This is a genomic window from Phaeobacter inhibens DSM 16374, from assembly GCF_000473105.1.
Classification (GTDB): domain Bacteria; phylum Pseudomonadota; class Alphaproteobacteria; order Rhodobacterales; family Rhodobacteraceae; genus Phaeobacter; species Phaeobacter inhibens.
Genome location: NZ_AXBB01000005.1, coordinates 1 through 57671 on the forward strand (window position 1 = coordinate 1; position 57671 = coordinate 57671).

Annotated in this window: 50 protein-coding genes and 3 pseudogenes (1 of these 53 running past the window's edge); 26 read left to right on the plus strand and 27 right to left on the minus strand. The window is 58.4% G+C overall.

Features of this window, described 5'->3' with window-relative positions; all coding sequences use genetic code 11:
• The 3 genes and pseudogenes from INHI_RS20155 to INHI_RS0101485 all read right to left on the minus strand — a co-directional run.
• Positions 1 to 260 (minus strand): annotated as a pseudogene (locus INHI_RS20155) (family 16 glycosylhydrolase); the annotation flags it as partial.
• Positions 261 to 699: 439 nt separating this feature from the next.
• Positions 700 to 1841: pseudogene (locus INHI_RS20160) on the minus strand (ParB/RepB/Spo0J family partition protein).
• Entirely contained in the window at positions 1838 to 3142 is a 1305-nt protein-coding gene (locus INHI_RS0101485) for an AAA family ATPase (protein WP_027246466.1), read from the minus strand. Before INHI_RS0101485 ends, INHI_RS20160 begins: the two are co-directional and overlap by 4 nt.
• Before the next feature lie 573 nt (positions 3143 to 3715).
• Between INHI_RS0101485 and INHI_RS0101490 the strand changes: the two genes are divergently transcribed.
• The gene (locus tag INHI_RS0101490; RefSeq protein ID WP_027246467.1) at positions 3716 to 4399 is read left to right on the plus strand and encodes a DnaA N-terminal domain-containing protein; all 684 of its coding nucleotides are present in this window, start codon (positions 3716 to 3718) and stop codon (positions 4397 to 4399) included.
• Positions 4400 to 4475: 76 nt separating this feature from the next.
• On the opposite strand, the gene INHI_RS0101495 is transcribed toward INHI_RS0101490, so the two are convergent.
• From INHI_RS0101495 to INHI_RS0101510, 4 genes are read right to left on the minus strand one after another with little or no spacing between them, the layout of a single operon-like run.
• Positions 4476 to 5252, minus strand: coding sequence for an ABC transporter permease (locus INHI_RS0101495; RefSeq protein ID WP_014889377.1), 777 nt, complete (start codon positions 5250 to 5252; stop codon positions 4476 to 4478).
• A complete protein-coding gene (locus INHI_RS0101500) occupies positions 5249 to 6001 on the minus strand; it encodes an ABC transporter permease (protein ID WP_027246468.1) in 753 nt (250 codons plus the stop codon). The genes INHI_RS0101495 and INHI_RS0101500 overlap by 4 nt, the downstream gene beginning before the upstream one ends.
• Before the next feature lie 9 nt (positions 6002 to 6010).
• Positions 6011 to 6790, minus strand: coding sequence for a transporter substrate-binding domain-containing protein (locus tag INHI_RS0101505; RefSeq protein WP_027246469.1), 780 nt, complete (start codon positions 6788 to 6790; stop codon positions 6011 to 6013).
• A gap of 40 nt (positions 6791 to 6830) precedes the next feature.
• Positions 6831 to 7676, minus strand: a complete 846-nt coding sequence (locus INHI_RS0101510; protein ID WP_014889374.1) for an ABC transporter ATP-binding protein — start codon at positions 7674 to 7676, stop codon at positions 6831 to 6833.
• 104 nt (positions 7677 to 7780) lie between these two features.
• Between INHI_RS0101510 and INHI_RS0101515 the strand changes: the two genes are divergently transcribed.
• The 5 genes from INHI_RS0101515 (at position 7781) to tviB (ending at position 13453) form a co-directional block, all read left to right on the plus strand.
• Positions 7781 to 8428, plus strand: a complete 648-nt coding sequence (locus tag INHI_RS0101515; protein WP_014881860.1) for a TetR/AcrR family transcriptional regulator — start codon at positions 7781 to 7783, stop codon at positions 8426 to 8428.
• Positions 8425 to 9612: a pyridoxal phosphate-dependent aminotransferase gene (locus INHI_RS0101520; RefSeq protein WP_027246470.1), complete on the plus strand. Its 1188-nt coding sequence runs from the start codon at positions 8425 to 8427 to the stop codon at positions 9610 to 9612. The genes INHI_RS0101515 and INHI_RS0101520 overlap by 4 nt, the downstream gene beginning before the upstream one ends.
• Positions 9613 to 9614: 2 nt before the next feature.
• The gene (locus INHI_RS0101525; RefSeq protein ID WP_027246471.1) at positions 9615 to 11273 is read left to right on the plus strand and encodes a 5-guanidino-2-oxopentanoate decarboxylase; all 1659 of its coding nucleotides are present in this window, start codon (positions 9615 to 9617) and stop codon (positions 11271 to 11273) included.
• 3 nt (positions 11274 to 11276) lie between these two features.
• Complete coding sequence (locus tag INHI_RS0101530) at positions 11277 to 12059, plus strand: dimethylarginine dimethylaminohydrolase family protein (protein WP_027246472.1); 783 nt, start codon at positions 11277 to 11279, stop codon at positions 12057 to 12059.
• Between the two features lie 122 nt (positions 12060 to 12181).
• Positions 12182 to 13453 carry a Vi polysaccharide biosynthesis UDP-N-acetylglucosamine C-6 dehydrogenase TviB gene (gene tviB / locus INHI_RS0101535; RefSeq protein ID WP_027246473.1) on the plus strand — a complete coding sequence of 424 codons (1272 nt, stop codon included), beginning with the start codon at positions 12182 to 12184 and terminating at the stop codon, positions 13451 to 13453.
• A 25-nt stretch (positions 13454 to 13478) separates the two neighbouring features.
• Here tviB and INHI_RS0101540 read toward each other — a convergent pair whose 3' ends face one another.
• Positions 13479 to 14387: a MurR/RpiR family transcriptional regulator gene (locus tag INHI_RS0101540; RefSeq protein WP_014881855.1), complete on the minus strand. Its 909-nt coding sequence runs from the start codon at positions 14385 to 14387 to the stop codon at positions 13479 to 13481.
• A 113-nt stretch (positions 14388 to 14500) separates the two neighbouring features.
• Positions 14501 to 18526, minus strand: coding sequence for a PEP/pyruvate-binding domain-containing protein (locus tag INHI_RS0101545; RefSeq protein WP_027246474.1), 4026 nt, complete (start codon positions 18524 to 18526; stop codon positions 14501 to 14503).
• Positions 18527 to 18701: 175 nt separating this feature from the next.
• On the opposite strand from INHI_RS0101545, the gene INHI_RS0101550 reads away from it, so the two are divergent.
• Complete coding sequence (locus tag INHI_RS0101550) at positions 18702 to 19634, plus strand: PhnD/SsuA/transferrin family substrate-binding protein (RefSeq protein ID WP_421666709.1); 933 nt, start codon at positions 18702 to 18704, stop codon at positions 19632 to 19634.
• Positions 19635 to 19654: 20 nt separating this feature from the next.
• Positions 19655 to 21934 (plus strand): response regulator, encoded by a 2280-nt coding sequence (locus tag INHI_RS0101555; protein WP_027246476.1) that lies wholly within the window; start codon positions 19655 to 19657, stop codon positions 21932 to 21934.
• Between the two features lie 137 nt (positions 21935 to 22071).
• On the opposite strand, the gene INHI_RS0101560 is transcribed toward INHI_RS0101555, so the two are convergent.
• Genes INHI_RS0101560 through INHI_RS0101570 form a run of 3 tightly spaced genes read right to left on the minus strand, consistent with a single transcriptional unit; the run spans position 22072 to position 24124 of the window.
• Positions 22072 to 22869, minus strand: a complete 798-nt coding sequence (locus tag INHI_RS0101560) for an iron chelate uptake ABC transporter family permease subunit (RefSeq protein WP_014881851.1) — start codon at positions 22867 to 22869, stop codon at positions 22072 to 22074.
• Positions 22869 to 23645 carry an ATP-binding cassette domain-containing protein gene (locus tag INHI_RS0101565; protein ID WP_027246477.1) on the minus strand — a complete coding sequence of 259 codons (777 nt, stop codon included), beginning with the start codon at positions 23643 to 23645 and terminating at the stop codon, positions 22869 to 22871. Before INHI_RS0101565 ends, INHI_RS0101560 begins: the two co-directional genes overlap by 1 nt.
• Entirely contained in the window at positions 23642 to 24124 is a 483-nt protein-coding gene (locus tag INHI_RS0101570) for a Fur family transcriptional regulator (RefSeq protein WP_014881849.1), read from the minus strand. Before INHI_RS0101570 ends, INHI_RS0101565 begins: the two co-directional genes overlap by 4 nt.
• 94 nt (positions 24125 to 24218) lie before the next feature.
• On the opposite strand from INHI_RS0101570, the gene INHI_RS20165 reads away from it, so the two are divergent.
• Positions 24219 to 25289, plus strand: coding sequence for a zinc ABC transporter substrate-binding protein (locus INHI_RS20165; protein WP_036766766.1), 1071 nt, complete (start codon positions 24219 to 24221; stop codon positions 25287 to 25289).
• Here INHI_RS20165 and INHI_RS0101590 read toward each other — a convergent pair.
• A complete protein-coding gene (locus tag INHI_RS0101590; RefSeq protein WP_027246480.1) occupies positions 25283 to 26584 on the minus strand; it encodes an NAD(P)/FAD-dependent oxidoreductase in 1302 nt (433 codons plus the stop codon). The genes INHI_RS20165 and INHI_RS0101590 overlap by 7 nt on opposite strands.
• Here INHI_RS0101590 and INHI_RS21010 point away from each other — a divergent pair.
• Entirely contained in the window at positions 26583 to 26792 is a 210-nt protein-coding gene (locus INHI_RS21010) for a hypothetical protein (protein WP_155805540.1), read from the plus strand. The genes INHI_RS0101590 and INHI_RS21010 overlap by 2 nt on opposite strands.
• Here INHI_RS21010 and modC read toward each other — a convergent pair.
• The 6 genes from modC to INHI_RS0101625 form a co-directional block, all read right to left on the minus strand.
• Positions 26789 to 27880 (minus strand): molybdenum ABC transporter ATP-binding protein, encoded by a 1092-nt coding sequence (gene modC, locus INHI_RS0101600; RefSeq protein WP_027246481.1) that lies wholly within the window; start codon positions 27878 to 27880, stop codon positions 26789 to 26791. The two genes, INHI_RS21010 and modC, sit on opposite strands and share 4 nt — an antisense overlap.
• The gene (gene modB, locus INHI_RS0101605) at positions 27874 to 28572 is read right to left on the minus strand and encodes a molybdate ABC transporter permease subunit (RefSeq protein ID WP_027246482.1); all 699 of its coding nucleotides are present in this window, start codon (positions 28570 to 28572) and stop codon (positions 27874 to 27876) included. Before modB ends, modC begins: the two co-directional genes overlap by 7 nt.
• Positions 28573 to 28581: 9 nt before the next feature.
• Complete coding sequence (gene modA, locus INHI_RS0101610; RefSeq protein ID WP_014881844.1) at positions 28582 to 29397, minus strand: molybdate ABC transporter substrate-binding protein; 816 nt, start codon at positions 29395 to 29397, stop codon at positions 28582 to 28584.
• A gap of 187 nt (positions 29398 to 29584) precedes the next feature.
• Positions 29585 to 30139 (minus strand): chemotaxis protein CheD, encoded by a 555-nt coding sequence (locus INHI_RS0101615; protein WP_014881843.1) that lies wholly within the window; start codon positions 30137 to 30139, stop codon positions 29585 to 29587.
• A 24-nt stretch (positions 30140 to 30163) separates the two neighbouring features.
• Entirely contained in the window at positions 30164 to 31105 is a 942-nt protein-coding gene (locus INHI_RS0101620; protein WP_044042014.1) for a CheB methylesterase domain-containing protein, read from the minus strand.
• Between the two features lie 157 nt (positions 31106 to 31262).
• Positions 31263 to 33662 (minus strand): methyl-accepting chemotaxis protein, encoded by a 2400-nt coding sequence (locus tag INHI_RS0101625; RefSeq protein ID WP_027246483.1) that lies wholly within the window; start codon positions 33660 to 33662, stop codon positions 31263 to 31265.
• Between the two features lie 390 nt (positions 33663 to 34052).
• Between INHI_RS0101625 and INHI_RS0101630 the strand changes: the two genes are divergently transcribed.
• From INHI_RS0101630 to INHI_RS20800, 9 genes and pseudogenes are all read left to right on the plus strand, one after another.
• Positions 34053 to 34340, plus strand: coding sequence for an STAS domain-containing protein (locus INHI_RS0101630; protein WP_027246484.1), 288 nt, complete (start codon positions 34053 to 34055; stop codon positions 34338 to 34340).
• Complete coding sequence (locus tag INHI_RS0101635) at positions 34337 to 34711, plus strand: response regulator (RefSeq protein WP_014881839.1); 375 nt, start codon at positions 34337 to 34339, stop codon at positions 34709 to 34711. Before INHI_RS0101630 ends, INHI_RS0101635 begins: the two co-directional genes overlap by 4 nt.
• A 1-nt stretch (position 34712) precedes the next feature.
• The gene (locus tag INHI_RS0101640) at positions 34713 to 36848 is read left to right on the plus strand and encodes a chemotaxis protein CheA (RefSeq protein ID WP_014889357.1); all 2136 of its coding nucleotides are present in this window, start codon (positions 34713 to 34715) and stop codon (positions 36846 to 36848) included.
• Positions 36832 to 37320 carry a chemotaxis protein CheW gene (locus tag INHI_RS0101645; RefSeq protein ID WP_014881837.1) on the plus strand — a complete coding sequence of 163 codons (489 nt, stop codon included), beginning with the start codon at positions 36832 to 36834 and terminating at the stop codon, positions 37318 to 37320. Before INHI_RS0101640 ends, INHI_RS0101645 begins: the two co-directional genes overlap by 17 nt.
• Positions 37317 to 38180: a CheR family methyltransferase gene (locus tag INHI_RS0101650; RefSeq protein WP_014881836.1), complete on the plus strand. Its 864-nt coding sequence runs from the start codon at positions 37317 to 37319 to the stop codon at positions 38178 to 38180. The genes INHI_RS0101645 and INHI_RS0101650 overlap by 4 nt, the downstream gene beginning before the upstream one ends.
• Before the next feature lie 37 nt (positions 38181 to 38217).
• On the plus strand, positions 38218 to 38604 hold the full coding sequence (locus tag INHI_RS0101655) for a response regulator (protein WP_014881835.1): 387 nt from the start codon (positions 38218 to 38220) through the stop codon (positions 38602 to 38604).
• Positions 38601 to 38945, plus strand: a complete 345-nt coding sequence (locus tag INHI_RS0101660) for a DUF8776 family protein (protein WP_014881834.1) — start codon at positions 38601 to 38603, stop codon at positions 38943 to 38945. The genes INHI_RS0101655 and INHI_RS0101660 overlap by 4 nt, the downstream gene beginning before the upstream one ends.
• 589 nt (positions 38946 to 39534) lie before the next feature.
• On the plus strand, positions 39535 to 39768 hold the full coding sequence (locus INHI_RS20795; protein ID WP_254656810.1) for a hypothetical protein: 234 nt from the start codon (positions 39535 to 39537) through the stop codon (positions 39766 to 39768).
• 259 nt (positions 39769 to 40027) lie between these two features.
• A pseudogene (locus tag INHI_RS20800) lies at positions 40028 to 40203 on the plus strand (integrase core domain-containing protein); the annotation flags it as partial.
• Positions 40204 to 40275: 72 nt separating this feature from the next.
• Here the strand turns inward: INHI_RS20800 and INHI_RS0101680 are convergent.
• The 7 genes from INHI_RS0101680 to INHI_RS0101710 form a co-directional block, all read right to left on the minus strand.
• The gene (locus tag INHI_RS0101680; RefSeq protein ID WP_014881792.1) at positions 40276 to 40776 is read right to left on the minus strand and encodes a DUF3299 domain-containing protein; all 501 of its coding nucleotides are present in this window, start codon (positions 40774 to 40776) and stop codon (positions 40276 to 40278) included.
• A gap of 27 nt (positions 40777 to 40803) precedes the next feature.
• Entirely contained in the window at positions 40804 to 42054 is a 1251-nt protein-coding gene (locus INHI_RS0101685; protein WP_014881791.1) for an ABC transporter permease, read from the minus strand.
• Complete coding sequence (locus INHI_RS0101690; protein ID WP_027246486.1) at positions 42051 to 42746, minus strand: ABC transporter ATP-binding protein; 696 nt, start codon at positions 42744 to 42746, stop codon at positions 42051 to 42053. The genes INHI_RS0101685 and INHI_RS0101690 overlap by 4 nt, the downstream gene beginning before the upstream one ends.
• Before the next feature lie 6 nt (positions 42747 to 42752).
• Positions 42753 to 43424, minus strand: a complete 672-nt coding sequence (zrgA, locus tag INHI_RS0101695) for a zinc uptake protein ZrgA (RefSeq protein WP_027246487.1) — start codon at positions 43422 to 43424, stop codon at positions 42753 to 42755.
• Positions 43425 to 43452: 28 nt separating this feature from the next.
• On the minus strand, positions 43453 to 43839 hold the full coding sequence (locus INHI_RS0101700; RefSeq protein ID WP_014881788.1) for a Fur family transcriptional regulator: 387 nt from the start codon (positions 43837 to 43839) through the stop codon (positions 43453 to 43455).
• Between the two features lie 170 nt (positions 43840 to 44009).
• Positions 44010 to 46283 carry a glycosyltransferase family 2 protein gene (locus INHI_RS0101705; RefSeq protein WP_254656811.1) on the minus strand — a complete coding sequence of 758 codons (2274 nt, stop codon included), beginning with the start codon at positions 46281 to 46283 and terminating at the stop codon, positions 44010 to 44012.
• Between the two features lie 141 nt (positions 46284 to 46424).
• A complete protein-coding gene (locus INHI_RS0101710; RefSeq protein WP_027246489.1) occupies positions 46425 to 47450 on the minus strand; it encodes a helix-turn-helix transcriptional regulator in 1026 nt (341 codons plus the stop codon).
• 121 nt (positions 47451 to 47571) lie between these two features.
• On the opposite strand from INHI_RS0101710, the gene INHI_RS0101715 reads away from it, so the two are divergent.
• The 7 genes from INHI_RS0101715 (at position 47572) to INHI_RS0101745 (ending at position 57104) form a co-directional block, all read left to right on the plus strand.
• Positions 47572 to 49344 carry an acyl-CoA dehydrogenase gene (locus tag INHI_RS0101715; RefSeq protein WP_027246490.1) on the plus strand — a complete coding sequence of 591 codons (1773 nt, stop codon included), beginning with the start codon at positions 47572 to 47574 and terminating at the stop codon, positions 49342 to 49344.
• A 56-nt stretch (positions 49345 to 49400) separates the two neighbouring features.
• Positions 49401 to 50207, plus strand: coding sequence for a methylthioacryloyl-CoA hydratase (gene dmdD, locus INHI_RS0101720; RefSeq protein ID WP_014881784.1), 807 nt, complete (start codon positions 49401 to 49403; stop codon positions 50205 to 50207).
• A gap of 117 nt (positions 50208 to 50324) precedes the next feature.
• On the plus strand, positions 50325 to 51794 hold the full coding sequence (gene pdxR / locus INHI_RS0101725; RefSeq protein ID WP_027246491.1) for a MocR-like pyridoxine biosynthesis transcription factor PdxR: 1470 nt from the start codon (positions 50325 to 50327) through the stop codon (positions 51792 to 51794).
• A 219-nt stretch (positions 51795 to 52013) separates the two neighbouring features.
• On the plus strand, positions 52014 to 53264 hold the full coding sequence (locus INHI_RS0101730; protein WP_027246492.1) for a sarcosine oxidase subunit beta family protein: 1251 nt from the start codon (positions 52014 to 52016) through the stop codon (positions 53262 to 53264).
• Between the two features lie 12 nt (positions 53265 to 53276).
• Positions 53277 to 53585 carry a sarcosine oxidase subunit delta gene (locus tag INHI_RS0101735; RefSeq protein WP_014881781.1) on the plus strand — a complete coding sequence of 103 codons (309 nt, stop codon included), beginning with the start codon at positions 53277 to 53279 and terminating at the stop codon, positions 53583 to 53585.
• Positions 53582 to 56548 carry a sarcosine oxidase subunit alpha family protein gene (locus INHI_RS0101740; RefSeq protein ID WP_027246493.1) on the plus strand — a complete coding sequence of 989 codons (2967 nt, stop codon included), beginning with the start codon at positions 53582 to 53584 and terminating at the stop codon, positions 56546 to 56548. Before INHI_RS0101735 ends, INHI_RS0101740 begins: the two co-directional genes overlap by 4 nt.
• Positions 56541 to 57104: a sarcosine oxidase subunit gamma gene (locus tag INHI_RS0101745; RefSeq protein ID WP_027246494.1), complete on the plus strand. Its 564-nt coding sequence runs from the start codon at positions 56541 to 56543 to the stop codon at positions 57102 to 57104. Before INHI_RS0101740 ends, INHI_RS0101745 begins: the two co-directional genes overlap by 8 nt.
• Before the next feature lie 32 nt (positions 57105 to 57136).
• On the opposite strand, the gene INHI_RS0101750 is transcribed toward INHI_RS0101745, so the two are convergent.
• Positions 57137 to 57671 carry the 3' portion of a GlxA family transcriptional regulator gene (locus INHI_RS0101750; RefSeq protein ID WP_027246495.1) on the minus strand. The gene runs 473 nt beyond the window's last position, so the window shows 535 of its 1008 coding nt (coding positions 474-1008); the start codon falls outside the window, past its right edge; its stop codon occupies positions 57137 to 57139.

Sequence of the window (57671 nt, forward strand, 5' to 3'; positions counted from 1 at the left end):
GTGCCGGTCTCATGGGCGGCCTCGGATTGCATTTCCCCGCCGGTGAAGGTCCGCTCACCCGCGCCGCTCTCAGATGTCAGATGCAGCTCAACCGCGCCATCGGCATTGATCTGTACATTGTCCTTTGACCATTTGGTGTCTCGCGATTGCCCCGCGTTCCAGGTTGACACCAGCCAATCGTCGTCATCGCGGACCTGACCCGGAATCCGCAGATCCACGGTCGGGGTCACGTCTGCCTGCGCGCTGTCGGTTGATGCCATCTCGATCACTCCAAACCTTCGTGCCGCTTGTGACGGCGTTGCCTTGGGTTTGGTTCTCGGGGCGAACGATGGCAGGATTGTGCCTTAATTATCGCGCATTAATGCCCCATTCATACAGTTTAACGCAAACTCAAGAACAGTTTTAGAGGGTTGCTTTTTAGTCGAATTACACAGCGCAGCGGGACCGTCCATTGGACAGCCTGCAAATCCCGATACAGCACATCCCCCAATGCACCACCGGTGATAGTCCGGCGGCACCCGTATCGCGACCTCTCTGTCCCCGTGGGGACACTCAGCATGATTGACCCGTATCAGCAGCGAGACGGGTATGGTTAATATGTATTCATATCTTAACGACTTGAAAAGAAAAAAGGCTGCCCCTTTTGGAACAGCCCTCATTCCGCGCCTGTCTAGGCGCAGCATCTACCAATATGTCCGCTTAACTATCCTCACCATCCAAAGCGTCGAAAAACGCGCTGATCGCTGTCTCCAGGCGGCGCTGATAACCGCTGAGAAATCACGTTCCATCGCCATTTCGATACGCCCATCACGCGCAAGACACCGCACTGTTCCCGCAGGGACGGTACAGCGCAGCGTTGTCTTAGCCATACCGGCCCGCTGACTGCTGGTCGTTTCCTTCACATTGGACGCGGGTGTCTTCAGCGCCTGGCGTAGTACCGACAGCTCTTCCTCGGCGCTCGAGAAACTGCGCTCGCGCAGCCGCTGCCGCAGAGCGGCCAAGGCGGATGGGGTGTCCACAAGATGCTTCTTCAGGTCCAGTCCCAGCGCCCTCGGGATCGCTTCCGCAAAAGACAGCTCCGCGCCAATCATCTCCAGCAGTTCGGCGAAGTGACGAATATAGCTACGTTTCTGCCGCCCCGCAGAGGCATAAAGCAGCGCAACAGACTCTTCTACAGAGTCTGAACCTGTCTCTGGATCCTGTGCATAAGACAGCGCCAGCTGTGCCATTTCGGAAAAAGAGATGTCCCGCCGCACTAGGTTTTCATCCACCATGCGGCGGTAGAGACCTTGCAACGTCTCTCCCCGCGCAACCAGGCCCGCCGGGATCAGCCTGAACTGCTCATCCCCGGTCTCCTCATAAAGCGCGCGATAGGCTGACAGACGGCGAAAACCCTGAACCAGCTGATACCCATCGCCGTCTTCTTCCACCCGGATCGGGTTGGAGAGGCCAAGATCACGAATAGACTCCTTCAGCTCCTCCAGCTCGGGGTCCCGATTAACGGCGCGGTCGCGGATCAGCTTGCTGGTGGAAATCTGATCCAGCGGGATCCGGTCAACCACAAGGCCAAGCGTCTTGAGCCGCACGAACTCATGCGCGAGCCGGTCATTTTCGGCACGGATATTCTGTTCCACCTCAGCCCGCGTCCGCAACGCATCAGCGTTTTCGCTGATCGCAGTGGCCATCGGCCCGCGCCGGGCCTCGCCTGTGCGGAAGGCGGATTTGGTTTCCGGTGCGCCGATTGCAGGGTGCGGGTCCGATGGGGCAGGGGAGGGGGCCTCCGGTTTTGCGACGGTTGGCTCCGACGGAAAATCGATGTCGAACATTCTGCGTTTGCTCATGCCTCATCCTCCAACTGGGCCCATGCGGTCAGGGCGTTATCCTTGAACTCCATATAGGCCTGATCAAACGAGGCGCGCGCCCGCCGCCAGGTCTCCCGCGTCATATCCCGATAATCGATCTCATAGATTGAGCTGAGGAAGCGCCCGGATTGTTCTACAGCGCGGGTCATCTCGATCGGATGCTCCGTCATCCGGTCGCCAAACACCTTCACAAAAGCGTCGCGCATCGCCCGATGCAGATCATTCCCGGATTCATACCGGGTCAGCAGGAAGCGCACTTCCTGAAACACCTTCGGCAGGCTGAACGTCCCCGCGGGGACTATGCCATTAAATGCAGAGAGATCCTCCAGCGCCTCTGAGAGCTGACCAATGAATGAGGTCGTGGAGTCATATTCCCAGTACCCAGGACCTGAAGGAATATAGAGCATGTCTGCTGCGAAAACCGCATTCATCGACTGGTAGCCAATCGCCGGCGGGCAGTCGAAGATCATCATGTCATAATCGTCCGACGGCAGCTGATCGAGGTAGCGCGACACCGCCGCAAAAAAGGACCACTCAGGATTGAGGTGCCGATACTGGGCAGAGGCAAATTCCACAAAGGCCGCATTGGCGCAGCTGGGGATCACGTCAATCGTGGGCCAGCTGGTCGGTTTGACAAAGTCGCTGATCCGCAGATCCTGGAGGCCCATGCCGGTGATTGCCTCCGGCAGGCGCCGCTCGGGCAGGGCGGCCCCGGACTCGGCGCCACGGGTGCTGGCGTTCATGCGCTCGGTCTCGCGCACCAGATCGCGCGCCATGATGCCCCAGACAGTATAGTCTTCGGTCACATCACTGAGCCCCATGGAATGGGAGAGCGTCGCCTGCGGATCGAAATCAACACAGAGCACACGATAACCATCCAAGGCAGCGGCATGAGCGAAATGCAGCGCTACGGTGGATTTGCCAGCGCCCCCCTTGAAGTTGGAAATCGCGACTCGCAGCGCCCGCTTTCCGGCTGGACGTTCGGGCATCAGCGATTTGCGATTTACTTTCAGGCGGCGGCGCAGCTCATTGATTTCCTCCAGCGAATACCAACGCTGGCGACCGTCTTCTTCCACATGGCCCTGCGGCAAGCTGGGATCCGCTGCCAGACGGCCGCGCAAAGTAGACTGGTTCACCTTAAAGATCAGCTCGGCCACCTCCCAGCTGGAGAACCGCCGCAGCGTCTTTTCCATTTTGGGAGAGAAGGTCTGCTGTCGGATCCAACTCTGCATTTTCAGCGATTGTGCCTGCATGTCTGCCAGGTCTTGATGGGTAAACATCTCTGCTCCTCATTCTCTGTAGTGCGCCCTTATTAATCAAGCGGACGCTTTTCCTACCTGAAAACCCGTTTACGCCGAATTTGCAAAAAACGCAAAACCTATTATCGTCGGAATGAGCGTCCTGTCCCCGCGGGGACCACGTGCGACGAGAGATAGGCAAACCCCTTGTTTTCCAGGGCCTGCGCGATTCGGTGGTGTTTGCAGAGTAGCGGCGAAAAAATGGGGTTCCCCTCGCCTATATAGGGGGACGCTATATTGACCACCGCTGCATATTGGGGGACATTTTCGCCTCAATAGGGGACGCCCAAGATGTCACCCAATACCATGAATACCAATTTTTGATTCAAAAATGGGAATGGGATCGAGACGCAAACAACAGCGCTCTTGACAGAATCGCATCTCTGGACGCAAATCAGGTACACCAACTCAAAAACGTTGAGTTCGGGTCAAACTTCACCGAAGATCGCCGTTAGCGACACCGCGTGAACCCTGACCAAGATCAACAGGATCTCATGGCAAACATGAGACGACAGAGGCAGCCATCCGACAATGGATGGAGATATGAGGGCAGCCATGCTTGCCAGTAAACCCGTCGGGCGACAGGCCGCGGCATTGAAATATGATATCCTCACGGCGTTGGGGACCTATGCCCTCTCGCTGGAGAAGGGGGCCCAGCGTCTCGTTCTGCGCTTCATGACGCTGATGACTGCGCGCTATAATTGGCAACGCAATGAGTTGGCCGTAGGGCAGCGTGAGATTGCCCGGATGTGGTCAGTCGATGAACGCACGGTCAAACGGGAGATGGCCAAGTTGCGGGCAATCGGCTGGCTTGTGGTCAAACGGCAGGGCGCGCGGGGCCGCGTTACCGAATATGGTTTCGATCTGGAGTGCATCCTTGAGGATACGCGCGGATGTTGGGTCGCGGTTGGTCCAGATTTTGATCACCGGATGCGTGGCAACGACACGCCTGAGAAAAACGTGGTGCCTCTGATGTCAGGGACAGCGGCACCGGCTCCAGATATCAGCGATGGCAGCGAGTGGAGCTTGGCAAAGGCCGTTCTGCATCAGGAGGACCCGGCCACCTATTCGGCATGGATACAGGCGCTCACGCGAGAGAGCAGGGCAGGGGGCCGGTTGATCCTGCGCGCACCAAGCCGGTTTCATGGCAACTATGTCACCGCGCATCTACAGGAGAGGCTGCTGGCGGCCTGTCATGATATCGACGCGGATGTGGATCAGCTGACGATCCTGTCCTAGAGGTGCCTGGCCTCTGATTGAAAAACAGCCCCCAAGCGGTTGCTCGGAGGCTGTCATATAACCGATGCGGCGATGATCAGCGACGCTGTGGTACCCGATCCTCAAATCGTTTGAAGGCCAATGTGATCACCCCTGCGATGGCCATATAGACCAACGCCAGCAGCAACAGCGGCTCATAGACGATGAACGTGTCAGACCGCACCCGGGAGGAGACTGCGTAGATGTCCAGAACGGTAATGGTTGCCACCAGCGGTGTCGCCTTCAGCTGAAGGATGGTTTCGCCGCCAAGTGTGGGCAGAACGTTACGGACAGCCTGCGGCAGCCAGATCCTGCGGAACATGGTCAGACGCGGCATACCGTAAGCTTTGGCCGCCTCCAGCTGGCCCTTGGCAACGCCTGAGAAGGCCCCGCGCATAACCTCGCCCTCATAACCGGCATAGGAGAGTGTGAGGGCCAGAACGGCATATGGCCAGGCCTGCCTTAGGTAGGGCCACAGCTCGCTGGAGCGGATCCAGGGGAACTGCGGAAACAGCGACCCCAGCCCGTAGTAGAGTAGCCAGATCTGCAGCAGCAATGGTGTGCCCCGGATGACGGTGCAGAAGATGCGCGCCGGCGTCGAGAGGTACCACGGGCCAACGGCCTGAGCGAGGCCAAGAGGCACCGCCAGTGCAAAGCCAAGGATACTGGTGACAACAAGGATCCAGATCGTGGTCCACAATCCTTCCAGCGCCAGCGGCGCATAGGTTGGAATCCAGTCCCAGCGTAGGGAAACCGCGCACCAGACAACCAAGGCTGCGAACAGGGCTATCAGCACCAGCCGATGAGGTTGCATCAGGGATTTAAAGGAGGTCATTGGCGGCGCTCCCGCAGCGAGGGTTGGCCGCGCCTCGCCCAGCGTTCGATCCAGCCAAAAATCACGCTGGAACAGAGCGTTACCATAAGATAAAGCGCCCCAGCCGCAAGGAAGAACGTGAAATAGGCCCGCGTGCTGCTGGCGGCCTGCCGGGTTTCGAGGGTCAGCTCCGCAAAGCCGACAATAGCCAACAACGCCGTGTCCTTGGTGGCGATCAGCCACAGATTGGCCAGACCCGGTGTTGCAAAGCTCATCATTGCGGGGATGGTCACCCGGCGCATGGTCATGAACGGCGGCATCCCGTATGAACGCGCCGCCTCAATTTGACCGGGGGGCACCGCCTTGATGGCGCCGCGCAACACCTCAGTGGCATAGGCGCCCTGCACGATGCCCAGCACCCAGATGCCAGCTACAATTCCGCTGATTTCCACCCGACCATAGCCGAAACTGCTGGCGACTTTGTTGATCAGATCGGTCCCGACGTAATAGAGGATCAGGATCAGCACCAATTCGGGTACGGCGCGGATCACAGTGGTGTAAATGGCGAGCAGATCACGAAGGATCGGCCCGCCATAGAGTTTTCCGTAGGCCCCGAAAAGCCCGATAATCAGCCCCATGCCAAAGGCCCCAAGGGCAATCTGGAGAGAATTGGCGAGGCCCCGCAACAGGTTGCCCCCCCATCCCGGCGCCGAGAGCGACAACAGCTGTGCGCTCTCGGCCAGACCAAACAGGTCGAGGAGTCCGGTCACGATATGTCCTTACTCGGAGTAGATGCTGGTCGTGAAATACTTCGAGGTGATCTCGGCATGGGTGCCGTCAGCCAGGATTGCCGCGATCCCCTTGTTGAGCGCTGCCAGAACATCGCTGTCCCCTTTGCGCACACCAGCGCCGACACCTTTGCCGAGGATCGCTTCGTCATTGGCGACAGCCCCTTTGATCTCGCAGCAACCGCCTGCATCAGATCCGACAAAATCAGCCATGGCGATGCTATCAGCCTGAGTCGCGTCGATGCGGCCGGCAAAGAGATCCTGATTGGCCTCATCCTGGGTCTGATAGACGCGCAGTTCGGAATCTTTGAAGTGTTCCTGTGCATAGGCTTGGTGGATGGTGGAGGCCTGAATGCCGACAACTTTGCCTGCCAGAGATTCTGGAGTGGCTTCAATGTCCATCGACTTGTCCGCCACAATCACCGCCGGGGTGTTGTAGTAGGGATCCGAAAAATCAATGGTTTTCAGCCGCTCTTCGGTGATCGACATTGAGGCCATGATGGCGTCGACCTGCTGACCGGTCAGCGAGGGGATAATACCGTCCCAAGCGACCGGAGTAATAACGCATTCCAGTTCTGCGGCGGTGCAGACGGCATTGATCACGTCGATTTCCCAGCCAACCCACTGACCGGAGGAATCCAGCGAGGCGAAGGGCGGATAGGGTTCTGCGGCCACGCCGATCTTGACAGGCTCTGCCTGCGCGACAGCACAGGTTGCAGCCACGGTCGCGGCGGCAAGGACTGTGGATTTAAGATTTGAAATCATGGACATAACTGTCTCCCTGTTTTGTTTTTGTACGTGTTATTATGCTTTAAGCGACCGAACTGAGGAACTGTTTCAGGCGCTCTGATTTTGGATTTCCAAAGACCTCCGACGGGGGGCCCTGTTCTTCGATCCGACCTTCAAAGAGGTAGACGACATGGTTCGCGACTTCTCTTGCGAATTTCATTTCGTGGGTGACCAGCAGCATGGTGCGCCCTTCCGCAGCGAGGTCACGGATCACCGTCAGGACCTCTCCGACCAGTTCGGGGTCAAGCGCCGATGTCGGTTCGTCAAACAGCATGACATTGGGATCCACAGCCAGTGCGCGTGCAATGGCGGCACGCTGCTGTTGGCCGCCGGAGAGAAAGGCCGGAAAGGCATCGGCCTTGTCGCCGAGGCCCACGCGGGCCAACAGTTCATGCGCACGGTGGATTGCCTCGGAACGGGGCACCTTCAGCACATGAACCGGCACCTCAATCACGTTTTCCAACAGGGTGCGGTGGGTCCAGAGGTTAAATTGCTGAAACACCATGGCCAGACGGGTGCGGATGCGTTCGATCTGGCGGCGGTCGGCAGGGCTGCCATCCTGGCGCATCGCCACGGTTTCACCTGCAATTACGATTTCGCCTGAGTTGGGTGTTTCCAGAAAGTTGATGCAGCGCAGCATGGTGGATTTGCCGGATCCGCTGCCGCCAATGATGGCCACGACATCACCCTGCTTCGCAGTGAGTGATACGCCCTTCAACACCTCCAGCGAACCGAAGGATTTGTGCAGATCGCTGACACGGATTGCCTCGGCCTGCGTGTGGGGTTCCACCGGCGTTTCAGCACGCGCCTGTAGGGGAGCAGATGCTGTCGAAAGCGGGGCAGGGTCTGCGGCAGCCGGATCGGGCATTTTCTTATGTCCTCATATTTCGGCTTGTAGTAAGGCTGACTTGGAGTAATTATGCAAGTGTATAATTACTGACCGCGTGACTGCGCAGCATATTGGAGAGCCTCGTGTCAGGTGAACGCCGGAAATTTAAGCGCGCGACCGCACAGGAGCGGAAGGAAGCGCTGATCCTCGCGACTTTGGAGCTGGTGGCGGAGAAAGGTGTGCGCGGTGCCACCGTGCGCGATATCGCTGAACGGGCAGATGTGACCCAGGGGCTGATCCGGCACTATTTTTCCTCCAAGGAGGAGCTGATGACCGCAGCCTATGAGCATCACATGGTCTTCATCAGTGATCTTACCTTTGCCCCGGTTGCCGGGATGGAAGGAAACGCCCGCGCCCGTCTGGCCGGGTTTGTTGAGGCCTCCTTGCTGCCGCCGGTGGTGGAGCCGACGGCGGTGGCGCTCTGGGCCGGGTTTTTGAACAAAGTGCAGCAGGATCCGCAGATGCGGCAGATCCACCAGCGCACCTATGACTATTTTCGCGACAAGCTGGGCGAGTTGATCGCCGCCGCATTGGAGGAGGCGGGAACCCCCGTCAACGCGGCGCGGCTGCATCATCTGGCGGTGGCCTGCAACGCGGTGATCGACGGTCTCTGGATGGAAGGCGGTGCCTTGCCGGAGGCGTTTGAAGAGGGCGAATTGCCAATGATCGGATTGGAATCCGTGGGCGCAATTCTGGGATTGAACTTGCAGCATAAGGCAGAACAGCCATGAGAATGACCGATGTGACCAGACGGTTGGCGGGGCTTGGCGGGGCCAAGTGGGAGGTGCATCTGACTGCACGCGAGATGATCGCTGCTGGGGCAGATATCATCGAGATGACCATTGGCGAACCGGATGTGCCCACACCGGAGGCGCTGATGCAGACCGCCGGTGCCGCGATGATGGCCGGGCGCACCGGCTATTCGGACGGGCGCGGGGAGGCCAATCTGCGCCAGACCCTTGCAGAACGGTACAGTGCCAGCACCGGGCGCGCGATCGGCCCGGACAACGTGCTGTGCTTTCCGGGCACACAGACCGCGCTGTATGCGGTGCTGATGGGGGTCGCTGAGCACGGGGACGAAGTTCTGGTGGGGGATCCGATGTATGCCACCTATGAAGGTGTGATCCGGGCAAGTGGCGCCGACATGGTGCCGGTGCCGCTGCGGCCCGAGCATGGGTTTCGGGTGCAGGCGAATGATATCGCAGAGAAAATCACGCCCCGCAGCCGCGCCATTCTGCTCACCACGCCGCATAACCCCACAGGGTCCATCCTGACGGTTGAGGATCTCGACGCCATTGGGCGGCTGGCGGACGTCCACGATCTGTGGATCATCTCGGATGAGGTTTATGAGCAGCTGGTGTTTGACGCGACGGAGTTTGTGTCGCCACTGGCGCGCGCGGCCTTTGCCGACCGGGTGATTGTGGTTTCCTCAATTTCCAAATCGCACGCGGCGCCAGGGTTCCGCAGTGGCTGGTGTATTGCCAGCAAGGCCTTCTGTGATGGATTGCTGCCGCTGTCGGAAACGATGCTGTTCGGCAATCAGCCTTTCATCGCGGATATGACAGAGCAGGCCGTGCGGGAGGGGTCTCCGGTGGCGGAGGGGATGCGCGCGCGATTTGCAGCCCGTGCGGCAAAGCTGGCAGAGCGGCTGCATCGCGATACCGCTTTGCGGGTGCACAGCCCGGAGGCGGGCATGTTTGCAATGATCAATGTGGCTGCGACCGGTTTGGATGGTGACGCATATGCGCAGGACCTGTTGCACAGTGCCGGGGTTGCCGTGATGCCGGGATCATCCTTTGGCGAGAGCCTGCGAGGCTGGGTTCGGGTGGCACTGACGATTGAGGATGACGCATTTGACCGCGCGCTGACGCGTATCGTGGATCATGCCAACCGCACATCAACGGAGGTCGCATGATCATGGGAGATCACAAAACCGCCGCACCCACGGTTGGTGAGGCGCTGGTCGAAGAGCTGGCCGCGCGCGGTGTGCAGCATGTGTTTGGCATTCCGGGGGTCCACACGGTTGAGCTCTACCGGGGGCTTGGGAGATCTGACCTACGCCATATCACGCCGCGCCATGAGCAGGGGGCTGGGTTCATGGCGGATGGCTATGCACGGGTGTCCGGTCGGCCTGGCGTTGCCTTTGTGATCACCGGGCCAGGGCTGACCAACACGCTGACCCCGATGGCCCAGGCACGCGCGGATTCGGTGCCGATGCTGGTGGTGTCCGGGGTAAACGAGAGCGGTTCTCTTGGTCATGGAATGGGCCATCTGCACGAGTTGCCGGATCAGCATGCGCTTGCGAAGATGGTCGCGCTGAAATCAGAGCATGTTGCGGCACCGGAGCAGCTGACGCCCGCGTTGGATCAGGCCTTTGCACCGATTGCGGGGGCTGCGTTGTCACGGCCCGGACCCACCCATGTGCAGATCCCGCTGGATGTTGCAGGGAGTGCTGCCACGGATCGCGACGGGCAAGAGACCGCGCCAACCGATGTGCAGGGCAGGGGGAGTGTATCCCAGACGGATCTGGCGGCGTTGATGCAGCGCCTGACCGCAGCGGAACGTCCCGTGATCCTGGCCGGGGGCGGCGCGCGGTTCTGTGCTGATCAGTTGCGTCAGCTGGCAGAATATCTGGGCGCGCCTGTGGTCCAGACCGTCAATGCGCGCGGTGTGATGTTTGATCACCCGCTGTCGGTGCCCGCCAGCCCCAGCCTCGGCTCGGTGCGCGAAATGATCGGGGCGGCGGATTTGGTGTTGGCACTTGGCACTGAGCTGGGGCCGACCGACTACGATATGTATGCCACGGGTGTGATGCCGCAGATGCCGGGATTGATCCGGGTCGACCTCTGTGCGGAACAGCTGGCGCGTCATCGGGCGGAGCTGACGATTCAGAGCGATGTCGCGGCTGTTCTGTCGGCGGTGCTGGCTGAATGGAAGCCGGATCACTATAGCCCGACCGATTGGGGCATTGGATTGGCCGAACAGACCCGGGCTGCCGCCTGGGACGAAATCGGCGAGAGCTATCGCGCTCAGGTTATGGTGCTGAACGCGCTGCGCTCAGCGGTACCGGGGGCAATTGTCGTCGGCGATTCCGCCCAGCCGATCTATGCGGGAAACCTCTATTATGATCACGACCGCCCCGGCGGCTGGTTCAATGCGGCAACCGGATATGGCGCGCTTGGCTATGGCATACCGGCTGCCATCGGTGCGGCCATTGCCGCGCCTGAGGCGCCGGTTATCTGCATCGTTGGCGATGGTGGCGCGCAGTTTTCCCTGCCCGAGATCATGACGGCTGTTGATGAGGCTTTGCCGATCACGTTCATCGTCTGGAACAACCACGGTTATCAGGAAATTGCCCTTTCGATGCAGGATGTTGGCGTGCCGGTGGTTGGCTGTGATCCGACACCACCGGATTTTGCGGCAACGGCACGATCCTTCGGGATTTCGCATCGTGCGGTTTCTGCGGACCCGCAGGAGGTTGCCGTCGCATTGCACAGCGCGGCAACGGAAACCGGCCCCCGCATGATCGAAATTACCACCCCAAAATTCCTGCCAACACTGGCCACTGAGGACTGAGACATGACCAACCCTACCTATGAATTCACCCGCGCCATCACCCGCCGCCCGGCCTCCAGCATCACGGATGGGCTGCGCGCCGAGGATATCGGCACCCCCGATCTGGACAGGATGCTGGCCGCCCACGCCGATTATGTCTCCGCATTGAAGAGCACCGGGGCGGAGGTGATCGAGCTGCCACCGCTGGAAGCGTTTCCGGATGCGGTTTTTGTGGAGGATACAGCCCTCTGCCTGCCGAAGGGCGCGGTTCTGATGCGTCCCGGCGCGCCGTCGCGACTGGGGGAAGTGGCTGAAATGGCGCCGACATTGCGCCAGTGTTATGATGAGGTGCGCGAGATCAAAGGCCCCGGTTTCATCGAAGGCGGCGATATTCTGGTCACGGGGCGCGAAATCCTTGTTGGTCGCTCGGCCCGGACCGATGCGGCGGGTGTTGCGGAGCTGGCAGAGATTGTTGCCGACTGGGGCCACAGCCTGCGCGAAGTGTTTACGCCGGAGGGTGTGCTGCACTTCAAGACGGATTGTTCGCTGATGGATGCTGAGACCATTTTGTCCACCAAACGGCTGGATGCGTCAGGCTGTTTCGAGGGCTACCGGGTGCTGCATGTGCCTGAGGGCGAAGAGGCGGCTGCCAATGCGATCCGTTACAACAATCTCGTTCTGATGGCGGCGGATTTCCCACGAACGGCGGAGATGCTGGACCGCGAAGGGTTTGAGGTTGTTCAGATCAGCAATACCGAATGTGCCAAACTTGACGGCGGTATGTCCTGTTTGTCGCTGCGCTTCTGACGCCGCTCTAAATGTGGATCTCTCCCGGTTTCGGGAGGGATCTGGCTGCATATGGTTGAAACTTGGCGCTGAGGCCCCTTATGAAAGGCAATCGGGCGGACAAAGACCATTGAGGCAGCAGCATGAGCGGGACAGAACGGATTTGCGTTATCGGGCTTGGCTATGTCGGGCTGCCGCTGGCGGTTGAGTTTGGCAGATCCCGTCCGGTGGTCGGGTTTGATATCAGCGCCGAGCGTATTGACGCGTTGCGGGCTGGTGAGGACAGCACCCGCGAAATCAGCGCTGAGGCCTTGTCCAGCGCCGCGCATCTGACATTGACCGCTGACCCGGCAGAGATCGCCGACTGCACGATCTTCATTGTGACTGTCCCGACCCCGATCGACGACAGCCGCCGACCGGATTTGACGCCTCTGCTGCGCGCCTCCGAAACGGTTGGGCGGGTTCTGAAGCCCGGCGATCTGGTGATCTATGAATCGACGGTCTATCCCGGCGCCACCGAAGAGGATTGCATTCCTGTGCTGGAACGGTTGTCCGGTCTGACCTTCAACCGTGATTTCTATGCGGGCTATAGCCCTGAGCGGATCAACCCCGGCGATAAGACGCGCCGCCTGCCGGATATCGTCAAGGTGACCTCCGGGTCTACGCCGAAGACAGCGGAGCGGGTCGACGCCCTTTACCGTGAGATTGTGGTGGCGGGCACGCACAAGGCCGAGAACATTCGTGTCGCCGAAGCGGCCAAAGTGATTGAGAACAGCCAGCGCGATATCAATATCGCGCTGATCAATGAGCTGGCGAAGATCTTCAACCGCATGGATATCGATACCGAAGCGGTTCTGCGCGCTGCGGGAACGAAGTGGAATTTTCTCAACTTTCGCCCGGGTCTGGTGGGCGGTCACTGCATCGGCGTTGACCCCTATTACCTGACCCACAAGGCAGAACAGCTGGGCTACCACCCCGAAATCCTGTTGGCAGGGCGGCGTCTGAATGACGGAATGGGATCATATGTTGCCAGCCAGATGGTCAAATCCATGCTCAAACGCCGGATGGCGGTTGCTGATGCGCGGGTGCTGGTGATGGGGTTGACGTTCAAGGAGAACTGCCCCGATTTGCGCAACACACGGGTGATTGATGTGGTGCGTTGCCTTGAAGAATTTGGTCTGACAGTGGATGTACATGATCCCCACGCGGACCCTGATGAGGCACGGGCTGAATACGGCGTGGATCTTGTCGCGGACCCGGAGGCGGGGAGCTATGATGGCATGGTCCTGGCGGTTGCCCATCAGGAGTTTCGCGACATGGGCGCCGCGCAGATCCGGGCCTTGGGTCGGGCTGATGCGCTGCTCTATGATCTGAAGTATGTGCTGACACCGGATCAGTCAGACCTGCGGCTCTGACCGGCCGATCAGGCTCTGAATCGGACTATTTTGGAACCATCGGCAGCTTGCCCCCGCGCCAGTAGGCGCCGGTGTCTTCGCGCAAGGCCTCATAGGCGCGGATCCTGTCCTGGGCATCTTGTCCTCCGGCATCAACCAGATGTGTCAGCAGACAATCCAGAACCGCCATCGCGCCGCCATAGCCACCAAAGGGATGCAACGTGTTGTCCGCGACCAGCAACAGGTGGTCTGGCTGTAGTCCCGGCGCGATAACTTCGCTGTCAGAGATCAGGATCAGTGTCGCGCCCTTGCGGCGCGCCAGCCGCAAGGCTTGCAGCGTTTCGGAGGAATAGGGGGCAAAGGTCATGGCAATCAGGCAATCCTCAGCGCCAATCTCCATCAGCTCGTCAACCGCAGTGCCCATGTGACGGGGCACCAGATCCAGACTGGGCAGGGCCATGCGCCCGACGTAGTGGAAATAATAGGCCAGCGCGTAGCTGGCGCGGGTCGCGGTGACATAGCAGCGCCGCGCGGAGGTGAGGGCGGTGACAATGGCGGCGGTGCGTTCCGGGGTCATCAGTCGCAGGGAGCGGGCCACGATGTTCACCTCATTGCGGGCGATGCGACCGTGGCGGGCCGTGTCGGGTGCCTGTTCCAGCCGATCCAGCCAGCCGAGGCCCAGACCGCCCTCGCGTTCGGTGGTCAGTGCGGCACGAAAGGGCGCGCGCAGGGCTTCAAAACTCTCGAAGCCCAGATGCACGGCCAGTCGGACCAGAGAATTGGCACTGACGCCGGCCTTGGTCGCGGAGACACGGATCGGATCGAGTCCGAAGTCGCCAGGCGTGTCGATGATATATTTCGCCGCCGCCGAGAGGGCCGGAGGCAGGTTCTCGATCTGGGTTTTCAGCTGATCGAGGAGGCGATGGGTCTGTCGGGGATCAAGATGCGGGTCCATACCGGCAGTTCAGACCATTTGTGTGATGGAGCGCAAGGTGGAACATATGTTTTGATGTTTTCCCCCGCCCGGGGACCGTTGGATGGTCAGGCGGGGGCAGATGCGTTGGTATATCAGGCGGATGCCGCTTTCAGGTCTGACGCGTTGCTTTGCGTGATCGATCCATCCTCTGCCACGGTGATCAGCTCACCATGGGCCAGCTGGTCGAGCCCCTTGCAAGCCACCAGCATCAGAATGTCCTTCTCCCGCGCGACGATGGCCATATGGCTGAGCCAGCCACCAACCTCGCTGAGGACTGCGCCTGAACGTTGCACATAAGGCAGCCAAGCGGGGTTGATCATGCGGCAGGCGAGGATATCGCTCTCCTGAAATCCGTCAAAGACATCAGGGCCAATGGCGGTTTCGTCCTCGACCCAGAACACGCGGCCCTCAACGCGGCCACTGCCTGCGACGCAGGTGCCGCCGAGGCTGCCGTCACCGGATCCCGCCTGCGCTCCTAGGGACAGCAGTTCACAGTCGCGCAGCGTGAGGTTGACGGAGGTTGGCGCTGAGGGTTTGCGCAGCTCCTCGCGGTGCTTGCGGGCCGTGGCGCGATCTTTCAGGGCCTCTGGCTGGTCCCAGTTGCCGGTCATGATGTCATCCATGGCAAGATAAAACACCAGATCATCCAGGCCGGAGCGGCTGCCAAGTGCCAGCAGCGCCCGGCGCAGCTCTGCCAGAACCCGCAGGGCTTCGTGCTTGGCCTGTTCTTTCAGATCCTGATAGGCAATCGCAAGATCCAGCGTGTCACGCAGATCCTCCGGCAGGTCTGCTGGCGGTGTGACCGTGCCACTGATCGGCTCTACCGAACCGTCGAGCAGCGAGATGAGCAGGCTGGGGGCTTCCTTGTAGCGCGGTGCCGACAGCTCATAGTCGAAGATAGAGCGATGCCCCATCAGGACCTGTGCGCGGCTTTCGGCCATCGGCCCGGTGCAGGACGCCAGCAGGCTGGACGGTGCGTTGGGCAGATCGGCATGCATCAGATGGGCGCGCAGCGCCGGGTCACCTGCAGCGGCGGTGCTGGCCTCGCCCATGGTGAAGCCCGCGATGATATTCACCTTCTCAGCTTCGACATAGATGTCCGTAACAAAGAGGTCGCGCAGGGTCGCAATCGCCTCCAGCTGTTTGGGCAGCGGCAGGGCGGCGTAGTCCACCGCCTGCCAGAATGCCAGTTGATCGCTGAGACGGGGCAGGACCTCCGCGTGGAAGCGGTCGATCATCGGACGGGCCTGTTTGCGCAGCTGCTTGGCCTTGGTTGCCGTTAACTTCAGCGTCATCTGCTCCTTGAGGTCGACATCGACGTAGGTCTTGCCAAAGAGGTTCACCAGATGACCGGCGCGACCTTCGGGCAGGTTGTAGGGCACCGACAGGGCGCGGCAGGCCAGATCAACACTGCCGCCCGGCGACCACAGGCTGCCCATCAACGAGAATGACAAGGGTGTCGGGCGGGGCAGAACCTCGGACATTTCGTCCTGTTCCAGAATTGTCTGGTCCGGATCAGCGTTCCCGTAGTGGTCCAAGAGATCACGCCATTCGGCCAGACGGGCTTGCTCTTGCTCAGTGCCCAAAGAGAGCGTGGTGATGTCGCGGCTTTGCACGATCTGGAATTCACCATTGGCGTAGGCCCATTCCACATCCTGCGGAGCACCAAATGTCTCCTCGATCTGTTGTCCAAGCGCCAGCAGTGGCGCCATGTCCAGCGTCTGGTCCTGATCTTCGGATGCGGGCAGGCCGGTGTAGCGGCCAAAGCGCAGGGAGATCGGGGTGACGCGGCCGGAGACCAAATCCTCGCCGCAGCCTTCGACCCATTCGATCATGCACATGCCTGGGGCCATCGGATCCTGGGTAAACATGACGCCGGCATAGTCGGCCTGAACCATTTCCTGCACCACGATATTGCCCTGATCGGCGCTGTCGCCGTCACCGGCGTAACTGGCGGCGCGGTCTGAGGAGAAACTCTCCACGACGTCGTCCAGTGCTGCGCGCATGGTGTCTGCGGTCACGTCGAGCACGGATTCAAAAACCCCGGCAAAACTCTGATCGGCGCCGTCCTCATTGCTGGCAGATGAGCGCACCGCGACCGGTTTGCCGCCAGCCAGGGCAAAGACCTTGGCCGCAAAGGCGTTTTTCTGGGCGTCGGACATTTCGCGGTAGTCGTGGATAGCGTCAGAGCGCACGATAACGCCGCCGGGTACCGGCAGGCCCGCGTTGCGCAGGATCGACAGGCGCAGGGCCTTGTTGCCGGCGTGTTCCAGCTCCTCGGTGTAGCCCATCGGGATTACGCCGCGCGGCAGTTTGGCGAGGCGGTGCTTGTGGGCGCGCAGGGCAAAGGCTTCACCCAGCTTGCGGTGCAGGCCGGTGACATAGGCGCGCTGCACCAACAGGAGGGTCAGGCTGAAGCAGAGATAGGCGTTTGCGGCCGCTGTCAGGGTGAAGACCATCGCAAAGAGTGCGGGCATGCCCAGCACCATCCAGAGGGTTTTCTGGCGCGGTGTCTTGGCAACGGCCCACAACAGGTAGACGGCGGCGAGTGCGCAGAACAGCACCGGCAGGATGAACAGCGGATCGGCTGCGCCGAGGTCTGCCATCCACAGGAACGGGGTCTGCAGGCTGGCGCTGGCCTCTTGCGCCGCCGAGACCCCCAGCATCATCACCGGCAGGAACAACAGCGCGGTGAGATTTCTCATCGGTGTCAGGCCCTTGTCAGCATAGAAGGCCTGCACTGCACGGGCCTTGCGCACCGGGTCATCGGCCAGTCGCTCTTTCAGCGCCTTCATCTCATCTGCGGTGTCATTGGTGGTGATCTGGTCACGCTCGGATTTCAGCGCGACCGGCAGGATCATGATCCGGGTGATCAGCGACAGCGCCAGCAGGCCCAGCAGGATATGGCTGCGTTCATGCACCCACAGCAGCGCGGCTGCCAGCGCCGAGATCGCCTTGTCCCAAAGGCCGCTCTGCTGGTCGGCAAGCCAGGCCTGAACATGCGGTTTGGGGGCCGGTGCGATAAAATATTCCCATGGCAACGTGTACCGTCCCCGGAAATCGAAGCCCTTCTGCGCCAGTTCCAGACCCAGAACCTGACTCATGAAACAGCTGCGGCGATCATAGCAGGCGGCCAGCGTTGGTTTGCTGGGATCCAGTTCACTGATGCGCTGCATCAGATCGGCGGTGGTCATCTTGCGGATCGGAATGTTGACGGCCCCCGGCAGATGGCCTGCATCAAAATCCCCGGGATAGCGGGTATCGACGATTTGCAGGTCTTCAGTGTTCATCAGGTCGGTGAAATCAGCGGTGCTGAGGAGCACATCACGGCCGGGGTATTCCGGGATCGCGCGCAGGTCGGAGAGGGTTTTCACGTCCTTGTCGGAGAAATCCCGTCCCTCAACGATCCATTTTTCGATACCACCCGCGATGAAACTGCAATCAATGCCCATCGCAGCCAGTTTGGCGCAGGTCTCGGAACTGCGGTTGCCATTGTGACAGAACAACACGACCTTCTGGCCCGGCTGAACTGGGCGCGATTGCAGGAAGTCAGGGAATCGGATGTGGGTCGCGCCGGGCAGGGTGCCCATGGCGTTCTCACCGGTTTCACGGATGTCGTAGAACAATGTCTGACCATCGTCGAGCGCGGCAGCGGCATCAGCGGTGGACATCGCCAACGGATGATCGGACTGGCGCGAGAAGCTGGTTTCCTTGAGTGCCGCATCCTTGATCTTGGTGCCGTCGAATTGCGCTGGCCGCACCAGGGTGGCCTGCAGACGGGCCTGTTCAGCGGCGCGCTGGGTCGTGAACTGCCAGTAGTTCAGCATCGCCAGTGCCAGTGCTGCCAGCACCAGACCGGTGATCAGTTTGATCGGATATCGCTTCGCTTCGGCCTTGCCCTTTGGTTGCAAGCCGAGCTTGGCTGCGACCACCGCGCCAAGACCGGATACCATTGCGACCCCCACTGCAAGCACCTGCGAGAGGGAGGAAACCGACCCGATCACCAGTTCCGGCGAGGGAATGGCCCAAGCCGCTGCGGGAGCCAGCGCCGACGAGAAAAGAACCGCCAGCGACAGGCGAGAAACGGGTGTGTGGAAGCGAATGCATTTTGGTATCACGGGATATCCTGCCGGGCTTGTGCCCGATCTTCAAATTTGTGACGAATTTTACAAAAGAGCGCTGAAATCGTTACTGAAACGTTAATATTCAGACTGCGCCGAGAGCGAGCCATAAAATTATTTATACTATTTCAGGGTCACTTAACCAAATTTTCTCACTATTCAGGGTAAACAAATGCGTGGATTCACCGAACCGGCCGTGTCCGGGTTCAGACTGGAGAAGATGATGCCAATCGCCTGGAAATATCACTGTGGACCTACGGGTGTGATGCGCCTTTGGTCGATGATCTGTGTCTGCCTTCTGGTGCTGATGGCGCCGATGGCGGCCCGCGCTGATATCACGCTGACGTTTGGCACATATGCTGCGGATAAACCCACCGTGACGGTAAAAAAATATCGCCCGTTTTTGACGTTTCTTTCCAATCGTCTGGGAGAGGCTTTGGGTGAAAAAGTCGTCATTCGGATGACAGTTGCCAAGGAATATCAAGAGGGTATCGATCAACTTGCCAGCGGGGAGGTTGATTTCGCGCGCTTTGGACCCGCCTCTTACGTTCACGTGATGAAACAGAACCCGGGCATCCAGATTGTCGCCATGGAATCGAAGAAGGGGCGTAAGCGGTTCAAAGGCGTCATCGTGGTTCACCGCGACAGTGCGATCACCGAATTGTCGGATCTTGCGGGTCTTAGCTTTGCCTTCGGCGATGAGCTGTCGACGATTGGTCGCTATCTCGCGCAGAGCCACCTGTTGGAGGCCGGAATCGACAGTGGTGATCTGCATACCTATGACTACCTCGGGCGTCATGATCTGGTGGGGGAGGCTGTTGGCGCCGGTAAATTCACTGCAGGTGCGCTGAAGGAAAGTACCTACAAAAAACTGATCGCCAAGGGTGTCCCGATTCGGGTTCTGGCAAGTTTTGACAATGTCACCAAACCCTGGCTGGCATCCTCGGACCTGCCGGAAAATGTGCTGCTGGCGATGCGTGAGATCATGCTGTCCTCAGAAAATGAAGAGATCGTGCGGCGGGTGTCCAAAAACGGCTTTCTTCAGGGCTCTGATTCCGACTACGACCTGATCCGCGACGCGATGGAGCAAAGCCAGGCATTTTAGTGCCTTCACCGGGGACCCTTATGAAACGCACGGGCATACTCTTTCAAATCGTCGTGTCTTTGTCGCTGGCGGCTCTGCTGGTTGCGGCGGCAATTGGCGATGTCGCGCGCCGGTATGAGACCAGAAATCTTCAGGCGCAATTGAAAGAACAGGCTGAGCTGACCATCTCGCTGCTGAGCGGGCTGATGCTTGAATCGATCATCGTTGAGGATGTGCCGGTGCTGGAAACCGGTCTGATAGAGGCGATTGCACGCAATCCCAAGCTGCTGCAGATCCAGATCCAGAACAGCGCGGGCACTCCGATTGCCGAAGCGGGCGAGATTGATCAGGTCGGGCCTGACGATTTTGTCATGTATGATCGTCCGATCACGCTGGATGGGTTTGATTTCGGCCGTATGGTTGTCCATTGGTCGACCCGTGAAGGTCAGGCCATGGTGCAGCACAAGGTCAGTCAGACCATCATGTGGACCGTGGTTGCAGTGGCGATTTTGTCGCTGCTGGTGCTTATCCTGGTGAGTGTGCTGGCGTTGCGCCCGTTGCAGATCATCCATCAGAGGATGTCGGATGCCATTGCCGGTCTGTCAGGGTTGCAGGCCCGTCTGCCGTGGTTTGCCTCGCGCGAATTCCGGGCGCTCAATTTCTCTGTCGGGGTGCTCGAAGATACGTTCTCCGAACGGGATGAACGCGAATACGCATTGGAAGAGGCCCGCAAGGCCGCCGATATCGCCAATCGGGCGAAGTCGGAATTCCTTGCAAATATGTCTCATGAGATCCGCACGCCGATGAATGGCGTTATAGGCATGGCTGAGCTGATCCTTGAAACCGATCTGGATGAAGATCAGACAATGTACGCCGAGACGATCTCAAAATCGGGATCGGCGCTGCTGACCATCATCAATGATATCCTGAACTTCTCCAAGATCGAAGCCGGAAAGATGGAACTGGAGCGGGCGCCCTTCAATCTGCAGACTGCAATTGAGGACGTGGTGACTCTGCTCTCGCCGAAGGCCGCAGAAAAGAATGTCGAGGTGACCCTGCGCTATGATCCCAGTTTGCCGGAATGTTACGAAGGTGATGTCGGGCGTATCCGCCAGATTCTGACCAATGTTGCAGGCAACGCGGTCAAATTTACCGGCAAGGGGTATGTCTATATTGAGGTGTCCGGAGAGACTGACGATGATCGGACGGCTCTGCGCATCTCGGTGACCGATACCGGCGCCGGCATACCCGAAGACCGCTTGGATCGTATTTTCAACGCGTTTGAGCAGGCCGATGGTGCCGCCACCCGTAACTACGAAGGGACCGGTTTGGGCCTTGCGATCTCGACCCGGTTGCTGGAATTGATGGGGGGGCGGATCTCCGTGCAGTCGGAACTTGGCAAGGGGTCTGTGTTCACCATTGACCTGCCGCTTCGTATCCGGCCAAGCCAGCCGAAACGGGCGCAGGATGTTCGTGATTTCAAGGGACTCAGAGCCTTGGTGGTTGATGATCTTGAGCTCAACCGGATCATTCTGACTGAACGGTTGGCAACCTGGGGCGTGCAAAGCGTCGCTGCAGGATCGGCCCATCAGGCGCTGGAGTTGCTGCTGGATTCACGCCACGATGGCACTCACTATGATGTTATTTTGCAGGATTTCCAGATGCCGGGCATGGACGGCAAGGAGTTGGCGGAGCGCATTCGGGACATTCCGGAATACCGTGATTTGCCCATCGTGATCTTATCCTCTGTCGAAAACACAATTGACCGGGAGGCCCGCGAACATCTGGGGCGCTGTGAGGTTGCCTTGAAACCCTTGCGGGCTGCGCAGCTTCAGTCGGTGATGAGCCGCGTATTGGAGACGGCAACCGAGGAGGCGCCGCAGGCCGTTCCCCCGCAGGGCGTGGAGACATCCGTCGCGCCGGAGGTAAAACTTCTTCTGGCTGAGGACAACAGGACCAATCAGCTGGTGGTCTCGCGCATGCTTAAGGCTGCGCCGATAGAGGTATTGATCGCGGCCAACGGGGAAGAGGCGGTGACGATGTTTCAGGAACATCATCCGGATATCGTATTGATGGATATGATGATGCCGGTAAAGGATGGGATCGACGCTACCGCTGAGATACGTCAACTGGAAAAAGACAACGGTCTGGGCCGCTGCCCTGTGGTGGCATTGACGGCAAACGCGCTGCAGTCACATCGTGAGGAGTGTCTTGCGGCTGGCATGGATGACTTCCTGAGCAAGCCGATCAACAAGAAGGCGCTGCTTGGTGCGGTCGGCAAATGGGTCGATTGTGGACCTTTGCTGAAAACAGGAACCTGACGCGCCTAGGCTGGCGAAGAGATCACGAAGATCGCCTGCGTGTTGTATTCTTCCGGGCGCGATCAGAGATCGCCTTTGGTGGCTTTGATATCTTTACCAGCCATCGGAATGTGATTTTGCTATGTGCCGGTCTTGGGTCAGGTCTTGCTCAGCAGCTGCTTAAGGCTCGACAGGGCGAAAAGACAGGCTGCAAGACAGACAATTGTTGGACCGGTCGGCGTGTCGAACATGAAGGCCAGCTGCAAACCTCCCAGCGCTGAGATCGCGCCGGTGACCGCTGCGATGATGGTCATGCGCTCCGGTGTTGCGGCAAACGGCCGTGCGGTTGCGGCTGGGATGATCAGCAGGGCGGCAATCAGCAACACTCCGACGACCTTGATCGCAACAGCCACTACAACCGCCAGCGCCAAGGTGAGGACCAGCTGTTCACGTCGGGGATCAATCCCCGCCGCATGTGCAAGGTCAGGATTCAGTGTCGCGGTCAGGAGCGCCGACCATCGCCACCAGAGTAGACCTACAACCAAGAGAGCGCCGCCCCAGATCACCATGAGATCGTTGGCGTTTACCGCGAGGATATCGCCAAAGAGATAGGCCATCAGGTCAAGTCGCACGCCTTGAAGAAAGGACACTGCCACGAGGCCGAAGGCGAGAGAGGAATGCGCCAGCACGCCCAGAAGCGTGTCGACTGCGTAGCCTCTGCCGCTGAGTGTTGAGACGACCGTCGCCATGATCAGCGCCATCGCGAGGACACCGACAAAAATTGACGTATCGAAACTGAGGGCCAGTGCGATCCCCAGGATTGACGCATGTGCAGTTGCGTCGCCGAAATAGGCCATCCGCCGCCAGACCACGAAACACCCGAGGGGGGCCGCGGCAATCGCGACGCCGACGCCCGCAAGCGCAGCGCGGATCAGAAAGCTGTCCAAAATCATCATCAGTGGGGTCCGGTCATTTCGGCACTTACGTTTTGCGGGTCATGCGCGTGGTCGTGACCGCAGCGGTGATCGTGCGAATGGTTGTGCTCGTGTCGATAGAGAGCCAGAGCCCCCTGCGTCCCATTTCCGAAAAGGGCACGATATTCTGGGGCTGAGGCCACATGTTCGGGGGCGCCTTCGCAACAAATGTGACCGTTGAGGCAAATCACGCGGTCGGAGGCGGCCATAACAACATGCAACTCATGACTGACCATTAAGATGGCACAGCCGAGGTCGCGGCGCAGTTGTTCGATTTGCTGATAGAAAGCGGCAGACCCGGGCTGATCCAGCCCCTGTGTGGCCTCATCCAGAATCAGCAGCTGAGGATTGCAGAGCAGCGCGCGGGCCAGCAGAACACGCTGGAACTGGCCCCCTGATAATCTGGTCATCTGGCGGTTCATCAACTGTCCGGCTCCGGCTTGCTCCAGCGCATTTTGCGCAGCGGCATCAGATACCGAATGCGGCAGGCTCAGAAACCGGCGGACGTTGAGCGGGAGAGTCGGGTCAATATGCAGCTTTTGCGGAACATAGCCGATGCGCAGCCCCTGCGCCCGGGACACGGTACCAAGCGTTGGCCGCAATGCGCCAATAATCGTCCGCAGAAAGGTTGATTTCCCCGAGCCATTGGGGCCAACGATGGTAACGATTTCTCCGCGGTCAATTGCAAAATTGACATTGTGTAGCACGGGGTTGGCGTTGTGCCTTACGCTGACACCGGTAAGTTTGACCAGGCTCATGGCGTGTCGTCCACCTGACATTTGGGGCAGAGGCCTTCTGCCTCCATCACTGTGCGTTCAATCAGGAACCCCGCTTCGCGCGCGGCGGCCCCAAGGCGACCGTTGGATGTTTGGGACGGTGCCTCCGCAACCGCATTGCAGGTGCGGCAGATCATGAAGACCGGGGCGTGATCATCACCGGGGTGGCTACAGGCCACAAAGGCGTTCAGCCGTTCAATCTTATGAGCGAAGCCGTTTTTCACCAGAAAATCCAGCGCCCGATAGGCAATCGGGGGCTGCGATCCCAGGCCTTCGCCGCGCAGAATGTCCAGCAGATCATAAGCGCCCATGGCGCGATGGGCCTGCAACAGGATTTCCAGAACCCGGCGCCGCACAGGCGTGAATTGTAGGCCGTTCGCACGACAATGTGCATCAGCAACGGCGATCCCATCGCTGATACAGTGACTGTGGTCGTGCGCGTGAAATCCGATGGGGTCCATCTGAGGCTCCGTTGGGCGATCTCTTTCGGGGTTGATATGTTATGTTATGACGTTTATCAACCGCCGTAATGTTATACAATTACATGAGGCCATCATGGGACATATCCGCTTTTTAGCAACTGCCGCAACAGTCTGGACCGTAGCGACGGCTGCCTTCGCCGAGGTGCCAGCAGTTGCTGCCGACATTACCCCGGTCCATGGCCTCGTATCGCGTGTGATGCAGGGGGTTGGCATGCCTGACCTGGTGGTGCCGCCCGGCGCGTCACCGCACAGCCATTCGATGCGCCCTTCGGAAGCGCGGGCTCTGGATCAGGCGGATCTTGTTTTTTGGGTTGGCCCGAGACTGACACCGTGGCTGGAAGGTCCTATTGCGACGCTTGCGTCCGATGCGAAGGTGATTGCGCTGCTTGATGCCGAGGCGACACAGCAACTGATGGTCCGAGAGACCGTTCAGTTCGGGCAGGGGCATGACGACGATCATGGCGGCGGCCACGATGACGGGCATGATGAGGAACACGGTGATGATCATCACGACGGGCATGATGAAGAGCATCATGACGCCCATCACGATGATGAGCACGCAAGCGGTCATGATGCGGATCACGGCACCGAAACGGCGCATGCAGATGAGCATGGGCACAGTCACGAGGCCGGCAGTCTTGATCCCCACGCGTGGCTGATGGCGGAAAATGGCAGCGCCTGGCTGCAGGTCATTGCGGAGGCCTTGGCGGCTATCGATCCAGAGAATGCCCCGCTCTACATGCGCAACGCGGCGGAGGGGCAGGCCGAGATTGCAACAGCGGCTGCCGAAATTGCAACCAAACTGGACGCTGTGGCGGGCAAACCGTTTGTCGTTTTCCACGATGCGTATCAGTATTTTGAAACCGGGTTCGGGATCCAGGCTGCGGGGGCTATTTCGCTGAGTGATGCATCGGATCCCAGCCCGGCCCGGATCGCAGAGATCCGCGCAACCGTTCAGGAGATGAAGGTGCGTTGTGTCCTGTCCGAGCCGCAGTTCAACTCCGGTCTCGTTGCAACGGTTTTGGATGGGACCGATGCGGGCACAGCGATTGTCGATCCGCTCGGCGTCAAGCTGGAGCCGGGGCCACAGTTCTATCCGCAGTTGCTGGCCTCAGTCGGCGACGCGATCGCGGGCTGCTATTGATCGGTGGGGGTCGGCGTCTGGCCGACCCGTCCCGCCAGTAGATGAACCAGCGTGGCGCCGGTCTCATAGTAGGTGCCACGCACGCCGGCAAAGGGCAACCTGTGGTCGTCGCTTACTGGAATGGGCAGTAGCGATCTGTCTCCATGCATCAGGGCCTCGGCCATGCGTCGGCCGAAAACCGTACCGGGGCCGATACCGCGTCCTGAGTATCCAAAACAGGCAAATCCCTGACCCAAATCAATAATTTTTGGGATGTGCTCGGTTGTCATCGCGATCTTGCCGGCCCACTCTGCCTCAAACGGGTGATCTGCGAGGGCAGGGAACATGACTGCCAGCTTTCGCCGGAGCCAGTTTGTATGAACGCTGCGCGCCGGGTGGGACAAGTCACCCATGCCCCCGATGATCAACCGCCCGGCCCGGTCGCGTCGCCAGGACGACATGATCAGGCCTGTGTCCCAGCAGCCTTCTGCCTGCGGCAGGATCCGCCCCGCGAGACCGGCTGGAAGCGGCGCGGTTGCGGCCTGAAAATAGCTGACCGGGATGGTGGCCGGGGCGGTATATCCCGTGATGGGCAGCGGGTAGGCGTTTGTTGCCATGATCAGGTGACGGGCGCGGACTGTGCCTCCGGGTGTGCTGACCCGCCAGCCATCTGTTTCGCGTGTAAGACCGACAACGGGTGAGCTTGCATGCAGCCTAGCGCCTTGCGAAGCCGCGGCGCGGGCCAGTCCGATGGCGTAGGCCAGCGGCTGAATGGTTCCGGCGCGAGGGTCGAACAGGGCGCCATAGACGGCATCGCTGCCAACGCGCGCGATGGCATCGCCGCGAGACAGGAGCGTGACCGGGGCGCCTATGGCCGTCAGCTGTTGGTGCCGCTTTCGCAGATCTTTCAGTCCCGAGCGCGCATGGGCGCAATGCAGCGTGCCAGTCTGTATCGGTTCGCAGTCGATCTGATGGGTCTTGATCAGTTCAAAAACCGCCGCGGGCGCGGCCGCAAGGAGGGTGGACAGCCGGGTGCCGTTGACCTCTCCGAGGACGGAGTTGATCTTCTTGGGGGGCAACCACAGCCCGGCATTAACCAATCCGACATTCCGCCCGGACCCGCCCGCACCAAAGGTCTCCGCCTCCAGCAAGCGAACATCAGCCCCCAACTCTGCCGCGCGCAAAGCCGCCGAACATCCGGTGTACCCACCGCCGACAACAACCAAATCTGCCGAGACATCATCGTGCAAGGCAGCAGCATCGAGGTTCTCTCGACAGGTTGCCTGCCAGAGGCTGCGGTTTCGGTCAGGCGTCATGTCCACCATCCTCTGTGCAGGGAGCATATCGTCTCAAAATCTGGTGTTGCCGCATATGCCCCTCCGTAATTTGCTGGTTCGCATCAAGGCAGGTGGTGCTGCGATCCGTCTGATGATTGATTTTGGCATATCGCAGGGACGCGCGGTTGCCGAGAAAAATCAGCAGTTTGGTGGTGGTTTCCAGCGGGATACGGGATGGGCGGCTTAGCCTGTGCGGGTTCCGCCCACATCTTCTGGCGCGATCGATACGGATTTCACAATCGCATGGCATTCGGTGCCGATGGCCAGATCCAGCGCGACGGCAGATCGCCGGGTGACACGTGCCAGCAAGGCTCCTGCTGAGGTCTGCAAAGAGATCATGATACCTGGCCCGTCGCCGCTACGCAGCGCGGTGACGCGGCCCGGCAGAATGTTCAATGCAGACAGGCCGACGGGTCGCTGGCGTGACAGGATCACCTCATGGGCGGAGATGCGGACACGCACGGCATGGCCCGGCGGATGGGGCACGCGAGGAAGGAACAGGGCAAGACCACCGGCATTCAACTCGCTCAGCCCATCTGCGTGGTGCTGCTGTACTGTAGCTTGCAGAATAGCGCCCGCAGCACGCACGCCAGTCGGCATGATGGTCGGGTCGGCCAGCACCAGATCGGCGGGGCCGCTGCGGATACAGCGCCCGTCTTGCAGGACAACCACAGTGGTTGCCAGCCGGGCGACCTCGGCAACTGAATGCGTGACATAGAGAATGGGGAGCGTGATTTCGTCGCGCAGCCGTTCCAGATAGGGAAGAATTTCGGCCTTCCGGGTCTCGTCCAGGGCGGCCAGCGGTTCGTCCGCCAGGATCATATCCGGTGCCGACAACAGGGCGCGGCCAATTGCGACACGCTGTTTTTCACCACCCGAGAGATTGGCTGGATGGCGGTTCAGCAATGCCCCCAATCCGAGCATCTCGACCACGGTGTCAAATGTCGTCACCTCGCGATTTCGGGTCTTAAATCTCTGGCCATACAAAAGGTTTTTCGAAACACTCATATGGGGAAAAAGCCGTGCATCCTGAAAGATGTAGCCAATGCGACGACGGTGCGGGGGGGTATCTATCCCGGCTTCTGTATCCAGAACAACGCGGCTCCCGTGGCAGATTTTGCCTGTCTGTGGCTGCAACAGACCTGCCACAGCGTTCACGACAGTGGTTTTCCCGGCCCCGGAACGGCCGAACAAAACGGTCACCCCCGCAGGGGCAGAAAAATCGACATCCAAGGCCAGCTGCCCCAGCTGATGCGTCAGCCTGACGTCTAACATGTCGCCCCCCGGACCCGGTCCGCAACACGGCGTGCCAGCCATTCCGACGCCAGCAGCGCGGCCATGGCAAGGGCAACGGAGATAATCACCAGTCGAAATGCCGCTGTTTCACCACCGGGCACCTGCAGAAAGGCGTAGATTGCCGAAGGCAGCGTCCGCGTCTGGCCCGGAATGTTGGAGACAAAGGTGATGGTTGCGCCGAACTCACCCATTGCCTTGGCGAAGCCAAGGACGGCTCCGGCCAGAACACCGGGGAGGATCAGAGGCAGGGTGATGGTCACGAACACCCAGATCCGCGAGGCACCCAGTGTCGCGGCAGCCTGTTCCAGCTTGGGGTCTACCGCCTCCAGCGAAAGACGTATGGCGCGCACCATCAATGGAAAACCCATGATCGCAGCAGCGAGGGCCGCGCCGGTCCAGCGAAAGGCAAAGACGATGCCGACCGCGCTCAGAGCACTACCAATCGGACTGGGGCCGCTGAAGAGGATCAACAGAATGTAGCCGGTGACCACGGGTGGCAGAATCAATGGCAGATGAACCACTCCGTTTAGCAGTGCTTTGCCCCGAAACTGCCCACGCGCCAGCGCCAGCGCCACCAACAGCGCCAGCGGCAGCGACAGAAGGGTTGCCCAGAACGATACCTTCAGGGACAGGGCCACCGCCTGCCATTCTTCGGGGCCAAGCCACTGCATTCTGAGGGGTCACTCCACTAGCACGGTGAAACCTTGCCCGACAAAGATCTCTTTCGCAATCGGACTGCTGAGAAAGTTCAGGAAATCAATGGCCTTCTGCCCGTCATGGGTCGCGGCGGCGGGGTAGGTTATTGGTGTGTGGCTGTCTTGCGGGAACCGATCAACAACGGTAACAGCGGGGGTGCCGATCACATCGGACCCGTAGACCACACCCAGACCAGCGGCGCCGCGGGCGACCAGCGCAAGCGCAGCGCGTACATTGTCGGTTTGTGCAACATGTGGCTGCAATTGATCCCACAGACCCAGATGTTGCAACGCAGACTTGCCATAAATCCCGGCCGGGACGGCCTCCACCAGGGCCATTGCCAGCGGGCGATCCTGTACCTGGGTCAGCAGCGCGGATGTATTTTGCAGAGAGAGGGAGGGCACAGCTGGTGGTGCTACGGTTGGTGTGATCAGGACGAGGGAATTGCCGAGGAGATCAATGCGTGTCTCGGCTGCAATCAGGTTTCGCGACTGCGCCCAATCCATCCAGGCGGCGTTGGCAGAGATGAAAACATCGGCTGGTGCGCCATATTGCAGCTGCCGGGCCAGCAGGGAAGATCCGGCCAGAGACAGATCAACGGTTGTGCCATTCTTGGCTTCATAGGCCTCAGCGATCTGCTCCAGCGCGGTCTTGAGGCTTGCCGCACCAAAAACAGTAAGGCGGTCGCTGAACGCGGATCCTGGCCAAAGCAAGGCCAGAACCATCGCGAGGCGTGCGAGACGTCGGCTGCTCCGCGGTTCTGGACCTATGAGGCGATCCGGCTGGTGTTGGCTCTGCACGTTACGTCCTGTCGTCACAAGTAATCGGGATGATAACGGCTCATGTGAACAGGCTGCAAGGTGCAACTCGGCGGTTCTGCCCTGACGCCTGCATCGCAAAAAGGGCCCGACGGTGTCGGACCCTTGCAAAAATTCTGACGTCATATCTGCGCCCGGGTTTCAGACAGAGTTCCCGTTGCTAGCGCGCCTAGAACAGCGTGACCGCACCAACATCTGCTGCGGGTTTGGCCGCCGGAGTCGGCCGTGCAGCAACACGCTCCTGCTCGCCCAGACGCCTGTCATCTTTGACCTGCGTTTGCTGCGCAGCCCCCGAAACCGCATGGAAACGCACCCGCCTTGCCGAAGTGCCACCAACGCTGGATGACACCACCGCGATGCTTTCGTCCCGCAGGAACCGCTGGACGAAGTCGGCATTTGAGGCGCCGATGTCGGAGAGATTTGCCGACATTTTGGCCCCGCCGAAAACCTTGGCTTTCAGATTTTCGCGGCGCGCCCCTTTTTTCATGATCCCGTTGATCAGCAGTTCCATCGCATGGATACCGTAGCGCGCATTCACACTATCGCTGGCGGTTGAGGAGGCCAGAAGAAAGTGGTTCATACCGCCGACACCAACTTGGTCATCGTAGATGCACGCGGCAATGCAGGAGCCGAGCACGGTGGAGAACACCACGGTCGGGGATGTCGATACGCGATACTCGCCTTGTAGAACGGTCACCGTGGTAGAGTTAGCAAATACGCTCAAGGTGATTTCCTTCCCAGTTATATGTCAGGTCTTGCAAGCCTGAATCAGTGTTCCGGCCATTCGCGCAAGCGAGACCTGTTGCTGTGCGGCGCCCATTTCCCAAGCAACGCGTGGCATCCCGTAGACGACACTGCTTTTCTCGTCCTGCGCAAAGGTCTTTGCCCCGGCCTTGCGAAGCTCCAGCAGCCCTTGCGCCCCATCTTGCCCCATACCGGTTAAGATTGTGGCAACAACGCTTTTTGCGATGGGCACGGCAGACATAAAAAGTGCATCGACCGACGGCATATGACCTGAGATTGGGGGACCTTCCTTAAACCGCGTACGATACGGCTTTCGGGGGGTCATACCCATGTGGCGTGGCTGGCCGGCCGCGACGTAGACATGGCCAGGCGACAGCGTCATATTGTCGTCGGCAGTCAATACCTTAGCTGGGCAAATGCGATCCAGAAGAGAAACCAACCCGCGGCCAAAATTCTTGCCAGTGTGTTGAACGATCAGGGTTGGCGGACAGTTCAGCGGAAATCCGACCAGCACACTACGCAGGGCTTCCACACCGCCGGTGGAGGAGCCGATCAAGATAATCTTGTCACTGCCGGGGCCTGCTGTGCCGCCAGCGGTTTGTTTTTGCAAAGGCGAGGCCTGATCCCGGCGCGGCGCCTTGACCATCATGTCGAAATAGCGCGCAAAATCGCGGGGGTTGTCGGATTTCGTCAGCTCGAAGATGCCAGCCCCGACGTCCAGCAATGGCGAGGAGTTGCGCGCTGGCGTTGACCCCTGGTTGTCCATTACAGACACCCACCTGATATCAAGCGCTGAGAAAAGAGCCAGCATCATTTCGAACTCGGGCAGTTTGGTGAACCCATCCTCGACGAAGGCAAAAGTGGGCTGACCCGCCTCCGCCTGATTGTAGGCCATCATCAGATTGTTGGCCAAAAGCACCTGAAGGCCAGGGTAGGTGGCCTCCATATGTTGTTGTAGGGTCTGCGCAAAACGCCGGTCCGTGGTGATGATCAATAGGCTCTGTGACAATGCTCATTCCGCTTGTTGCGTTCGGACAAAGGCCGAAGTGTTTCAGATGTACGGGCCCCCAACCCTGGCTTGGGGTTGGGGGCGTTTGGCGGGATCAGAAATCCTGCCAGATGTCCTTGGCGGCATTGCCGCTGGTGCTGGCTGCTGCGGGGGCTGGCTGTGGTGTGACAGCCTCAAGGTCCCAATCATCGCCATGGGCACTGGGGGCGGCCGGTGTGGCCTCCTGCGTGGCAACCGCCCTCCGGGTTGGCGCTGTGGACACTGCGGGTTTACGGGCCGGGGCCTGCCCGCCGCCTGCTGCGACACGGAAATGGGCGACCAGCTCCGCCAGCTTGCTGGCATCAGCGTTCAACATGTGACCGGCGGCGGTGGCCTCTTCAACCATGGCGGCATTCTGCTGGGTGACCTGATCCAGCTGGGTCACGCCGGTGTTGATCTCATGCAGGCCAGTGGACTGTTCGCTGGCCCCGGTCGCAATGCCGGACACCAGTTGCGAGATATGACTGACCCGTTCGACAATGCCCTGAAGCGCATCACCAGTTTTTCCAACCAGATCCACGCCACGCTCCACCTGTTTGGTGCTGTCGCCGATCAGTGTCTTGATCTCCATCGCGGCATCCGAGGAGCGCTGCGCCAGCGCCCGCACCTCACTGGCGACCACGGCAAAGCCCTTGCCCGCCTCGCCAGCGCGTGCGGCTTCCACCCCGGCGTTGAGCGCCAGAAGGTTGGTCTGAAAGGCAATGTCATCAATCACACTGATGATCTGAGAGATATGGGTCGAGGATTGTTCGATCTCGGTCATGGCAGAGACCGCGCTCTGGACCACTTCGCCGCTGGTTTCGGCCTCCTGTTTGGCCTCCTGCATGATGCTTTCGACGCTGCGCGCCCCTTCGGCGGCGGATTTCACGCTTGCCGTCATCTCATCCAGAGCGGCGGCGGTCTCCTCCAGCGTGGCGGCCTGGCTTTCGGTGCGGTTCGACAGATCGTCAGACGCCTGGCTGATTTCATTTGCCCCACTGCGGATGCTCTCGGCTGTGTCAATCACCTGAGTGACCGTGGAGCTGAGTGTTTCAGAGGTGCGGTTGAAATTCTCGCGCAGTTTTTCATGATGCGAAGGGAACGGATCGGAAATGGGCTGGGAGAAATCTCCGGAGGCAAGACGCACCAGGCCTGAGCTCAGCTGTTCGACGACAACCTCTTGTTGTTGTTGCAGTTCTGAACGATCAAGTTCAGCGGAGCGTGCCTGTTTAAGATCATCTTGCAGGCTGATCAGTTGCTTGCCGATATCACCAATTTCATCATTGCGGCCCGCTTCAGGAATATCTGAGTCCAGATTTCCGGATGCGACCTCCTCGATGCGGTTGCAAATACGGTTGATTGGCTGGGTAATTGAGCGTGCAAAGAGCCAGCCAACAAGCGACATAACCGCTGCACACACCAAAGAAATCAGCAGCAGAATATTGCGTTCTCGTACAACCGGCGCAAACAGCTCCGCGCGGTCCTGTTCTGCAACAATTGCCCAATTGACCTGCGGCATGTCGACAGGTTCGGAATAGGCGACAACCGGAGTGCCGTGTGAAGCCACCGTATCGGCGTAAAAGCCGCTTTCACCAGCGAGAGCTGCCGAAATCTGTTCTGTTTCCGGCAGCTGTTCCAACACCTGGTGCACGTCATCATGACGCGAGTTGGTGCGCACCTTCAAATCCTGACCAACGATGAACACGTCCAGTGTCTCATTCATGTCGGTCACCGGATTGACGATTTTGGTCAGCATGTCCACAGGCACTTGCAGGGCGATGACCCCCTGCAAATCGCCAGCAGCGTCAAAAACCGGGCTTGCGACAAATGCAGCGGCGGCGCCGTTGCTCGGAGCGTAAGATTCGAGGTCGGCAAAGACGACGTCACCCGCGGACATGTCGATGGCTGACCTGAACGCCTTGCCAAGCCCTGATTCGGCATAGGCACCATTGACCAGGTTCGAGGCGTAGTCAGCCTCCTTGGTGACCGAATAGACCACATCACCCGCGGCGTTGATCAGGAAAACGTCGTAATATCCCTTGTTCTGAAGAACGGCCGTCAGTGAAGGGTGAAAGCGGGCGTGGTGCATATGATAGGGAGAATCCCCAATGCCCCGGTTCAACAGGTGTTTTTCACCGACCGCGTTGGGGTTTGCGTCGATATAGGCGTTTCGCAGTGTTTTCTGCGGATCACCCTCGATCCCTTCCCAGGTCATGGTGAACCATTCAAGCGCGGTCGCCGTTGACGGGATCGCCGCCAGGGTTGATGCGTCAGCACGAATTCCCTCAACAAGCGCTTTCAGCGCCATACTGCGGTCCTCGGTCATGGCATGAAATTGTTCCTCAGCATGTGCAATTGCATTTCGCTGAAATGCGAGCGAGCTGATCGTCACAAAGATCGCGGTTACCAGCACGCTGAACCCTACGATGAAGAGGGGCAGCTTATACGCAAGACGCAGGTTGGGAATAATTTTCATCGGATACTCCATTCACAGGCACAAGAAGCGGGTGATAGCCCTCTCCTTTTCCCTTTGATGCCCGCTAGGAGTTAATTTCGACCTTACGTGAGGTTGGTTTTTCACGGCAATTTCTCGGTAAAACGCCATAACGGAACACCAGTGTGAGTCCGTATAAATATATCACCGCGCGTGAGTGCTGTTGTTTTGGCAAAGCGGGGCGGTCCAGAAAAGTGACCGTCAGCCCGCAGGTAAAATTTAGCGAAATTCCGGCTGGTTTTTACTGCTAATTCCATGCCGATTCAGGGCTCCCGGCGGCGGGTCCGGCAATCAAATATTAAGGCCCGCCGTCTACTCCTACCGTATCGACTTGAAACCTGTCGCCGAATACGGGGGTGCGAATCGCTGACCATGACGACGGAAACGCAAAAACACATCTTGGACCTGCCCAATGCCTTCTCGGATCTGGATCCGCTGATTGCATTCTTGCGCGGGGCGCGCACTCAGGCAGTGGAGATTGATTGCAGCAATGTGGCGGTCATACCGTCACGCTGCCTGCAGCTTCTGCTGAGTGCAGAACAACAATGGCGGTCAGAGGGGCTGGGTTTCTCAGTCGCCAAGATCACTGAAGGGTGCCGGAAATCGCTCACTCTTTTGGGGCTCGAGCCCAACCGATTTGAAGACGAGGAAACAGCATGAAGACGAAAGTTCTGGCAATCGACGATTCCCGCACCATCCGGAATCTCCTGGCCGCCGCTCTTGAAGAGGCCGGTTTTGAATACCATTGCGCCGTTGACGGCCGCGAGGGTGTGGACATGTATGCGGATGTGGCTCCGGATGTGGTGATCACCGACATCAATATGCCGAATCTGGACGGCTTTGGTGTTATCGAAGAGCTGCGCGGTGATGGCATCAACTCGAAAGTGCCGATTTTGGTGCTGACCACCGAGAGTGCGCCCGAGTTGAAGGCCCGCGCCCGTGGTGCTGGCGCTACAGGATGGATCACCAAACCGTTTGACGACGCCTCTCTGATTTTCGCGCTGAAGCGCGTTACTGGAGCCGCGGCCTAAGATGGCGGGGTCGATACAGGACACATTCTTTGAGGAGTGCGAAGAACTCCTCGAAGCAATGGATGAGGGTTTGACCGCTATCGAAGGAGGCGATCACGACCCTGAGGTGGTCAATGCTGTCTTCCGGGCGGTTCACTCGATCAAAGGGGGCGCAGGTGCTTTCGGCTTGGACGAGCTGGTCGCGTTTGCCCATAAATTTGAAACCGTCTTTGACGAGGTGCGTGCCAACCGGCTGCAACTTGACACCAAGCTTATTCAGCTGTTGCTGCGTTGTAGCGATCACCTGTCTGATCTTGTGGCGACCTCCCGCGATGGTGGCAGCGTTGATGAGGCACATAACGATGTGCTGGTCTCTGCTCTTGAGGAGTATATCGACGAGGAAGAAGAAGAGGTCGTATTCCAGCCGATGGGTTTGGGCGGTGCCTTTGAAATGGCGCCGATCGAAGTGGAACAGGAGCGGGTCTATACCATTCGTTTCCACCCATTGAAGGACATGTACGGCACCGGTAACGAACCTTACTTCCTGTTCCAGACACTGGCCGATCTTGGCACGCTTGAGGTGACACTGGACGAGAGTGAGCTACCCGGTTTTGATGCACTGGATACTGACGAAAGCTATCTGATCTGGGCGCTGACGCTCACCACGACAGAGCCGAAGTCGGCAATTGAGTCGGTTTTCGAGTTCGTGGAAGGACTGTGTGAGTTGTCCATCGACTCCGATATGGATGAAGAGGACGATGCCAATGCGCTGGCTGCGCTGGAGGCTGCATTTGGTGCCGCTCCAGAGGAAGGTGGTGATCAGGTGACTGCCCCTTTTGAACCGCCGGTCTCAGCTCCAGAGCCGGAGGCCGTGGAAGCCCCGGTGGCCGCCAAAGCGGCGGCGCCAAAAGCTGAGGCCGCGAAATCCGAGCAGCGTGGGCCAAACCCGACGCTGCGGGTCGATCTGGAACGGGTCGACCGGTTGATCAACGCCGTTGGCGAATTGATCATCAACCATTCGATGCTGGCACAGCAGATTGCCAACCTCGATGTCGCAGACCTGCGGGATGTGGAAACTGAACTGGAGGGCTTTAAAAATCTGGCCCGTGATATCCAGGAAGGTGTCATGTCCATCCGCGCACAACCCGTTAAACCGCTGTTTCAGCGGATGGCGCGGATCGTGCGGGAAGCCTCCTCAGCGACAGGCAAAACTGCCAAGCTGATCACCGAGGGTGAGGGTACCGAAGTTGATAAGACCGTCATTGAACGACTGTCTGATCCGTTGACCCACATCCTGCGCAACGCAGTCGATCATGGTATCGAAAAGCCCGAGGACCGCGAAGCGGCGGGCAAGACCAAGAGCGGTGAAATCCGGCTATCGGCGTCTCATCGCTCCGGCAGTGTCTGTATCGAGATCAAGGATGATGGTGCCGGTGTTAATCGGCCGCGTGTGAAACAGATTGCCATCGACAAGGGCCTCATTCCCGAGAATGCGGACCTTAGCGATAGCGAGATCGACAACTTGTTGTTCCTGCCGGGTTTTTCCACGGCAAAGGAGATCTCAAATCTGTCCGGGCGCGGTGTCGGAATGGATGTGGTGAAGAACGCAGTCACAGCCTTGGGGGGGCGGATCAATATTGCCTCCACGCCGGGTAAGGGCTCAGTCTTCACCATTATCCTACCACTGACGCTTGCTGTGATGGACGGGATGGTTGTGTCCGTAGCGGATCAGACCATGGTTGTCCCGATCACTTCGATTGTCGAGACGATGCGCGGCAGCGATGATATGGTCAACAACCTGGGCGCCGATGGCACGCTACTGTCGATCAGGGGGAATTTTGTTCCTGTCTGCGACGTCGGCGGCGCGCTTGGACTGTCCAAGGCTGATCAGGATCAGCCACCTGGGGTCTATCTTCTGGTCGAGACAGAAACCGGTCAGCGCAGTGCTTTGGCTGTGGATGACATCCATGACCAACGTCAGGTCGTCATCAAGAGCCTTGATGGCGTATGTGGAAACATTCCTGGCGTCGCGGCCGCAACCATTCTTGGTGACGGCAAGATTGCCATGATCCTTGACCCCGAAAGTATTCTTGCGGCTTCGCCTTCTGCAGCCGCTTTCGACACAGAGCGGAGAATAAGCAATGCAATCGCAAGCTGAAGCCAAATATGACGACTCGGAAATCAAACACGCCCAGCACAGCGAATTTGTCAGTTTCACCGTTGCTGGCCAGGCGTTCTGTTTGAAAATCACCCAGATCCGTGAAATCCGGCGCTGGTCTCCGGTAACGATCCTGCCTCATGCACCTGCGGATGTGCTGGGGGTCATGAACCTGCGCGGCGCGGTGATCCCGATCTATGACCTGTCAGCACGTTTCGGACTGCAGCAGACAGAGGCGAGCGAGCGAAACGTCGTGATCGTCGTCTCTGTGCATGGCAAGCCCGTTGGCCTGCTGGCCGAGTCTGTCTCCGAGATCATTTCGATCAATCCTGATGACATTCAGGACACTCCACCGGTCGATAGCCGCAACACGATGGATTACATCCAAGGGATTATCTCGCACGATGAAACGATGGTGCGGATCATCAATCTGGATGCTGTCATCACTGTACCGGAACAGGTGATCTCGTGACTATTGCTAATCCCATCGATACTCGTGCGGATGGTTTTACCCTGTCGGATCAGGATTTTGAAGCCATCGCCGATTTTGCGCACAAGCACTTTGGGCTGGCTATGTCGAGCAGCAAGAAGCCGCTGGTTTCTTCACGCTTGGCGCGGCGGTTGCGCAAGCTGAATTACACCGATTTCAAATCCTATCTGAAGGAATTGAACGGTCCCAATGCGGATGCGGAACGCAGCGAACTGCTGTCTCTGCTGACCACAAACGTGACGCAGTTCTTTCGAGAACCGCATCATTTCGACACGTTGCGCGATGATGTCCTGCCGCCGTTACTGGAGAAAGCGCGTCGCGGAGATCGGGTGCGCATCTGGTCTGCAGGATGTTCTAACGGGCAGGAGCCTTATACCATCGCGATGGTGTTGAAAGAGCTCTGTCCGGATGTTGAGAAGCTGGACGTGAAAATCCTTGGCACGGATATCGATCCGGTGGTTGTCCGCAAGGCATCCTCCGCCCGGTATTCCGCTGATGAACTGTCGCAAATCCCGCAGAAATATAGCGGGTATTACAAGATCGAAGGCCAGGATGGGGCAATCCGCGACGACCTGCGCGCATTGCTGACATTTGGGGTACTCAATCTGATTGAACCTTTCCCGTTCAAGGGCAAGTTCGATGCGATTTTTTGCCGGAACGTCGCAATCTATTTCGACACTCCGACGCAACAGAAAGTTTGGCATGCGTTCCAACGCAGTCTGAACCCCGGCGGCTATCTGTTTATCGGCCATTCGGAACGCATGTCGGGGCCTGCGGCATCGGCGCTGCAGACCGTCGGCATCACCACTTACCTGAACTCTCCTGCCGGTGGGAACACCTGAGCAGTCCGGCACAATAAGAGAAAATGAGGAACTAAAAATGAGCTTGAAAGACTCTCTGCGCGTGATGGTCGTTGATGATATGTCCACCAGTCGAGGCATCCTGACACAATGTCTGGATGAGCTTGGCGTCAGCAACTATATGGTTGAAAATAACGGGCAATCGGCATTTCAGAAGCTCGTCGCCAATCCGGTGCACCTGGTGCTGTCTGACTATAACATGCCAGGCATGGATGGGCTGGGCCTTCTGAAGGCCCTGCGTGAACATCGTGTGACGCAACGCGTGGGCTTCATCCTGGTAACAGGCAAGCCAACTCCCGAAATCGTTGAGGTTGGCCGCCGTCTTGCAATGAACAACATCATTCGCAAACCTTTCACCGTTGCCACGATGAAGCAAGCTATTGAACAAGTGGTTGGCCGCCTATGAACATGCAATCGACACCACCGCCGAAAGGCCACACGATCAGTGACCTTTGCGATGTGTCGCGCGCTGAGATGAAGCGGCTGCAGGAACAAGTGCAGGTGCTTGAGGATACTGTGTTGACGATCTTCGAACGCGGGACACCTCCCACACGAGAAGAACGACAGTCTCTGCAGGACTTTGATCTGGTTGTGCAGACCCTGGCTGCAATGGTGAAGTTCTATGACGAACTCAGAAAACTTGCGGCGGATACCGGCGGTATCAACTTGGAAGACAGCAGCGCGGTGGTAACATTACATAAGCTGCGTGACCGGCTACGCGACCCTGCAAGCGCAGCTCAGGAGTAAGAAAACCTGCACCGCCATCCCGGCGGTGCAGCCCTGTTCCGGATATTGGTTTTCTGCGCAGTTTGCCTGGCGCTAAGATGTGAATGCCAACCAAGTTTTCAATCGGCTGAAGTAACCGCAATTTGCGACCGAGGCCGAAGTAGAACCCGTCACCTGCTTCCTACCGGTCGAAGTTCTGGACGCTGAACGTGCTTCGGTCTCGCTGGATGCCGAGGCGCAGACTGAGGTGAAGCTTGTCAACGGCCATCGCCTGAAGGTGCACGGCGGGATTGAGCCCGATGCAGTCGCCGCATTGACCCTGAACCTTTCGGAGTGATCCCGATTCCGCCAAACACAAAGGTCTGGCTGGCGGTTGAGGTCGCGGACATGTGTAAGGGGTTTGGCGAGGAAAGTTCTGGCTGAAAATCCGTTCTGCGGGTACCTGCATGTTTTTCTCGAACGGCGCGGAGATCCGCTGAAGGGATAGCCATGGGGCTTGCTTGTTCTCTAAGCGGCTGGAACGGGGCCGGTTCATCTGACTCTCTGCGAAAGACGGCAAGATCAGCCTAGCGCCGGATCAGCTGTCGATGTTGCCTGAAGGGGCCGATTGGTGGCTATCGCAAAGAACCTAGAAACCGTTGATATTCAGGAATTGTCTCGCGTTTCCAGCGCGGTAGGAAACTCCTTCCGCAATAGCTGGGGTGTTTTCCAGCCCATGCTGGATGGGCACCGAACGTTGCTTTCCGATCCCTGCGAGCTGGGCGTTACGGCGCAGACGCTGAAAAATGCCGCCAGCTTGCGGGGCATAGCCAGCACCGGTTCGGATCAAAGTCAGAACAACTAGATAAGCTTCAACTCCGTCTGGACCTATGTCCGTATGAACGCCACTGGATTGGAAAAGCTGCTGCCGTTACCGACGTGCTCTTCTGAAATGTCTTCTCTTTGAGGTTAGCCTGTTCTCCGGCTGAGGAGGCAGACGATGGAAAAAAGCCATTTCAGCGAAAAGCAGATCATAGGTTTTCTGGACGTGTCACGCTCTAGTGACGCTCCGGGTTCTCATTTATGCGGCCTGAGCCTCGAAGGCCGAGGGGCTTTTCCAGCCCAAGGCTGAGTGCCTGGACGAACATCTGTTCGCGCGCTTGCGCGATGGCCAAAACCTGACCCGCGCCCCGTGCGACGACTACAATCACCAGCGCCCGCATTCGAGCTTCGACGGGTTCACCCCGCGGGAATATAACCACGGTCAGGAGAGGGCCAAACCCTGAACAGAGATCACTTAAAAACGCGAACTCTGAGGGAAAACGTCATCGTCAGTTTTGGCCATCTATTAACTGGGTCGAGAAAACGCAGTCTACCAGACATAAACCTCCATCTCATTGGCGGAGATGGAATAGCCGGTTTGACCAAGTTTGGTCGACTGCAATTGCGTTCGCATGGTCCCTGTTACCCAAACTGGATCCCAGAGCATATCGCCCGGCCACGGCGTCTGGGTGCTCACCATAACCAGTTGGTTTGCAGGCGGTGGCGGGGTGTGGATACAGGCACCGACGTAGGGAACCAACATGAAATCGGTCACTCCGTCGGAGCTGATTTCAAAGGGAATAATGAAGCCAGGCATCTTGATGAACGCACCGTTTAGCGCTTCGTTCAGTTTTGTGGCATTGGCGTCATAAACTGGAGACCATGTGTCATTTTCCAGGTCCAAATCGCCCTCACCAGTAATTTCCGAGTAGGGAACCCCCGGGGGGATCAAATCCTCCCACATGATTTCGCGGGGCGTCGCACCAAAAGCCATATGCGGCGCGGCGACGGATCCAGCCAACCCCATCATGACTGTTCTGCGGTTCAACATATGCATTCACCTCATTCAGTCAGAGCATCACGTTTTTACGACCATACCATCAGCGACAGACATTCTGTAGGCTCGCATGGCGGGTATGAGGCTCACAATCACGCCAGCGCAGATCACAGCCAAAAGGACCCAGAACTCACGCAGCGTTGGTGTATCAATCGGTATCCATAAGCCGAAAGTGCTGTCCAGGATAGGTTGGGCCACGAACAAGCCGATATATAACAACACCAGCCCAAGCAGCGCGCCAACGGTGGCCATCATCATTGCTTCCAGCACCAGCAAGCTGAGAATGGTCCGGGGCCGGGCGCCCATTGCACGGAAGATTGCCATTTCGCGGCGCCGTTCGTTGAGGCTGGAGAAAATTGTCGCCATCATTCCAATCAAAGCGGTGACCACCACCATCGCGGACACTGTGAGTAAAGCGGTTTCCGCGATGCCGACAATGCTCCACAGTTCCTGCAGCGCAACGCCTGGCAAAATCGCCAGCAGGGGCTCTTCGCGATATTCATTGATGGCGCGTTGCAACGCGAAGGTTTGCAATGGGCTTTCAACGCCGATGAGAGCTGCGGTTATCGCCTTGGGCGTCAGCTCCATCTCGCGGATGACGTCTACTGGCGTTGATTGGCCGGGAATTTGCGCGCCACTTTGCCAATCCACATGAATTGCCTCGATTGCCTTCATACTCACGATGACTGTGCGATCGACTGGCGTGCCGGTTTTCTCCAGTATGCCGGACACGCGGAAAGGTTGGTCCTTGTGCTTGGCAAAGGACGCAAGCCCGTGCGCTACAATAATAGGGTCCCCAACATGATAGCCCAACGTGCCAGCAACATCGGCACCAATCACGGTATCAAAGAGATCCTCCATCGGGGCGCCATCCGCCATCTTCAGGGGCCGGCCCTGGCGGTATTTATAGTGATCGAAGAATGCTGTGGTTGTTCCCATGACGCGAAACTGATGATGGCTGTCGCCCAGTGAAATCGGCACTATCCAGTCAACATCGGGTCGTTTTGCGATGTCTTGGTAGCTCTCCCAAGTGACGTTGTTGGTCGCATTGCCAATGCGAAAAACAGAGTAGAGCAGCAACTGTACAGACCCAGACCGGGCGCCGACAATTAGATCTGTGCCGGAAATCGTATCGGCAAAGCTCGCTTTGGCGCCGGTCCGTATTTTCTCAACACCAAGAAACAGAGCGACGGACAATGCTATGGCAAGGACCGTCATGCCGACGGTCAACGCCCTTGCGAAGAGGGAAGCAATTGCGAGGCGCAGTATCATGTCATCGCCCTTTTCACTTGAGCGATATCTTCTATATGGATCACGCGGTCAAAACATGCGCTGAGCCGTGAGTCATGGCTGACCATCAGCAGCGAGGAGCCGTGCGATGCTGTCTGAGTAAAAAGTAAGTCTAAGAAAGCGTTCTGAACGCCGCTATCAAGTGCTGAGGTAGGCTCATCGGCGATGATCAACGGGGGGGTGCCAATCAACGCTCGGGCCACTGCAACACGTTGCTGTTGACCCACGCTTAGGGTCCGGGCCTTGGCGCTGATAACACCCTCTGGCAAATTGAGTGCCGAACATAATCGCGATGCTTCCGCGATTGCGTCACTCACACGCTGCCGCCGTGACGGCGCAAAACGGAGCGGGAGCAGAATATTGTCGATCACCGATCCAAATGGCAACAGGTTAAACTGTTGAAAGATAACCCCAATATGATCTGCTCTGAACGTATCACGCGCGCCATTGTTTAAGGCGGAGATAGTTTTACCTGCGATGGAGATCTCTCCGCGGTCCGGCAGGACTGTACCGCAGATCAACGACAAAAGAGTGGATTTTCCTGAGCCGCTTTCGCCGAGTAACAGCACGGTCTCGCCTGCTGCCACAGTAAGATGCGGGACCGTCAGCGAGAACCCGTCACGGCCCGGCCAGCGATAGGCCAGGTCGTTGATTTCGAGGGTTGCATTAAGCACTTGCAGTCAGGGCTCCAGATTTAAGACCGGCGCGTTGCGGTCAACCTGATAGGCGCGCGCACCAGTTGATTTGATCACTTGTACATCAACACGCTGCGCCTGCGGGAAGGCGCTGAAATAGGCAAATTTCATTTCACTCAATGCCTCAGGGTTTTCACAGTCTAGCAGGTAGTTTGCATAAAACTCGGAGTGGGCAGGATGCTCAGCGTGACCGTCATGATGGTCACCATTATGCTCTTCGTGTCCATGTTCCTCATGTTCGGCGCCATCATGTTTTTCATGATCCTCATGCCCATGATCATGCGTGTGCTGTTCATCGGTGTGCGCCTCATGCGCGTGTTCGTCAGCGTGCTCTTCATGTTCCTCCTCGCCTGCAAGCGCTGCATGTGCATCCACTATGCTGCAGAGCGCTGAGTCCGGGACAACGAACAACTGCAACGGTGTATTGAGTGTGGCAATCGCTGCATTAACTGCGGAAATATCTGTCTCACTTTTTGCGGCGTATTCAAACCCGACAATGTCTGCCCCCGGGGCTTTGAACTCCATTGCGACCGTTGTGGTTTCGATCGCAATGTTTAGCGTCCCAACGCCATGTTCATGGGCATCAAGTTCGCGCGTGCCCTCTGCCAATGCAGGCAGAGCGGCGATGATAGCAAACAATGAGAGCGTTCGTTTCATGACCAATATCCAATATGTTAACAGTCGATCAGGCAGCACATGCACCGCACAACCCGTGGATTTCGACGATATGCCGCACGGCGTGAAAGGCGTTCTGGCCGGTCAGGGCCGTGAGTTTCGGTAGCAGCTCGCTACCGTCATGTTCGTCAACGGTGCCGCAGTCGTCACAGATCGCCAAGACGGGCACGCTCTCGGCGTGGCTGCAACGGCAGGGCACGAAGGCATTGATTGATTCAAGACGGTGAGCGCGTCCCTGATCGGTCAGCGCGGAAAGCGTGCGATAGACCGTCGGTGGCGCGATGTTCGGTTCAGTCGTCTGAAGTTGCTCAAGAATTTGATACGCGGTCATCGGTTTGTCACATGCTTTCAGCACGGTCAGTACATCCAGTTGCCGAGCAGCAGCGCGTTTTCTCATATCAGGGCTCCTTCTCTGCAAGGTTTATTATTTTATAATATAACAAATTGCAAGATGTGAATCCTTTGGTCGGCTCTTCATCGGTTTGCTGAGAGCAAGCGTAGGTTTCTACACTGGGGATGTGATACCAAGAGAAATCTGCCGCTCAGTAGGATTTGTAACCTTGCCTCTTAGGTTTTGGATTCAATGCGCGGGACCGTAAAGAAGAAGTCGCCTGCGGGATCCTGTTGGGTGAGTTCATCAGGGATCACATCCGGACCGCTTAGAAATACATTGGTGCAAAAATGCGCATGCATTCGGGAAAGCCTGCGTAGCCTGTCTCCTGTAATTTCCTGGTATAGCGTTCTCATATCGTTGCGCTTTTTGAGCTCGTCAATCTGCTGACGATGCCGCTGACAGGTATAATCATGTGCAGCAGCTATGTCCGGGTCATCCAACAGCCGCGCCATTTCCGCCTCCAGTTCGGGGATCAGGCGTTGAATGGAGCGCTCTTCCTCAGAATTGTTATTCATTCGAAACCAGTAGGGTAGGCCTTGATCTCGTTCTGTGTGGTTCACGCGGCCACGGTCCCGTTTGACCAGAAAACTCTCAGCACTGCGCACGGCATAGTGATTGAGTTGCACCAGATCGTATCCATAGGTTTCAATGGTCGAGCGCCAGCCGCTGCGGAACATCTTCTGCGGCATAGCGTGCCCGGATCCGTTCACCCAATGAATATCCCTCCAGAGGTGTGGTCGCAGCCCCTTGGGCCGGTGTACGCCCAGCTTTTTGAAGACGCCATCATTTCGGAACAGTGTTTTGAAGCCCCATGCCTGGTGAGGTCTGCGCGTGATTTCGTAGGCGCATCGTGTGAATTCTCGCGTGACCAGCTCACCTGAGAACTCCGACACGCCATTGTTGCCGAACAGGCGCCACGTCATGGCGACCATATTGGCGCCTTGCGTCGCCGCATACAGATCGCTGAGGTGTCCGTTGCCGCATTTGATGTTGATGAACTCATCAACATCCATACAGACGATCCAATCAGCGTTTTGAATAAGGGGTTCCTGTTGAGCCGCCTGAAGTGCTGCGTGCTGTGGTGTTGTGTCGGTGCCGCGGAAGGGGTTGTCTCGATGCTGGACAATCTCCTTGTCCTGCAAAACCTTCAGGAGCGCATCGGTGCCATCCGTGCAGTCGTTTGTGTAGATGAGAAAATCATCAACCCCGATGACCCGGTGGTAGGCCAGCCATTCCAGAATGAAAGGCCCCTCGTTTTTCATGGCCGTGACCACGGATGTCCGCGTTCCTGCGCTTGGGTGTGGTAGGCGCTTCTTTTCAGGCATACGCACCGGGTTCCCGCCAAGGTGTTTCTGGGACAGTGCCAGCAATTCCGGCGACTCCAGCAAACTACCCTTGGCAACCAGATGTGATATTTTCTGTGTTGGATGGCGCAGAACCATGCTCCGAAAGAAATTTGACGGTTGGGTCGGTTCGGCTATGGCTCCTATAATCTGGCTTTGGTGCCAGATATGGCTGTCGTTGTAGCCGCCGGGTGCGATGCACCAACGTGGATGGTGGATATTGCTATCAAACGGGGTGCAGATGTGATCAGCGAATGAGGCATCTTGGTTCCGGCGGACGCGCCACGGATAGGTTTGCGTTCCAAGTAAGCGGATATATTTGTCGCTTGCCTGCACCGCACGGTCGAAGATATTCAGCTCCGATTGCCCGGCCAACAGGTCACATAGATCTATGTTTGCGACGGCGCGAGCGTCGCTCAAGAACCGTTCCCTGATGATTTCATAGATCAGAAACTCACCCAGAGGTGCTCTCCATGGGTCTATGGGAGGCGGCTCTGGCCAATCTCTTTTAGGGGCGCCCTGAACGTTCACAGGGTGTGCTTCTGCAGGCAGCCCTTTCTGACCCAGTGGGATTTCAGAATGTATCACGACTACTTGGACTAGCCCTTCGATGGTCTGCGCTAAATTGCGCAACTCTCTGATGAAAAGGCGACTTTCAGTGGGGGGGGCTTGGTCGATAATGACAGCAGCCTGCATTCCATGCTGCGTTACATGATATTGCATCCAACTCGCAGCTGTTTCCGGGCTTTCGCCATTGCGGATCGCAAGCAGCACATCGAGACCGGCAAACAAGCTGGTTTCCGCGGGTTCCGCGGTGAGACTGAATGATTGACCCTGTATCTTAAGCACTACCGGATCAGCAGGGTTTGCTATGGGAGTCTCCAAGATCGCAGCGGCGTTTCCGCTCTGATTTGGTGAAACAGTTGCACCCGGTGTTGAGATGTCCTCAAACCGAGTGCCAGATTTGAAAAACAGTCTGGCCAGAAAACCGGTTTTTTGAGGGAGGACAACGCAGTCCAGTAGGGTGGTTTCTGCGAGGCAATGCGCGCCCAACTGACGCTCCAGAACCTGGTCCGATGCGATCGCGAAGTCTGAATGCGTCATAGAATATCCGTAGCGATTTCTTCTAAGTACCATGGATTCATACATCTGACCTGTCAAAAGTGACGATCAGTGGACGCGGGGAAAGGCAGGACATCCTACTCTGCAATGCTCACTGAGATCTGTTGGCATCTTGCCAAAAGGCTATCGGTACGAACTGGTTGTTCCACCGGTCCAGCGGCGGAAGGCGCGGTGAAAGTTTGCGGACGACGAAAAGCCGAGGTCGTGGGAGATGTCTTCGATAGATTTGTGACCTGCCCGCAGGTCACGAATGGCGATATCGCGGCGTAATGCGTCCTTGATGGACTGAAAGGACGCGGCCTCATCCTCCAGCCGACGCATAAGCGTGCGGGGTGTCACATTCAGCATCGCCGCCGCGTCTCCCAGACGGCAGTCTTCCCAGTTTGACCGATAAAGAAAATCCCGGATCTGCAGGGACAGCCGATGCTCGCGAAAACCGGTGAAGATCCAGTCTCGCGGCGCCCGGTCCAGGAATGCCGCAAGTTCCGCCGGGCTGCGAGGCTGCGGGGGCCCGAGCTGTTGCGGATCAAATGAAATAGCGGAACACAGTTGAGAGAAGCGGACCGGGGCGGGAAAAATTACCCCGTAGTCCTGCGCAAAACCGGGTTGGTCAAATGCAAACTGCACAGCCTGAACCGGCACCTCGTAGCCTGCGAGCCAAGACAGCAATCCATGCACTAATTTGAGCAGGAGCATATGCCCGAACCGGTGAGCCTCCTGCGCGCCACGTGGCACGAGACTTAGAGAAATATATGATTCTTCTGATTTTAATTCAATGTGATAGTCGTCCAATATCAGATTCCAAAATGTCGAAAACCGATAGAGTGCTGCTGGTAGATTTCCTGCTTCGCGCACAGTTGTGAGCAGGTGCTGTAACGCCCGTGGACGGACAGGGCGGCTCCAAAGGCCAGGCATTTCATCGCCTGTTTCAGCGGCTGCAATTTGATAGAGCTCAACGATCTGATCCAATGTAACCCGCTGTGTGGCCCTGTTAGCAGCGGGCTTCGAGTTCGCAAGCTGGGAAAGACCGCTGTGGGTCAGGATCCTGTGTATCTGATCCACGTCACAACTGGCCTGAAGAGCCGACAGCCAGTCTTCAATGAAGGGCAGTGAAACGGTTGCAAGGGTGTCTGGATCATGGTGTGTCATAGAGGCGACAGGATAGGTTGGTTTGTCACTTTCGGAAAGTCGTTTGTCAAATTCTGGAATGGGCAGCCTTCGTGCGATAGCTTAGACAATCGGCAACAGCTAGCACAGTAACGAGGCGCCAATGACCTATGAAGCTCCGATCCGTGACATGATGTTCAATCTGGACCATCTCTCGCAATGGCCGCAGGTCAGCGCCCTTGAGAAATACCGTGAGATTGATCGCACTGATGCCCGGGCTGCGCTGGAAGAATTGGGCCGGTTTTGCACTGATCTGATCGCCCCGCTATCCTCTGTCGGTGACACCACCGGGGCACGGCTTGATGGAGATAAGGTAGTTCTGCCGGAGGCCTTTGCGACTGCCTATGCACAGTTCGTGGACATGGGGTGGCAGAGCCTGGCGCATCCGGTAGATCACGGTGGAATGGGTCTGCCCCGCGTGGTTGGTGCCGCAGCTACCGAAATCCTGAACGCGGCGGATATGAGTTTTGGTCTCTGCCCGCTTCTTACAGATGGTGCCATCGACGCGCTGCAATTGTCGGGAACCGAGGCGCAGAAAGAGCTCTATCTTCGCCCGCTGGTTTCCGGCCGATGGACCGGAACTATGAACCTGACGGAACCGCAGGCCGGCAGCGATCTGGGGCGGGTGCGCTGCAAGGCAGAGCCGCGCGCGGATGGCAGCTACGGCGTCAGCGGCACCAAGATTTTCATCACCTATGGCGCGCATGAGCTGTCGGAGAATATTATCCACCTGGTTCTGGCCCGGACGCCTGGCGCGCCCGACGGCCACCGGGGGCTAAGCTTGTTTCTGGTGCCCAAGTTCCTCGTCGATCAGGATGGCACCCCCGGCGACCGCAACAGCGTTAATTGCGTCAGTATCGAACACAAGCTGGGAGTGCGGGCGAGCCCCACCGCGGTCTTGGAGTATGACAATGCCACCGGCTACCTGATCGGGGAGGAAAACCGCGGTCTAGAATATATGTTCACCATGATGAATGCCGCGCGGTTTGCGGTGGGGGTGCAGGGCGTCGCAGTTTCCGAACGCGCCTATCAGCACGCGCTGTCCTACGCCATGGAGCGGGTACAGGGGCAGGCGATCGGACTTGCTCCTGATAAAACAACGGCGATCATTGGTCACCCCGATGTGCGCCGCATGGTTTTGCGGATGCGGGCGCTGGTCGAAGGGGGCCGCTCTCTGAGTATGGCTGCCGCCGGCTGGCTGGATTTGTCCCAAAACGGTGATGATGACATCCGCGCCGAGACCGCGCCGGTGGCTGAATTTCTGGTTCCCTTGGTCAAGGCGTTCTGTTCGGAGCGGGCGGTTGAGGTGGCATCGCTCGGGGTCCAGATCCACGGCGGTATGGGGTTCATTGAAGAAACCGGTGTGGCACAGTTTTACCGGGATGCGCGCATTCTGCCGATCTATGAAGGCACGACCGCCATTCAGGCCAACGACCTTCTAGGGCGCAAGGTCTTGCGAGACGCCGGTCAAACGGCGCGCCGGTTCTCCGCTATGATTGCAGATACCGAGGCTGCCTTGCAAACAGGAAGCGCTAAACTGCAGGATATCGCGGCACGCCTTGGCGAGGCGAGGGCGGCGTTTGATGCCAGCCTCGCCTGGTTGCTGGAAACCGCCCCCAATGATCCCAGAGCCGCATTTGGTGGCAGCGTCCCATTCCTCAACCTCACCGGGACGCTTGCTGCTGGCTGGCAGCTGGCGCGCGGTGCGCGTGCTGCCGAGGCAGAACTGCAGCGGGGGAATGAGACCGACTTCATGGCACAAAAAATTACCACCGTGCAGATTTTCGCACATCATATTCTGGTCGAATGCGAGAGCGATCGTGCGCGTATCATGACGGGTGCAACCAGCCTTCTTGACGAGGCCAGCCAGGTCTGACCGCTCATAAAATATCCGCCTCCGGGCGCTCCACCTAGTCCGAAAAGGATCCAGCCATGTTGGCAAAAGACAGTTTCAGCTCTTATCAGAACCTTGCAATCGAAGTGCAAGACAATGGCGTCTGCGTCGTAACCCTTGACCGCCCCAGCAAGCGCAACGCCCTGGATACTGCCACGATTGAGGAGCTGGTCCAGTTCTTCAGCAGTGCTCATCGCAAGGGGGTAAAGGCCGTGGTCCTGGCGGGCAAGGGCGACCATTTCTGCGCCGGTCTGGATCTGGTGGAGCACTGGAAAGAAGACCGAACCCCCGATGAATTCATGCATGTGTGCCTGCGCTGGCATGAGGCGTTCAACAAGATGGAATATGGCGGTGTACCAGTGATCGCAGCGCTGCAGGGCGCGGTGGTTGGCGGCGGTCTGGAGCTTGCCAGTGCCGCACATATTCGCGTGATGGATCAAACCACATATTTTGCCCTGCCTGAGGGGCAGCGTGGGATTTTCACTGGTGGTGGTGCAACTATTCGGGTGTCCGATCTGATCGGAAAATCCCGCATGATCGACATGATCCTGATGGGGCGTGTCTATCAGGGGCAGGAGGCGGTTGATCTGGGCTTGGCGCAGTACATCACAGATGGTTCCAGCTTTGATAAGGCGCTTGAGCTTGCCAATCGGGCAGCTGAAAACCTGCCGCTCACCAACTATGCCATCTGCTCCGCAATCAGCCACCTCAACAACATGTCCGGCATGGATGCGGCTTACGCCGAAGCCGTTGTCGCAGGCGTGGTCAACACGCAACCGGCCGCCCGCGCGCGGCTTGAGGCTTTCGCCAATAAAACTGCTGCTCGGGTGCGTCCGAACGACTAGCGCCACATTGGTCCCGTCAAGCCGGAGAGCGGCGGGCGGGACGGCTTCACTAGGTGATGATTGCGGGTGGCTGATGTCGTCTTGACTGGTCTGATCAAATGCAGCAAGGCTTGAGCTATGGCTAAGACCAGAACGGGGGCTGCGTTGCTGTCCCTATCCCTTGATCGCGATGGTGCAGACACGCTTCAGGCGCAGCTTCTTGCCCAGCTGAGACGATTGATTTTGGACAGGATGATATCTCCGGGATCAAAACTTCCCTCCAGTCGCACGCTGGCTGAGGAGCTGTCGGTCTCGCGGGTGACGGTCTCAGCAGTCATCGATCAGTTGATCAGCGAAGGCTATCTGGAGGGGCGCGCCCGCTCCGGTGTCTATGTCGAAGCAGAATTGCCGGATCAATTGCCAGAGGCACAATCCGGTACTGCGGCCTCTATGGAGCAGGGCAGGTCCGGTACCTTTCCCGAAGAAGCGTCCCGGGCCGTGCCCGCGACCTTACGGCCATTTGATGCCTCCGCACCCGAACTGACGCTATTTCCTTACCGGCAGTGGGCGCGTCATCACGATCAGACCTGGAGGAGACCGGACGCTGCCCTGCTGTCGCGTGTCGATTCATTTGGCTGGCCGCCTCTGCGGGAGGCTATTGCGGATCATTTACGTGAATGGCGTGGATTGCCCTGCACGGCAGAACAGATATTCATCACATCAGGTGTCGTCGAAGCCATCAGTCTGATTGCTGCTGCAACGCTGAACGAAGGGGATGTGGTACTGACCGAGGAGCCAGGTTACGCCGTCCTGAACCGGGCTGTGCATCAAAACCGGCTTATACCTGTGCCGTCGCCGGTTGACCAACAGGGGTTTGATATCAAGACGGCGCTTCAGACGGCTCCCCGGGCGAAGGCGGCAATCGTTACCCCATCGCGCCATTATCCGCTTGGCGTCACACTCCCACTGTCCCGTCGGCTTGAGCTCATCGAATGGGCCGTTGGGTGCAACGCCTATGTAATCGAGGACGACTTCGACAGTGAATACCGGTTCCAAGGCAAGCCGCTTCCCGCCATGATGAGCCTCAGCAATCAGGATCGGGTGATTTACGTCGGCAGCTTCTCGAAAGTGATTTTTTCTGCAATGAGGCTCGGGTTTGTGGTTTTCCCAAAGTCGATGCTGCCCAAGGTGAGGTCGGCATTGTCCCAGACAGATCAGCAGGCATCGCTGATGCTGCAGCCGGTCCTGGCGCGGTTCATGCAAAGCGGTGATTTCGCCATACACATCCGGCGCATGCGACGCCTGTATGCGAAACGACAGGCGGCAGTCTTGAAGGCAATCAAGCTGCATGCCGCCGATCTTCTGATTGTCGATCCTGTACCTGCCGGAATGCATCTGGTCGCCATGTTGACGCCAGACCTACAGAACCGCATGAACGATACTGAGGCTGCAGAACGGGCTAAATCCGCCGGAGTTATCGTGCAGCCTTTGTCGTCGTTTTTTGCAGGACCTCCTGTGAACCAAGGGCTTGTCATGGGGTTCGCTGGTTTTTCGGAAGAACGCTTGGAGAAAGGTGTCCAAGATCTAGCGGCTGCGTTGAGAGTGTAACGTCCAGGGCAACTGATCGCGCCTTCATTTAACATAACCTGCATTACAAGTGGCATCGCTCAAAAAAGGGCGCAAGGACACCATCAGTCGGCATGGGCTTGCCAACCGGAGCAATGCGAAGATCTGAATTGTCGATTCTGACATGAATCTTGTCCGAAAGCGCATCGGCAGCCTCACCTGATTTCACGGCAACTGTTCTCGCAAGGAACAGGAGCCGCTATGCGATATTCTGCGTTTGGACTGATCAAGGAAGCCCTGAGCGGGCACAAGGGCTGGCGCCCGCAATGGCGTGATGCGACGCCGCAGGCGGCGTATGACTATGTGATTATTGGCGGTGGCGGGCATGGTCTTGCGACAGCCTATTATCTGGCCAAGGAGTTCGGCGGCGCGCGGATCGCTGTGCTGGAGAAAGGCTGGATCGGCGGCGGCAATGTCGGGCGGAATACCACGATCATCCGCTCCAACTATCTGTTGGATGGGAACGAGCCGTTTTATGAGTTTTCGCTGAAGCTCTGGGAAAATCTGGAGCAGGATCTGAACTACAACGCTATGGTCAGCCAGCGCGGTATTCTGAATCTGATCCATAGCGACGCGCAGCGCGATGCGGCCAGACGCCGTGGGAATGCCATGATCCTCAACGGCTCAGACGCCGAACTTCTGGACACGGATGGCGTTCGCGCAATGTATCCCTTCCTGAACTTTGATGACGCACGTTTTCCGATCAAAGGCGGCCTTTTGCACCGGCGCGGCGGCACGGTACGCCATGATGCGGTGGCCTGGGGCTATGCCCGTGGTGCCGATCTGCGCGGTGTCGATATCATCCAAAATTGCGAAGTTACCGGCCTGCGCATCGAAAGCGGCAAGGTGCTGGGCGTCGAAACCTCCCGTGGCTACATCGGGGCAGGCAAGGTCGGCGTCTCGGTTGCCGGCAACTCAAGCCGCCTGATGTCCCTGGCTGACATGCGCCTGCCAATCGAGAGCCATGTCTTGCAAGCCTTTGTTTCAGAAGGACTGAAGCCCTTTATTCCTGGCGTGATTACCTACGGGGCGGGGCATTTCTATTGCAGCCAGTCAGACAAGGGCGGGCTGGTCTTTGGTGGCGATATCGACATGTACAACTCTTACGCACAGCGCGGAAACCTGCCGGTTGTCGAAGATGTCGTCGAAAGTGGCATGTCATTGATCCCGGCTCTCGGGCGGGCGCGACTGCTGCGCAGCTGGGGCGGGATCATGGACATGTCGATGGATGGCTCTCCCTTCATCGACAAGACTCATATCGAGGGTCTCTATTTCAACGGTGGGTGGTGCTATGGCGGGTTCAAGGCCACGCCGGCAGCCGGCTACTGCTTCGCGCATCTTCTGAAAACCGATCGTCCGCATGAGACTGCGACCGCCTACCGGCTGGATCGCTTCATGTCCGGTCACATGATCGATGAAAAGGGCCAGGGCGCCCAACCGAACCTGCACTGAGGAATTGTCCAGATGATTATCAACCATCCGCTGCTTGGGCCCCGCGACGCGCAGGAGTTCACCTATTTGGGGGACGCTGGCCTGATGAACCGGCCCTATTGGCTGTCAGAAACGGCCCTGCAGCAGTTCCATGACTATCTGTATCTGCGCAAGAACCCGGCGGGGGAACATCGCGAGCTGTGGTTCCACGAACAGGGTGACCGGTCCTGGCTGGTGGTGACCCGGAACACCACGACGCATGAGATCCTGAGGGTGGAACTGGCCCGGGATGTGGCGCTTGCGAATAAAGCGGCTAATACCACGCAGGAGCCGCAGCAATGAGCCGGAGATCCGTGTTGAAAAATCGACTATCGGGCGGCCTTATCGACCACGATGCCCTGCTGTCGTTCCAGTTTGATGGCAAGACCTATGAGGGCCATCAGGGTGATACGTTGGCGTCTGCGCTGCTGGCCAATGGTGTGCAGCTAATGGGGCGCTCCTTCAAATATCACCGCCCACGCGGTGTGCTGACTGCTGGCAGTGAGGAACCCAACGCACTGGTTGAACTGCGTTCCGGCGGGCGTCAGGAACCCAATACCCGCGCCACGGTTGTTGAGCTTTTTGCGGGATTGGAGGCCCGGTCACAAAACCGATGGCCGTCGCTTGACCATGATATGATGGCGATCAATGACCGGTTTTCAAATTTCCTGACAGCCGGCTTTTATTACAAGACCTTCATGTGGCCAAAAGCGTTTTGGGAAAAACTCTACGAGCCGATCATTCGCAAGGCTGCAGGACTTGGCAGCCTGACCGGGGAGGCAGATCCGGATGCCTATGACAAGGGATACCTGCATTGTGATCTGCTGATCATTGGCGCAGGACCGACCGGACTGGCGGCGGCTCTGACCGCAGGCCGGGCTGGCGCACAGGTCATTTTGGCGGAGGAAGACTATCGCCTCGGCGGTCGTTTGCTAAGCGAAACCAAAGCGCTGTCGGAAATGTCTGGCACCGACTGGGTGGCGCAGACACAGGCAGAGCTAGCCGCGCTGCCAAATGTTCGCGTGATGCCACGTACAACCGTGTTTGGAGCCTATGATCACGGCATCTACGGCGCGGTTGAACGCAACGCGGATCACGTGCCGACGCCGACAGCGGGGAAACCGCGCCAGACGCTTTGGCGGATCTACTCAAAACGTGCACTGATTGCGACCGGCGCAATTGAACGTCCGATCGCCTTTGAGAACAATGATCGACCGGGCGTGATGCTGGCGGGGGCTGCACGGGCCTATGCCAACCGTTGGGCGGCGACACCGGGCCAGTCTGTGGTGGTCTTTGCCAATAATGACGATGCCTATCACACCGCTCGCGATCTGATGGCGAAGGGGGTGGAGGTGCCCGCAATCGTCGATGTGCGCAATGACGCGCCAACCCTGTCGGGTACCGAGGTTCTCGCCGGGGCCGAAATCATCGACACCAAGGGGCGTCTCGGCCTGTCGTCGGTCACTGTGCGTCTTGCAAATGGCCAAACCCGCACCATCGCTTGCGATGCACTTGCTATGTCGGGTGGCTGGAACCCCAATCTGGGCCTGACGTGCCATCAACGGGGTCGCCCGGTCTGGAATGACGCGATCCAGTCCTTTGTACCGGGGGATGGGCTGCCGACAGGTCAGCTGGTCGCTGGGGCGGCTATGAGGGAAATGACCACTGCACAAGCTTTGAAGGGGGGCGCAGAGCGCGCCGTTGAGGCGCTTGGTGATCTTGGCATTTCAGCCCGTGCTGCGGATCTGCCGCAGGCCGAAGATGCGCCTGTCTCCCTGACGCCTTTCTGGCATGTCAAAGGTGCCAAACGCGCCTGGCTTGATTTCCAGAACGACGTGACCGTGAAGGATGTTAAGCTGGCCCATCAGGAGAACTTCACCTCGGTGGAGCATCTGAAGCGCTACACGACCCTTGGCATGGCAACTGATCAGGGAAAGACCTCGAACCTTGGCGCCTTGGCGGCTATGGCGGAACTGACGGGCAAATCTATCCCGGACACCGGCACCACCATCTTTCGCCCCCCTTACACGCCCGTTGCGATGGGTGCGCTGGCGGGCCGTGCTGTTGGCAAGGATTTTCATCCGACCCGCCTCACCCCCAGCCATAAATGGGCTGAGGAACAGGGCGCAGTCTTCGTTGAGGTGGGCAACTGGTTGCGGGCGCAGTGGTTCCCGCGCGAGGGTGAGACTCATTGGCGCCAGTCGGTGGACCGCGAGGTCCTTCAGACCCGGAACTCGGTCGGCATCTGTGATGTGACCACATTGGGAAAGATTGATGTGCAGGGCGCGGATGCTGCGACCTTCCTCAACATGGTTTACGCCAATGGATTTGCCAAACTACCTGTGGGCAAGGTCCGGTACGGCCTGATGCTGCGGGAGGACGGCGTTGCCTATGACGACGGCACTGCTGCACGGCTGGCCGAGGATCATTTTGTCGTCACCACCACCACGGCCAATGCCGTTCTGGTCTATCGCAATATGGAATTTGTTCGTCAGTGCCTCTGCCCTGATCTGGACGTGCAACTGATTTCGACAACCGAGGCCTGGGCGCAATACGCCGTCGCCGGTCCCAATGCACGCAAGCTGTTGCAAAAAATCGTCGACCCTGAGTTCGACATCTCCAACGAGGCGTTCCCCTTCATGGGGTGTGGTGAGGTCACGGTCTGTGGTGGATGCCGTGCACGGCTGTTCCGCATCTCTTTCTCGGGTGAGCTGGCCTATGAAATTGCGGTCCCAACCCGCTATGGCGATGCCCTGATGCGAGAGATGATGGAGGCAGGGGAAGAATTCGATGTGACACCCTATGGCACCGAAGCGCTGGGTGTGATGCGGATCGAAAAGGGACATGCCGCAGGCAATGAACTGAACGGCACCACATCCGCGCTGAACCTAGGTCTCGGCCGCATGGTCTCGACCAAAAAGGATTGCATTGGCAATGTGCTGAGCCGCCGCGACGGTATGAACACAGAGAATGCGCTGAACCTCGTCGGGGTGCGCCCCGTGAAGTCCAGCGATGGTGTTCCTGCCGGGGGGCATTTGATGGCGACCGATGGCCCGGTCGATGCAGCGCATGATCAGGGATATGTGACCTCTGCCGCCTATTCACCCATATTGCAAAGCGCAATCGGACTGGCCTTTGTCAAAGGTGGGGCAAATCGAATGGGCGAGCGGCTGCGTCTGGTCAACCCGCTGGAAAACCAAACCGTTCTGGTTGAGATTGTCAGCCCTCATTTCGTAGATCCCGAAGGGGAGAAGCTCCGTGCATAAATTGACCGCCCTCACCCCGCTTGGCAGTGACACCCCCCGGATGGATACGATTGGCGACCTGACGATCTCCGAAGTGACGGACCGGGCGCTTGCCTCAGTGGCGGCTCGCCAAGACCAGGAACCGGCGCTGCGGACGGCTCTTGCAGAAGCCTACAAGATGGAGCTGCCAGATGTTGGCGGATCGTCACAGGCTGGTGTGCTCTCGGTCTTTTGGACCGGGCCGCATCAGTGGATGATCTCAGCGCCCCATGATCAGCATGAGCAGCTGGCCCGCGATTTGAAAGACGTGTCGGGCGCCACCGCATCGGTGGTGGAACAGACCGATGGTTGGTGTCGTTTCGATGTTGCGGGCCCTGCCCTTTGTGATCTGTTTGAACGACTCAGCAACGCACCGGTCCGCGACATGCAACCTGAACGCGTCATTCGTGGTACTCTGGAGCATCTCGGCGTGTTCCTGTGGCGCCTAGAGCAGGATCGCATGGCTGTTCTGGGGCCGCGTTCCTCCGCTGCGTCTTTGCATCACGCGTTGATCACTGCCGCCCGCTCCATCGCTTGAGGCGGGGATCTGGATGTGCTTGCCACGCGGGTTTATCCCGCAGGCAGGGCATCCCCGCTTTTGACACGCAGGGAGTTTTTGGCGCGCCGGTCATTGATCGGCGTGACTCCAAAACTCTCGCGGTAGATCCGCAGGAATGCGCCGGGCGTACTGTAGCCGACCATATATGCGATCTCTGTTACGGACGTGCTGGAATAAAGCACCAGCTGCCGCGCCTGGTTCATTCGCATCATCCGGTAGTATTTCAACGGGCTCTGGCCTGTGGCCTCCTTGAAGCTGCGTTCCAGCGACCGGGCGGAGACCCCGATGGCATCCGCAACATCACTGATCTGGATCGGGTCTTCGATGTGCTCGGCGAAATGCTCGATTGCTTGCGTCACCTTCTTTGGCAGCAGGTCTTTGCTCTTGGCCGTTGAAAATGCCGGGGTTTTCTGAGAGGTCGCTGCGCTGCGCACATAGGGGTGCTGAAACCAGCAGGCAACCTCAGCCATGATATCCCCGCCGAGATGCTCCTCGATCAGCGTGAGCATGTAGTCAAACACCGCTGTCGCTCCGGAGATTGTCACA

Bases quoted from the DNA above. Each gene is read 5' to 3' on its own strand.
- INHI_RS0101570 (WP_014881849.1), bottom strand. From the start codon at position 24,124: ATGGACCCCATCGGATTTCACGCGCACGACCACAGTCACTGTATCAGC.
- INHI_RS0101685 (WP_014881791.1), bottom strand. From the start codon at position 42,054: ATGATACTGCGCCTCGCAATTGCTTCCCTCTTCGCAAGGGCGTTGACC.
- INHI_RS0101505 (WP_027246469.1), bottom strand. From the start codon at position 6,790: ATGTCCATGATTTCAAATCTTAAATCCACAGTCCTTGCCGCCGCGACC.
- INHI_RS0101490 (WP_027246467.1), top strand. From the start codon at position 3,716: ATGCTTGCCAGTAAACCCGTCGGGCGACAGGCCGCGGCATTGAAATAT.
- INHI_RS0101710 (WP_027246489.1), bottom strand. From the start codon at position 47,450: ATGACACACCATGATCCAGACACCCTTGCAACCGTTTCACTGCCCTTC.
- INHI_RS21010 (WP_155805540.1), top strand. From the start codon at position 26,583: ATGTCCACCATCCTCTGTGCAGGGAGCATATCGTCTCAAAATCTGGTG.
- INHI_RS0101625 (WP_027246483.1), bottom strand. From the start codon at position 33,662: ATGAAAATTATTCCCAACCTGCGTCTTGCGTATAAGCTGCCCCTCTTC.
- INHI_RS0101530 (WP_027246472.1), top strand. From the start codon at position 11,277: ATGACCAACCCTACCTATGAATTCACCCGCGCCATCACCCGCCGCCCG.
- INHI_RS0101735 (WP_014881781.1), top strand. From the start codon at position 53,277: ATGATTATCAACCATCCGCTGCTTGGGCCCCGCGACGCGCAGGAGTTC.
- INHI_RS0101485 (WP_027246466.1), bottom strand. From the start codon at position 3,142: ATGTTTACCCATCAAGACCTGGCAGACATGCAGGCACAATCGCTGAAA.
- INHI_RS0101715 (WP_027246490.1), top strand. From the start codon at position 47,572: ATGACCTATGAAGCTCCGATCCGTGACATGATGTTCAATCTGGACCAT.
- INHI_RS0101590 (WP_027246480.1), bottom strand. From the start codon at position 26,584: ATGACGCCTGACCGAAACCGCAGCCTCTGGCAGGCAACCTGTCGAGAG.
- INHI_RS0101680 (WP_014881792.1), bottom strand. From the start codon at position 40,776: ATGTTGAACCGCAGAACAGTCATGATGGGGTTGGCTGGATCCGTCGCC.
- INHI_RS0101660 (WP_014881834.1), top strand. From the start codon at position 38,601: ATGAACATGCAATCGACACCACCGCCGAAAGGCCACACGATCAGTGAC.
- INHI_RS0101740 (WP_027246493.1), top strand. From the start codon at position 53,582: ATGAGCCGGAGATCCGTGTTGAAAAATCGACTATCGGGCGGCCTTATC.
- tviB (WP_027246473.1), top strand. From the start codon at position 12,182: ATGAGCGGGACAGAACGGATTTGCGTTATCGGGCTTGGCTATGTCGGG.
- zrgA (WP_027246487.1), bottom strand. From the start codon at position 43,424: ATGAAACGAACGCTCTCATTGTTTGCTATCATCGCCGCTCTGCCTGCA.
- INHI_RS0101700 (WP_014881788.1), bottom strand. From the start codon at position 43,839: ATGAGAAAACGCGCTGCTGCTCGGCAACTGGATGTACTGACCGTGCTG.
- INHI_RS0101520 (WP_027246470.1), top strand. From the start codon at position 8,425: ATGAGAATGACCGATGTGACCAGACGGTTGGCGGGGCTTGGCGGGGCC.
- INHI_RS0101550 (WP_421666709.1), top strand. From the start codon at position 18,702: ATGCGTGGATTCACCGAACCGGCCGTGTCCGGGTTCAGACTGGAGAAG.
- dmdD (WP_014881784.1), top strand. From the start codon at position 49,401: ATGTTGGCAAAAGACAGTTTCAGCTCTTATCAGAACCTTGCAATCGAA.
- INHI_RS0101705 (WP_254656811.1), bottom strand. From the start codon at position 46,283: ATGACGCATTCAGACTTCGCGATCGCATCGGACCAGGTTCTGGAGCGT.
- INHI_RS0101565 (WP_027246477.1), bottom strand. From the start codon at position 23,645: ATGAGCCTGGTCAAACTTACCGGTGTCAGCGTAAGGCACAACGCCAAC.
- INHI_RS0101555 (WP_027246476.1), top strand. From the start codon at position 19,655: ATGAAACGCACGGGCATACTCTTTCAAATCGTCGTGTCTTTGTCGCTG.
- INHI_RS0101525 (WP_027246471.1), top strand. From the start codon at position 9,615: ATGGGAGATCACAAAACCGCCGCACCCACGGTTGGTGAGGCGCTGGTC.
- pdxR (WP_027246491.1), top strand. From the start codon at position 50,325: ATGGCTAAGACCAGAACGGGGGCTGCGTTGCTGTCCCTATCCCTTGAT.
- INHI_RS0101560 (WP_014881851.1), bottom strand. From the start codon at position 22,869: ATGATGATTTTGGACAGCTTTCTGATCCGCGCTGCGCTTGCGGGCGTC.
- INHI_RS0101645 (WP_014881837.1), top strand. From the start codon at position 36,832: ATGCAATCGCAAGCTGAAGCCAAATATGACGACTCGGAAATCAAACAC.
- INHI_RS0101730 (WP_027246492.1), top strand. From the start codon at position 52,014: ATGCGATATTCTGCGTTTGGACTGATCAAGGAAGCCCTGAGCGGGCAC.
- INHI_RS0101495 (WP_014889377.1), bottom strand. From the start codon at position 5,252: ATGACCTCCTTTAAATCCCTGATGCAACCTCATCGGCTGGTGCTGATA.
- INHI_RS0101635 (WP_014881839.1), top strand. From the start codon at position 34,337: ATGAAGACGAAAGTTCTGGCAATCGACGATTCCCGCACCATCCGGAAT.
- modB (WP_027246482.1), bottom strand. From the start codon at position 28,572: ATGCAGTGGCTTGGCCCCGAAGAATGGCAGGCGGTGGCCCTGTCCCTG.
- modC (WP_027246481.1), bottom strand. From the start codon at position 27,880: ATGTTAGACGTCAGGCTGACGCATCAGCTGGGGCAGCTGGCCTTGGAT.
- INHI_RS0101510 (WP_014889374.1), bottom strand. From the start codon at position 7,676: ATGCCCGATCCGGCTGCCGCAGACCCTGCCCCGCTTTCGACAGCATCT.
- INHI_RS20165 (WP_036766766.1), top strand. From the start codon at position 24,219: ATGGGACATATCCGCTTTTTAGCAACTGCCGCAACAGTCTGGACCGTA.
- INHI_RS0101620 (WP_044042014.1), bottom strand. From the start codon at position 31,105: ATGGAGGCCACCTACCCTGGCCTTCAGGTGCTTTTGGCCAACAATCTG.
- INHI_RS0101655 (WP_014881835.1), top strand. From the start codon at position 38,218: ATGAGCTTGAAAGACTCTCTGCGCGTGATGGTCGTTGATGATATGTCC.
- INHI_RS0101630 (WP_027246484.1), top strand. From the start codon at position 34,053: ATGACGACGGAAACGCAAAAACACATCTTGGACCTGCCCAATGCCTTC.
- INHI_RS0101540 (WP_014881855.1), bottom strand. From the start codon at position 14,387: ATGGACCCGCATCTTGATCCCCGACAGACCCATCGCCTCCTCGATCAG.
- INHI_RS0101640 (WP_014889357.1), top strand. From the start codon at position 34,713: ATGGCGGGGTCGATACAGGACACATTCTTTGAGGAGTGCGAAGAACTC.